Raw genomic sequence first — 54,893 nt, forward strand, 5'->3', positions numbered from 1 at the left:
TATCTGCTGGGCCTGCTCGGCATTGGTCACCGGCTCTGAGGTCAGCAGGTGCCAGCTCAAACCATCCGGTGAGCCCTGTTCAACACAACTGACATAGAAGAGCGAAATGGATTCCCCCTGCTTGTTGGCGGGGACTTTGATGGTGACCGGTGCATAACGAATATCACATTGGACCTGTCGAGCTTTGCGTCCACCTTTCTGCGGCACGTTAACGGAGCGCTCACCCGCCACAGCCAGCTCACATCCAAAGGCATACAGTTTGCTGTCCGCCTCTTCGATACGACGGGACTTGGCTGAGCGAACGATGAAGCGCTGACCCTGTTGGTGCTTGTAGGCGAGATACTCTATCAAGTCTGCTTCCCGATCACAGACGCTGATGACTCGCTGCATCAACGGGCCCAGCCGCTCCGCCATCTGACGGGATGTTTGTTCCCATTTGTAGCTCTCTTTGGCCTGGTATGGCGTTTGGGTGGCCCGGCGGTTCTTCCCCATCGTGGTGATGTCGCGAGTCCAGCGCTGCTGGGCGATGAGGCCCACCAGTTGGACGGCTTCGGGGGCATAGAGCAATACAGAATGGGCCTGGAGGCCTCGAGCCTGCTGACTTGTGCTGATATGACCCAAATCATCACGAATGGAGGGGTAGGAGAAATTGAGCGAGGTGGTATCTTCCAGAGCCAGCAGGATGTTGAATTGAGCAGCCATGTCGGCTGTACTGGCAAACCCTGCGTCATCTATGTGTTCCGCACGGATAGCGGAGTTTCGCATGAAGCGATAGGCAGCCTCCATGTCAGCGGGAGAGCGGGCCGATTGCATAATGGATTGTCCTACATTTTGAGCCAAGGAGGCGGAGATCCGAACCAGACGGCGAGTCCGACGAGGATCATTCAGCTCGGCATGTGCAAAGAGTGTGTTAGCCCAAAGGTTGGGATCGGTGATGAGCATAGAGCCTTGGCAAAGCTGAGAGTGTCGGAATTCAGATCGTTAAAATCGAAAAAAATTCCCTTGTTCTGAAAAAAACATCCCCACCGAGGAGGGTGGGGAGTTGTGTATAAGAGTTAGCCNCAGCTTGGCAACGAAAGGTACAATTAAAATCGTGTTTGGAGCTGCTCAACTGATCGAGACTTGATCAACTTGTGCAAAGAATGATCATGCGTCGGCCCTGCAATTGAACCAAGCCATGCTCGAAATAACTGAAAAGTTAGGAATTCAAGAAATTATAAGTAAAGAAGGTGATGCAATAGAGTTTCGCAGCTTTTACTCTCTTAGAAAATCCGTTAGGACATATGCAACACATACAGGTGTAAATAGCGACATCATTGAAATATGCATCGGCCACAAAGTTTCAGGCAGTGCCATGCAAAGTGTGTATCAAGATGCCAAGGTTTTAGCCAAAGAGGTTGAGCCAATGAGACCAATTTTTGATAATCTTCCGTGGTGATATATTGAATAGGTCAATGATCAGCATTTAACATCAACGAGAACAACCCTAAATCGCCATCTGCGAGCTTTATTGCAATGCCAGCATAGCCATCTATGTACCACGCATAGCGATTGCCCTAATCGCTTCATATTGCGCCATACGGCGTCGTGCGGTTTTTCTTTGCATTCTATCCACGTCTCACACAATTTTCATTGCCTACACCTGACTTGACTTTCCTTTAAAAAGTTGGTAGTTTAATTATGGGTTTCTGTTTGCCTTTAAAGTGACTCATTTCGACCATCCCAAATTAGCCTATTTGTAGCCCTACACGCCTTGCATGACGCGGCTCTTGTCTTTTCCATAATAAAGCAAACAAGTAGGTTATTATTGTAATACTACGTTAGTAGAACCTAATAAATATAGGATCATATAATACAAATACAAATACAAATTCAAAGGAGAAATATTGAATAGAAAACAAACTAAAAACTATCCAAGAACTAAGTCATACCAAGATAATCCTAACAAGATTCAATTCAAGAAAATGATAAATTTGGTGGAGTCCCTTGTTGATAGACATGAGAAAGTTTTAGTCTGTCGGGGAGACTTGTTAGCACATAATTTACCAGATCACACAGACATTCAGGCGTAAGCGCCCTTCATGTACAGAACCTTAAGCGGCAAGCGAATTAATAACACCGTCTAACGTGTTGTTTTGCTTGGATTTTCTCTGCCTACTCTTNCATGGATGGGTTTACGGCGAGTCAGCGTGTGCTTCCATGTCGATGGAGCATCATCAGGATCGGCTATTTAGAGTTTCTGGCGGCTGGGTGCGGCCACACGGAATGTTGGAAGATATCAGGGGCTGCGGCCCCTGATTTTTTTCTAGCGTGTTTGGCCCTCATGCTCGGCTGTGGGAGCGACAGCACTGTGCTCCTAGCGCGACTGGCTTTGTGTGCTTTGTCGGACAATGGGGGGATCGCAACCTATTATCTTGTTGATTTATTTGATCTTATCTTAGGCATCACTCTTGTATATCTCATCTGAAATCACCAAGTTTCAGGATGAGACAATGAAGCATGAACTGCAGTGGTCTGCCTATCAGGATCAGGGGATGGGGGATGCCTACGCCGATATTCCCCGTCACGGCGGAGATTTTGCCAAGGCGATCGCGGTCTGTATTCGCAGCGGCCTGTGCCAGCAGCCGGGTCACGGAGTCATGTGCCCAAGTTTCCGCCTGCGCAGTGATCCTGCCATGTCTCCCGGTGGCCGGGTGTCGCAACTCAAGCAGGCGCTGAATCATCCCGATCCCGACTATTGGCTGGATGATCCGGAGGTAGCGCGACTGCTGGATAGCTGTGTCTCCTGCAAGGGATGTCAGCGGGAATGCGAGAACAACCTGGATATGGCCGCTATCAAGTTGGAGTATCTGGCCCAGCAGCGTCGGCGGCGCCATTTTTCACCCCGGGCCTGGCTGTTCGGCCACTTCCCGCAATTGCTGCATCATGCTCCTTGGCTCTCAACCATTCTGCGTTGGCGAAATCGCTCACCCTGGCTGGCTCGGCAGATGGAGCTATGGCTGGGGATCACTGCCGCTTTTCCGCTGCCGGTGCCTAGCGATACGCCGTTTGCACCACTCGAGCGCTGGTTTGATCCGCTAAACGGACAGCCGGCGCTACGGGAGCTGGTGCTCTGGGTTGACACTCTTAGCAGTCAATTCGCTCCGGAGCAGGCGCACGATGCTCTGTTGCTGTTGCGGGCGTTGGGTTATCGGGTTCGGGTGATCCATCCCGGATCCGGTTCTGGCGCCATGCTGGATAGTGGCCGTATGTTGTTATCTCAAGGCTATGTCGATGCGGCTCGAGCCCAGGCGCAGGCGCTACTGGCGATGCTGGAGCCGAGTCTGCGTCGCGGCTTGCCGATCATTGGCTTGGAGCCCTCGGCACTATTGATGTTACGAGATGAATATCGCCAGTTATCGTTAGGGCCAGTGGCGGATCTGGCACAGCAGCAGGCGGTATTGCTGGAGGAGTTTCTGGCCCATGAACTGCAGGCCGGGCGGGTGTGCTATCAGCCCCGGAATATGCCGATACGAGTTTTGGTGCATGGTCACTGTCATCAGAAAGCCAGCGGGGCCATGAAGTCACTGCGGCGGGTACTACGCCTGATCCCGGAGCTGGATTTTACCTTTATTGATGCCTCCTGCTGTGGCATGGCGGGCACCTTTGGCCTGGAGCGTGAGCATCTGGCTGATTCATTGGCGATGGCCGAGCTGGCGTTACTGCCGGCACTAGCCGCCGAGCCTGAGGCGCAGATCCTGTGCACCGGTATGGCTTGCCGACAACAGATCAGCCGGTTAACTGGACGCCAGCCCTATCATCTGGCGTCCTTGCTGCTGGCCACGTTGGGGCTAGGATCGCGGGGTTAGCGGAACCTGATGTTTAGCAACACTCGACCTCCAGCAGGTCGAGTGCAGCCAGAGCTTCTGTGTCTTCCCAGGTCTCGAATAACTCACGGATCTGGTTTAGATTGCTGTGGATCAGAAACAATTCATCAGGGCGGGGGCCGGAGCCTCCCGCAGCTTTGGTTTTGAAATATTCCCAAAAGGCATTGCTGCGGGCCGGATCATCGATGTGTTTGCGGATCATCGCCATGACGGCCCGGGCATTGCCATCACAATCAATTTCCTTGAAGCTGACATAACGGTCGGGTGAAGCAGATTTACAGCTACAGTTTCCCATGCAGGTTTCCTCCATTGGTGCGAGTGGGTCCTGGTGCATGACCCTCCGGCGTGATAGATGATGTGACGAGGGAAGGGGCAGCAAGATGTGCGCCAGACGTAATCGCCGCTCATCTGCAGTTCATTGCGGTTCAAGGCCGGAATGAAGCGCACAATCTCGCACTGATTGTGTTGAAGCTGACAGGGGTTGTCATATGCGGCTGCGCGCACATTTTTTGCATTTGTTCGTCAAGCGGTGTGGATTGATGCCGTTATCTGAGCTAGGTATCGCACATTCGGTGTCGGTCATTTGAATGACGACAAGGTGCAGGGAGGCAAGATGGTCAAGAGTCATGGTGCCTGGCAATGCTGGGCTTGTCCCCCGGTGCTGTTGATCGACATCACCGGAGCGATTAACAAGGAAGGGGCCATTCAGCAGGTCGACGACATCATGGCATTGCTGAGCGCCGCTCCTCAGCAGTACCTTGTGCTGCTGGCCTTGATGGAGCGCTGGGAGTATTCGACCCATGATGCGCCACCGGAGTTTCAACTGTTTCATCGCTGGCTGGCGAGTGAAACAGCGGTTCGGGATTGTCTCTACGTCACTGCGGGTATGCGTCTGAAAAAAGCCTTTATTGAGCTGGGATGGGAGGAATCAAGCCCGGTGAGGCGCCACTACTTCAGTGATGTGGCGGGGGCTATGGCGTTTCTGGAACGCCAGCAGATCCCGTGTCCCGAGCCGTTGCATCTGCGGGCGGTGCTCATACCCTCCTGAGCAGCTTATTTCTCGGCGGCGGATGGCGGCAGGCCGGCGTTATGGGCGCGACAGTGCTGCAGTAAAAACTCCTCATCTAATGGCGAGAGATCAAATCGCAGACTCGCCTCTTCGATGGCCTGTCGGTCATGGCGCTGTTGTTCGCTGAGCCAGCGCACGGCTGCGATCAGATCGCTGCCTTTGGGCATGAGCCAGTTATCACTCATGATGCCCTCCCGTTCATCCTCGCCGATACCTTGAGTATAGGTTCTTACTGCCATGGGTTCTTGAGCCACAACGGCTACACCATGGCGCCCTGCATCTGCGCCATGTACTATGCTCGGCAACGGCCGCTTGCACCGCACCATAGGGCTGCGGCGCCTGGCGGTGGTGATTCAGGGATGGGTAGCAGCATGATGGTTCGGATTTTGTTGTTGCTGGGTAGTTTGCTCGTCACTGTCTGTGCCGAGCCGATTGCCACGCTGGATCGTACTCTCTGGCCCGATTCACTGGCTAGTCATCCTGGATTCAATGCCGCCTCGCGGCTGGAGATCCTCAACTTCGCCAGCGAACTGATGGGCAGTGAGTTGGTGGCTCCCGATGAGTGGCCACAGCACCTCGGGTTGCCGCAGGTCGATATGCTGGCGATCGACCGTTATCGTGCCCAGAGCTGGTTGCGATTGCTGGCCGCATTTCAGGCCGCCAGCCGTGAGTGTCGTAGCTGCCCACAGCTGAAAACCGTGGCCGAGCTGCGGCAATTGGTGCTCTCGCCTCCCGCAGTACCCGCACGGTTGCAACATTGGTTAGCCGAGTCCCGGCTATTTCATGCCCGCTATTTGCAGGAGCAACTAACCTTGGCGGCGCAGTTTCCCCATCCCAGTAGTGAAATCGCCACCCTGACTAGCGATGAGTTCACGGGTTATGAACTGATGGATGGTGAATTCTTGCTCAGCTTCGACGCCGGGCCGACGATGGCGGGGGGCAGTACCTGGCGAACCACTCGAGTGTTGAGCAAAGCCGGGCAGAATGCGGTGTTTTTCTTGCAGGGGGAGCCACTGGCACAGCGGTTGTCATCCTCCCCGGAAGCGTTAGCCCAAGAGCTCGGCGAGAACTGTGTCGCCTCGAACGGGATGAGTGAGGCGCTCTATCCGGAGCTCGAAAACTGGCGTGATGCATTGCGTCAGTCGCGGCGTTTGCTGCATGCCATTCCCGAAGTGACCCAACTCTCCTGGTTTCGCCCTCCCCAGGGGCAGCGCACCGCCGAGATGAGCGGTCAGATTTTCGAACGGATCGTGCTATGGAATATCGACAGTCAGGATATGAGCCCGGGGTTGAGTACCCAGCAAGTCGCGGATCGGGTGACCACTCTGATGCTGCTGTGGCGCAAGGGGATCATTCGCTGGCACGATAATGGCCCCAAGGCGGCCGCCGCCTTACCGGATCTATTTCTGGCGCTGCAGACCAGCCCGGTGCGCTGGGTGGATTGCCGGACATTTGCCGACCATTGAGACTGCTCTGCCGCTTGTCCCGTCCTTCAGCGAACTCGGGTAACGCGATAATAACCACCGAGAACCATGAACTCATTTTCCCCATCCAGTGCGCCGGGTAGCAAAGACTCAAAACAGATGATCTTGCTCAGTGGCACCTGAACAGCATGGACTCGCGGCCCGAAGCGATAAGCCTCATCAACCTCGCGCGTGAAAGAGCTCAGGTTGTTGTACAGCACCACCGGCTCACCTTCCGGCCCAGGCGCGGGCCATTCATCGCCGCCTCGGAATAGCTCCAGATGCAGTGTGTCAGGATAGCGATGGCGCAGCTCAAACTGGCAGAAGCTGTAGAGCAGATCGAACTGTCCGGCTAGATCGTTGGTGTTATAGGTGGCTCGGACACAGGCTTGCATGAAGCGGTAGTAGGGGCCAGCCTCCTGATCGAGGATCGGCTCTTTGTGATAGCGAGTGCAGAGGCCGAAGCGTGACTCGACCCAGAGCCGCCAGGCGGCGCCAGCATCAGAATCAGAGTCAAATAACCAACCCAGTAGCAAACGGCGGTAGTTGGCTTGGGGGCGTGGTATGGGTTCGGCTTCCGGCCAGGGCTCTAATGGATGTCCTGGCAGGCGAAAGTGTACCGCCATATAGTCCGCAAAGTGTTGGCAGCGACGACGGCTATCGGTCAGTGCGGACAGTTGCTCGAACAAATCCTGGTAATGGGGCTGAATGCCATCCAGCTCTAGCGGCACGGGATGACGCTGAAACGTCAGGCTGGCCAGCACGGCCGCAGGCAGGTTGCAGCGGTTGATGGGCAGACAAATCCGGCTAAACGGCGGACTCTGGCTGCTCCATTCGGTTGTCTGAGCCGGATCCCGGGTCATGGCGTGAACTCGGGATGCGGGGCGTTCAGACTCAGACTCCGTTGCTGATCCAGAGCAAATAATTGGTCGGCCAGTTGGCGGATCTCGGCTTCCCGATGCAGCGCTTCGCGCCACGCGGGCCGGATCGCCGCATACCCATAGCAGGCGCCGGCAAGCTGGCCCGCGACGGCGGCTGTGGTGTCGGCATCATTGCCCAGATTGGCGGCGGCCAGTACGCAGTCGGCATAGTTGTCGGTGTGATAGAAACACCAGAGCGCCGCCTCCAGGCTGTCGATGACGTAGCCGGTTCCCTTAAGCTGCTGATAGCTCTTCTGTTGCCAGTGACCGCGTTGCAACTGCTCGACTTCGTGACTGCTGGCGGCATAGTCGGTGGCTTGTAAGCCAGATTTTCCGTGGCCGCGCAGGAGCTGGATCAGTACCGTGGCTAACAGTCCGCAGCTATCCAGGCACAAGGGGGCGGCGTGGGTGGTGCGAGAGCTGGCGGCGGCCAGTCGTTGTGCTGCCGCCACATCATGTGCGCACGCAATGGCGATTGGCGCCAGTCGCATGATGGATCCATTGCCGGAACTCCAGCGCGATTTGGCGCCTGCATAGGGGTTGCCGTTTTTCTGAAAGCGACGCAGGGCGGAAGAGACTGTGACTCCGACGTCGAAACAGGTCCCTATGCTGCTCATATAGCCATTATCCAGCCAGTCGCAGTAGCGTTGCATTTGATCGGTGGCATCGAAACGCTGGCAATCCACCAGGCTGTGCCCAAGGCAGAGTGCCATCGAAGTATCGTCCGTCCAGTAACCTTTCTTCAGACAGAAATGGCCGCCGCCCACCATGTCGGTGAGGGGGCGAAATGAGCCCGGGGGTCTGAACTCCAGTGTGGTGCCAATAGCGTCACCAATGGCGAGTCCGAGCAAGGCTCCCCGACTGCGGTCTTGTGACTGTTGCATCAATTATCCTCCTCGCTTGTCGGCTTCCCTGCAGCGACTTCGTCATCTTGTTTCGTGTGCCTCGTTCAGACACCCGCGTGCGAACCTTTCTAATTTTTAGAATAAACAAAGCGTTTTATTGCGCTTTATGTTCGATTGCCTACTGGTTACAGTGACTCCACCAAGCGACATTCCGGATAACAATCCACTCGAGGTGAACATGGCACAGGTATTGGCAATCAAATCCAGCATTCTGGGTGATTATTCCAGCTCAGGACTGCTGATCGATGAGCTGTTGGCTCAAGGTAGCAAGCAAGATCCGGCCCAACAGGTGGTTGTCCGGGATCTGGGGGCCGCTCCACTGGCTCAGCTCGATGGCGAGATCCTTGGCGGTTTTGCCAATGCTGAAGGTCGTAACGAGCGTCAGCAGCAAGCGGTGGCCCTTTCCGAGCAACTGATTGCGGAGATTGAACAGGCCGATCGCCTGATCATCGGGGTGCCCATGTATAACTTCGGCGTGCCGACCCAGCTCAAAACTTGGTTCGACTACATCTGTCGTGCCGGTGTGACCTTCAAATATACCGAACAGGGTCCTGTGGGTCTGTTGACCAACAAACCGGTACTGCTGGTCTTGACCACGGGTGGCGTGCATCGTGACGCAGCGACCGATCTGGCGCTGGCGCATATCCGTACCGTGCTGAATTTCCTCGGCCTGACCGACATTCATATTGCCTATGCCCAAGGTCTGGGGATGGGGGATGCGGCTCGGGAACAGGGTCTGGCCCAGGCTCGCGTCGAAGCTGAATCCTTTCTGGTCGAAGCCTGATCCACTGCGGATAGGATGAAGAAAAAAGCCCCGCTGACGAGAGTCAGCGGGGCTTAGTCCGTCTGGGGACTAAAGCAAAGAGCTTGCAGCGTGAGTCGGCAGGTTCTGAAATGTCGCCTGAAGAGCGAGCCAACACAGGTCAAGATCTAGGCGATCTTCGGTATTCCCTCTGCTGTCGAACTTGACAGTTTTATGACTTGGGGTAGGACGCTGCTCCTGTCTCTTCCCCTCTCTTCAGCTCTATCTGAGCCAGTTCATGGCAATTCCACCCCAAGTCAATACCAGCAATGTCCATGGCAGCCAGGTGATGAGTGATCGTGATGGTTTGGGGATGGCAACGAGTGGTTCTGTGGGCTCGTCTTCGGTCTCATCGGTAACGAGAGTGTTCGTTTGGCGACGTAGTTGCTTTTTCGCTTTTTCGGCAAGCCGCTGCCGGGCTTTCTGGGCGCGCTTGTATTCGGCAATGCCTTTTTGAATACCTTGTGCAATCAACTGGGTCTGTTCTTTGCTCTGACCCGGGACTTGATTCGCTCGGGCCAGGCGCAATGATTCGGCGACGACTTCGGCTGAAACCTCGATTTTCCTGTTTTGCATCCCACTCGCTTCCTGAGCCAACATCGGACGACGATTGTGGCATAACGGAGAAACAATGGGCAGTGTCGAACGCAGGATCCGGGATTGCATCGCCGCCTCAATGGGTGTGTGTCGAGGCCCACAGCTTGTCGATGGCTCGCGCCAGATCCACATCCAGCTCGGTAATGGCGGCTTGTTGATGTGTTGTCAGGCGAATGGTCAGTTGACGCTCATGGTGCTGCCAGTCGGGATAATGCTGCATGTGTTCGGCGACCAGAGCAACCCGGGTCATGAAGCCAAATGCCTCGATAAAATTGGCAAACAGGAACTGGCGGCTCAAGACGCCATCCAGCGACTCCCAATCGGGTAGATGCAGTAAACAGGTTTGCAGGGTTGAATCGTCCAACGGGTGCATGATCGTCCTCCCATAAATACAGTCGATCGGGTGACTCAGGGTAATTCCCAGTTCAACTCCAGAGTCAACAGATTCAGGCCATCATTCGGCGTCTGCAGCCCACCATTGGAATAGTGGTAGCCCCTTAGCGCCAGGATCCAGCGCTCATGGCGGACGCCCAATCCAACGCGGTCCTCGAACAGCAGATGGCTACCGAGTTGATGATCGGCAACTTGCGTCTTCTCGTGGTAGCTGGCGCCGATCCCGAAATCGACAAACCAGTGCCAACTTCGTTGTGGATGCCAGCTCCAGCGTACGACCGGCAATATGCCAAAGGCATCATGATGCTCGCCCAGCGAGCGCAGCCGACTAGCGCTGTACTCCAGCTGTAGACCGAGATTGGAAAAGAACTGATTGAAGCCTAGCGGATCCAGGTCTTGCACCAGAGCCAGCCGTGCGGATGTCGCACTGGCATTCCCCCGGCCGCCGCTGACGGTGATGCTGTCGAACGCTAGCAGTTGGGGGACATGACTGAACAGCAGGATCCACACCAGCAGCAACCATCGAGTCATGACCCGCACCCCCTTACGACGTGAACTGGCAACAGCAAGGTCTGCTATTGAGCATAGTCGGCAAATGGGTGGTTTTATGGGCGCGGTGGCAGGCTTTTCTGGTTTTTTATCGGCTGACCTGACAATGGATGCGTAACTGCTGCGCCAATTCCAGAGTCAGTTGATCGCCTGGATGCAGGGGGCCGACTCCCGCAGGTGTTCCGGTGAGGATCAGATCACCTGGCAGCAGGGTGAAGTGCTGGCTGATCGCGGTTGTCAGCTCTAGCATCGACCAGATCATCAAGCTGCTATGCCCAGATTGACGCGGTTCGCCATTGACCTGGAGGGAAAAGGCGATGTCATCCCAAGAGGGGAACGCGGTGATCGGCACCCAGCGCGAGACTGGACAGCTATCGTCGAAGGCCTTGGCTTTTTCCCAGGGTTGGCGCAGCGCCTTGAGCTGATTCTGCAGGTCACGCAGGGTCAGATCCAGGGCGATGCCAATCCCGAGAATAGCTGCCGCCGCCTGTTCGGTGTTAGCCCGAGTCAGCGGTTGTCCCACCAATAGCGCCAATTCGGTTTCATGGTGAACCTCGCCGCGATCCACGGGAATGATGAAACCAGGCTCCAGTGCCGTCAGCGCAGTCGCGGGTTTGATGAAGAGTAGCGGCTCTTCTGGCACCTCATTGCCCAGTTCGGCGGCATGCGCCACGTAATTTCGCCCCACGCACACCACCTTGCCCGGGCGGTGGGGAATGATGTCTCCGGAGTGCCAGTGAAAATGCTGCAGCATCTAGATTCCTTGTGATGGATGTCTCTTGTGGAATCTTGCATCAATTCCCGCTGCACGCAACCGATTGCTGCCAGCCGATCCCCTGCCGCTGACTATACTCAACGCTGTGGGCCTTGCGGCAGGAACCATGGGTCGTGGTGCCCTTCTGCTTGCTGCACGATAAAGGGAAGGAGTAGTGATGGGCAGCTATAACCTGTGTCTGCGGGAGGTGATCCTGGCGTTGAGTTCGGCGCTGGATTATGTCGGCATTGAAGACATCAGCCATGGCAAGCGGGTGGCTTTTATGGCCGCTGAGTGTGGGCGTTGTGCCGGTTGGCCGCAACACGAGATAGAACATCTGCTGGTGTTGGGGCTGTTACACGACTGTGGAGTTTCTAGCAGCCACGTGCATCAGCATCTGGTCGAAGAGTGGGATTGGGAGGGCAGCCTTGAGCATGCTAATCGAGGGGCTGAGCTGCTGGCGGCCACTCGCTTGCTGCAGCCCTATGTCGAAGAGGTCCGTTATCACCACATGCATTGGCAGCAACTCCGTGACATGGAGTTGCCGGAACCGACGCGTCGGCACGCCAATCTGATTTATTTGGTGGATCGGGTGGATGCCCTGCGTGCGCAACATCAGCGCGCCGGGGGGAGCTTGGTCGGCGCCGGTCACTGGGGTGCCCTGATCAGCCGACATAGCGAGATCGAATTTGATCCTGCGCTTTGCCAGCTGTTTATCCGCACCTCGGGTAACGAAGCCTTCTGGATGCAGCAGGATGAGGAGGCTCTAGATGACTATTTCAGCTCGTGGGCGCATTACGGCGAATCGATGGCCGTGGAGTATGAGTCCTTGCTGGAGCTGGCCTTCATGTTTGCCAATATTGTCGATAGCAAGAGTGAATTTACCTATCGCCACTCCCTCGGCGTCAAGGCGGTCGCGGCTCTTCTGGCCGATGCCCTGCACCTGCCACCATCCGAGCGCGAAGCGGTCGTCTTGGCGGCTTTGCTCCACGATCTGGGCAAACTCAGGGTCGAAGATGCGGTGCTGGAGAAACCGGGCCCTTTTGATGCCCAGGAGCGGCTGTTGATGCACCGCCACTGTTTCGACACCTGGCAGCTACTGAAGCGGATCAGTGGATTTGAAGAGATAGCCCGCATTGCCGCCATGCATCATGAAACCCTGGATGGTCAAGGCTATCCCCGGGGGTTGAGCGGCGCCGAAGTGCCGCGAACGGCGCGCCTGATTGCGGTCGCCGATGTGTTTCAAGCTCTGGTGCAAAACCGACCCTATCGTCAGCCGATGCCACTTCCGCAGGCCATCGAGGTCATGGCGCAACTGGTGGCGCGTGGCAAGCTGGATCCTGAGCTGGTGGGCCTGCTGTTTTTGCATGCCGAGGAGGCTTATCAATTGGCGCGTCAGCATGAAGTGGTTCATCGTGAGTCGGCTGACAAAAAATAGCCGTCGATCACGAATGCTCCTGTTGTATGCCGCAGAGAAATCCATAAGATGGCAGCCGAAACGGTCGACAATAATAAGTACTGATGGTGAGCTCGTTGGCGTCACGGTCAGGAACTGGTGAGTATCCGAGGGAACGAATGAAAGTGTTGTGTTATATGCCGGTGATTCTGGGGCTTTTGCTCTCATCCGGTGATGCGTCGGCCTCCTTGTCCAAGGCGGATATGAAGGCTGATTTGGTGGTGGTCAAGAAGTCCCAATACAGCCTGACACTGATGAAAGGTGGCAAGCCGATCAAGCGCTACTGGATCGCGTTAGGCTCCAATCCCAAGGGACCCAAGATCCGTCGTGGTGATAAGCGGACGCCGGAAGGGCGCTATTTGCTGGATTACAAGAAGGACGAATCGGGCTTTTACAAGGCGATTCATATCTCCTATCCCAATCTGGCTGATTTGCAGCGCGCTAAGGCGCTGGGGGTCGAGCCCGGCAACATGGTGATGATCCATGGTCAGCCGAACTATGCCACCGAAGATCAGACCGCGGTGCAGAACTCCAACTGGACCAACGGCTGTATTGCTCTGTTGAATCAGGATATGGCCGAACTGTGGGAGCTGGTGGATCCGGGAACGCCAATCGAGATCCATCCTTAAGGATTTGAAAAACGGGACCGGAAGGTCCCGTTTTTCAAATGGTTACTTTCGCCATTGGAATCGAATAGCGATAGTCGATATCGCGACTGTTGCCGTGTTGCTTCGACGGTCACGATTTGTCACAAATCACCCGGTTATCGACAAAGTTATGCGACACCTGACGTATATGCTTTCAAGCGTACCCACTAAGGAGTTGCCTATTATGAACACACTGATGACCAAAACACTGATCCTCTCTTCTTTGCTGACGTTGACGACCTGGGCTTATGCTGCCGAAGATACCGCGACCGCTCAGAGCTCCATGCACCCCAAGGCCCTGTTTGCCCAAGCCGACAAGGATGGCGATGGCAAACTCAATAGTACTGAATTTGCCGAGTTACAGAGCTTACGCGATGCCGAGATGGCCAAGCGCCAGGCTGCGCGCCCAGATTTTGCCACTCTCGACAAGGATGGTGACGGCCTGGTGAGCCAGGACGAGATGCGAGCGGGCATGAAAGCCCATCGCGGAGGACGCCATGGTGGCCGAGGTGGTCAATGTGGCGGAGAGCCGCGGCAGGGAATGTTAAGTCAGGCGGATGCCGATAAGAATGGCACCCTGAGCGAGAGCGAATACCAGCAGTTGCTGAAACTGCGTCAGGAGCGTCAAGCTCAGATGAATGCGGCTACGCCGGACTTCAAAACGCTGGACACCGATAAGAATGGCCAGTTAAGCCAGGAAGAGTTGCGTGCCGGTATGCACAAGAGTGTCAAGATGATGGCAACGCCAGCCACTGACGCTGAATAGCTCCATCTCTGACTATGAAGGCCCGCATTGTGCGGGCCTTCTCTATGGGTGCTTAATCTGGTGGCGTCCGTTGCTGCAATAAAAACAACCCCAGTTCACGATCCTCTCCTTGAATATGATCCATAAACCACTCGCGCAGTGATTCGCTCACTGTGCTGTCCAGCGGCAGGTCTCCACCGAGAAAGCGCTGATTCAGGGCATAGGCCTGTTGGGTCAGCAGCGCATGTTGGGCTTGGTGGCGTGCCAGATGCGGATAGTTTTGTTGCTGCATCAACTGCTCTTCGGTGGCGAAGTGCTCCATGGCGTAATTGCACAACAGTTCCAGCCGGGCTGAAAACTCCGGCCGCTGCATGGGCTCCGTAATACAGATGTGCAAGTGATTGATCATTGCGATCATGGCTTGATGCTGCTCATCAATGAGCGGGTGTTCGGTCGCTAACTGGTTACTCCATTCAAGGATAACAGGCATGTGCACACTCCCTTGGCGTATTGGACTGTCCCTAGTATGGCAACAGTTGCTCCTCAATCACCAAGAATAGCCTTCCATTTTTTATGTCATTGATGGCCAGGTCATCGACACCGGGTAGCTGGACGTTGCGTGATATACGCAGATTTCACTATCCGCAGCTCAAGCTACCGGATAGGCGCTGAGCTCGGCGAGCTTACTGGGGCGTGGGCGCCGAAACTGCCAGGCCAGTGCTAACAGGGTGAGGACGCCGACCAGCCCCAGGATTAACCAGGGTAAGGCGGGCCAGTCGCCATGACGACCGAGGTCAAACAACCAACCACCACCTAGGTAACCGGCCATGCCGCCCAGTGCCAAACCAATACGGCTGAGCCCCATATAGCTGCCGCGGGCATTCGGATTGGCCAGCGAGGTAATCAAGGTTTCACGAGCCGGTTCGGCGATGCTGCAGCCCAGATAGAACACCCCTATCAAGGTAAATAACGCCAACAGATGGTGTGCCAGCGGCACCAGCACCAAGGCGAGGGTCATCAGACTCAAGCCTGCGATGAGGCGCGTGGGCAGCGAGAAGCGCTTTTCGCTCCAGCGGGCTAGCGGGTAGAGCAGACTCAGGGCAATGGCACTATCCAGCATATACATCCAGCCAACGGCCTGAGCGCTACCCGCCATCTCCTTGACCAGGATGGGCAGCATCAGCATCACCTGCACGCCGAGCACGAAATAGCCACTCAAGGTCAGAACAAACCATACGAAGCGGCGATCCTGCAACACTTCATGCATACCGACCCGCATGGGCAAGCGACGCAGCGACAGGCGATAGGCGGGCAACAGCAGAGCGTTACACAGCGCGGCCAGACAGAAGAGTGCTGCGGCCGTCCAGCACACCCACTGGAAGTTGTAACTGAGCAGCCAGCTCCCGAGTAGAGCACCGAGCACGGCGCCGGCGCTGTCTTGCACCATCATCAGGGAGATGAAGCGGCCTCGCTCCTGTGGCGTGGTGAATTTGATGATCAGCGCCGAGCGTGGCGGATCAAACAACATACCCCCCAAGCCGGAGAGCACGCAGGAGGCGATCAGGATCCAGGGGCTGTCGGCCAAGGCCAAGCTGGCAAAGCCCAGGGCGCGCAACAGCATACCGATGACGATAAGCGGTTTGGCGCCAAAGCGATCGGCCAGGGAGCCGCCGAATAGACCCAGCCCCTGTTGGGTCAGTTGCCGCAAGCCGAGTGCCAGTCCGACGATGCTGGCGGCCCAGCCCAGCTCATCGACGAAGCGGATGCTGATCAGCGGCATGACCACGAAAAAACCGAGGATGACCAGCAGGTTATCCAGCAACAGAAAATATTTGCCCATGCGCCGGGCATGAGAGACGGACGCCATGCAACACCTCGATAAACAATGCCGAGACTAGGTTTGCGAAGATAACCTGGTTCTGATGAGTCAGAAATGGGGGCCGAAAGGTCAAAAGGAGCGGATCCTTGCCAGAATGCCGGTTATGACCGCGTGCCTCTCCCGTTGAAATCTTCTTCGGCAGGGGATTATTTTCCGTTGGCTTTAGATATATTGATAGCCATGATCTAGTGATAGTTATTATTGGAAATGCTTATGTCTGTGACCCTGGATGATCTGCGTCTGCTACTGGAGGTGAGTACCACGGGTAGCTTCAGCCAAGCCGCGGCCCGGCTCGGCTGGTCACAACCTCAAGTCAGTCAGCGTATCGCTGCCCTGGAAGCGGCGCTGGGCGTGACACTGTTTGCTCGTCACCGGCGCGGAGCCAAAGCGACTGCGGCCTGCGAACATTATCTACCGGCGGCTCGGCAGGCGTTGCATTTGCTGGATGAGGGGCGTCTAGCGTTGCAGGGGGCGCCGGCCTTGCCGCGAGTGACGCTGGCGAGCTTGCCATCCCTGTCAGCCGTGGTGATGGGCTCATTGCTGGTGGTGTTGGCCGAGGCGCCGATGGAGATCCGCTGCGAGACCGACCACTCCAGCATAGTCATGGAGTGGTTGCTGACGGGGGCCGTGGATGTGGGCTTTGTGCTGAAGTGTCCGGCGATTGCCGGCATCCAGATGGAGTTGATGTGCCATTCACCGATCATCGCGGTCGCGGCGGCGACGCACCCTCTGGCTCAGGCTCGTTCATTGCAACTGGCGGATATCGCCGATCAACGCATAGCGCCTCAATATTGGGGCGAAGAGTGTGATGGCTTGATGCAGCAGATCCGGCGCTTGCGCACTCAGGTGCAGCCATTGCACGCCATTCAACCGGGAAGTGCGGCGCGTGAGCTGGCACTGGAGCACGGCTTTATCACCATCATGCCGGAGTTGGTGGTTCGACGGGATCTGCTGGCGGGCCGACTGGTGCGTTTACCGTTGGTCGACTTACCCGCCGCCAGTTGGCAGGTGATGATGGCCTACCGCAGCGGGAAACGGTGGCATGATGCCAAGGAGCGGGTGTTATTGGCAGCCAGGGCTCTGGCGGAAGAGTGGCAACAGCCATTGCCCTGACCGGAAGTATGACGCTAAGAGGTTAGCGTTGTTGCCACTGCACCTGACAGTGACGCTCGTCGGGATGACGGGACAGCAGCATGCGGGCGAACAAGCGGTCAAACTCTTCGTCTTCGTTCAGTAGGCCGATGCAGATCTCGACGTGGCGTTCCGGATCGATATCAAAATCGACATACTCCTGCCAGTCGTCCTCCGGGGTGCTGTCACCCAGTGCACCACGCTCCTCGAACTCGGCGTTGAAACATTCGATCTGTTCGGCGCTCAGGTTGTCGGCCGCCAGCTCCAGAAAAATCTCATAAGCGTGATCCAGTAGTTCGTCGACGCTCAGCAGTTGTGGTGATTCCATAGTGTTCTCGTGGTCGGTGAATCCAGCCATTATTAGAGCATGGATTTTAGCAGGGGTCATGCCGAAGCATCGGCGACAGAACAGTGACCGCATCGAAACTGTCAGCAGAATAATTATGTAACAGTTGAGTCCAGAAACTACCCTTGATGACAGAGTAGAGCAAAGGAGTCGGCTATGAGCATTATCGAATGGAGCGAAGTCTTCGCGACCGGGCATCCACTGATCGATCATCAACATCAATCCCTATTTACCCTGATGAATGAGCTGGATCAGTCATTGGCCCAAGGCGCCAGTGAAGAAGCGCTCTGGGTGCGGTTGCTGCGGTTGCATGAGTTGACCCGGGAGCACTTCCGTTGTGAAGAGCGTTTGATGCAGGAGCAGGGATTTCCGCAACTATCGGCTCATCGTGCGGAACACACTAAAATTCTGCTGAATGGCGAACGCTTGATGGAGCAATATCGGCATGGTCAGCTGCGATTGGGCGAGGCATTGCCGGAGAAGCTCCATGGTTGGGCAGTCCGGCATATTCTGGAAGAAGACCTGCAGCTGGCAACCTTCATGCGGCAACGAGCCCGGCAATAGTGAAAGCGCGCGGGGTGAGTGAATCGTATCCTGTTGAATTGAGGCGCTAACTGGAACAGGATATTTCCAGATGCCGTCCCCAATCCGGGGGCAGCCCTGCCAGATCTTCATATTCGGGTTGTTCTGCAAACGGCTGTTGCAAGCAGTGATGCAGTCGCGCCAAGGGCTCTGGGTCATCCCGTTTTGCGGCCGCAATCGCCATCTGGGCCAGATAGTTGCGGAGTATGTATTTGGGATTGACCTGATCCATCGCGGCCTTGCGCTGAGCGTCACTGACCGTTTCCCGCTGCAAGCGTTGCCGATAACTCTGTAGCCACTGATCCAGCGCTGGGTGATCGAGGATCTCATCCTGAAGCCGACATGGCGCGACTTCGCGCCGCACCTCACTGAGCAGACGAAACGTTCGGGTGAAATCCAGTCCCTGATGCTGCATCAGTTCCATGAGTCCCAGCAGCAGATCGTTATCCCCGGCATCCTGCTGCCGTAAACCCAGCTTGGCTCGCATGAGGCGGGAGTATTCCCCCATGAGCACGCTTTCATACTCGGCTAGCTGCTGCTGCAATATTTCTGCGCTCAGCAGGGGGGTTAGCGATTGCGCCAGACGGTTGAGATTCCACAGACCGATACTGGGCTGATTGTCGAAACTGTAGCGCCCCTGATGATCCGAATGGTTGCAGATATAGCCCGGATCGAACGCCTCCATGAAACCATAGGGTCCATAGTCCAGAGTGAGACTTAACAGACTCATGTTGTCGGTATTCATGACACCGTGGGCAAAGCCGACGCTCTGCCATTGGGCGATGAGCTGGGCCGTCCGCCCGACGATGTCGCCAAACCAGGCCTGGTAGCGGGGCTGTTCTTCGGCAATGGTCAGCAACTCCGGCCAATGATGGCGAATGGCAAAATCCGCCAAGTTTTTGAGTTGCTGGAAATCGCCGCGCTGATAGAAGTGTTCGAAATGCCCGAAACGCAAATGACTGTCACTGATCCGCAGCAGCATGGCGCCTCGCTCTGGTTGCTCCCGGTACACGGGCTCTTGGCTGGTGACCAATGTCAGAGCCCGCGAGGTGGGGATCCCCAGGTGATGTAGCGCTTCGCTGGCCAGGAATTCGCGCACCGAGGAGCGCAAGACGGCGCGCCCATCGCCCATTCTGGAATAGGGGGTTAGCCCGGCGCCCTTGAGGTGCCATTCCACGCGCCTCCCGCTGCTCAGTTGCTGCTCGCCGAGCAGTATTCCGCGTCCGTCACCTAACTGTCCGGCCCAGATGCCGAACTGATGACCACTATAGACCTGGGCGAGTGGGCGCATGCCGGGCAACAGATGTTGTCCGCTCCAGACTCGGTTGGCAAATGGCGGCAAAAATAAGCGGTGGGGTAACTCGAGTTCATCGGCCAGAGCTTGATTCCAGTACAGCAAACGGGCGCCTTGTAAGGGAGAAGGCGCCAATTCGGTGTAGGTGTTGGGCAACTCGGTGGCCCAGTGCGAGGTGAACATCAAAGACACAATCAAACTCCTGCTCGGCATCAGCACCTAGATACGGAGTTTGCGGCCATCCGGATCAGTCGTCCATATGGTGCGCTGCTTGATCCTGCCACGCCAGGTGATCGCTACGATTTCCTGCAATGATAGCGCCGGATCTTTGCGCTATTCATCCATCTTGGCTCGACTATGATCGAGACATCCCCCGATTTGTAGGAGTTTTTATGCGCCACTTCCGTCCCGCCGCCGAGCGCGGTCATGCCAACCATGGATGGCTCGACAGTTATCACAGCTTCTCATTCGCTGATTATTACGATCCGCAGTACATGGGTTTCTCGGCGTTGCGGGTGATCAATGAGGATCGCATTGCGGCGGGGGCTGGTTTCCCAACTCATCCCCACCAGGAAATGGAGATCCTGACCTATGTGCTAGACGGAGCCGTGGCACATAAAGACAGTATGGGCAATGTGGCGACCGTGACCGCTGGTGAATTCCAGATCATGAGCGCGGGCACAGGTATCACCCATTCGGAGTTTAATCCGTTGCCGGATCAGGCGTTACACCTGTATCAGATCTGGATCTTGCCGGGTACGGCCAAGGTGTCTCCACGCTATGCCCAGCAGCGCTTTGCTGAGCCTCGAGGTCGACAGTTGATCCTTTCTCCGGATGCCGAAGCCGGCTCGTTATTGGTATATCAGGATATGCGGTTATGGCGCTGGGCGTTTGAACCCCGGGAGCATGGTCAGTCGTTTCCCCTGACACATGGGCGTCATCTCTGGCTACAAGGGGTTCGAGGGCAGGTTATGGTCGATGGTCAGTTGCTGGCGGCGGGTGATGGTTTGGCGATTTGGGATGAACCCGAAATCCTGATCGAGTCACTGGACCTGGATGCGGAAATTCTGTTGTTTGATTTGCCCTGAGAATGGATGCGACGTGTGGCCGCATCTTATGATGCCTTATCTGCATCTAATGGCGTGGGCTCGCTGGATGGGTCATGAGCCGAGTGCAGAAAGGGGTAATATCTACGGTCATATTTGAACATGTGGGTCAGAATCACTTCCTGCACCACAAAATCCAGCAAGTTGGTAAAGGGCAACTCCTCGGATGCGGCCGCTTCATTCAGGGCCGCAGCTTGTTCGAGTAAACGTTGATGCTCGAGGCGGTGGGATTCTAGCTCCGGGTAGTCGATGGCGGCCAGCAGTTCCTCCTCGTGGTGGAAATGTTCGACGGTATGGGCTAACAACTCGGCAAGACTGTCCTGAATGCTGTCGGTTGCATGCTGTTGTTCCAGCTCTGCATTGAGCAGCGCGTTGGCCAGTTCGAATAGCTGGCGATGTTCCTCGTCAATGGCGGTCGTGCCACACTCGTAGCTATTTTTCCAGTGCAGGCGTACCAGCTGATGGTGTTGGCTATCGGGTTGATCCAGCTCGGAACGGGCAAGGACCGGAGTGAAGAACCGGATCTGATTCCGGCCGCTCTCTTTGGCCTGATACATGGCCTGATCCCCGTGTTTGAGCAGCTGCTTCTGGGTTTTGCCATGTTCGGGGTAAAGCGCAATGCCGATACAGCAGGCGATAGACAACAGAGTACCGTCGCTCGTTTCGAAACTTTGATTCAGCCGGGCATGAATTTTCTCGGCGATGGGTAACACCTGCTCTTTTTCGATGGGTCCGGGTAATAACACCACAAATTCATCGCCGCCCATCCGGGCGACTGTATCGGATTCTCGGACGCTGTTGAGCATGCGGCGCGCCACCATCTTCAGCAGCCAATCGCCAGTCTGATGACCGTATTGATCATTCACCGGTTTGAAATGGTCGAGATCAATAAACAGCAGGGCCATTTTTTGCTGCTCTCGATGGGCCGTGATCATGGCCTGTTGCAAGCGGTCTTGTAACAGACGGCGATTCGGCAACTTGGTCAGGGCATCATAGAACGCCAGATTGTGCATCATCGCCTCACTGGCCTTGCGTTCGCTGATATCACGGGTGACGCCGAGTACCGAAACTAACTCACCTTCATCGTTGGCATGCAGGGTGGTGACCACTTCGGTATGGATCAGATGGCCATCTTTGTGGGGTTGTTCAATGGCCAGGGTGCGTTTGGTGTCTCGCCGGTCGCCCGCATTCCAGCGAATCATTGAATCCTCCAGCGAGGCCAGAACTCGTTCTGCGGATTCCACCGTCATCCAGTCGACCAGGTTTTGCTGCATCACCTCTGCCGCCGTAAAGCCGCGCAGGGCCAGTACGGATGGGCTGATATAGGTCAGGCGTCGAGTGGCCAAGTCCATAGTCCAGATGACATCGGCGCTATTCTCGGCAATAAAGCGAAAGTGCCGCTCATTTTCCGCAACTTCGTTGCGCAGGGTCAGGCGTGCGCTGCGCTCCTGACGTAGTTTGCGGATCAGATATAGCAGCAGTAGACCCGCGACCGTGAGCAGCACTGAGTAGAGAAGAAGAATACCGGAGGGCAGCGAGAAGCAATTGGCGAGGGTCGTTGTGGTTTGCGAGTTCGTCTGCGCGCTGCTTTCTCTCGCCCAGGCCCATGGCACGCCAATCAGGAGCGAGACCAGGGGTAGCCAGCCACCTCGGCGGCGCCGCAGGAGGTTATGACGCTGTCGTCTGTTGGATAACCGATCCTGGTTCACGTCGAAGGCTCCTTGCCGAGCAGTCCGAAGGCCGTATTGCTCCTAGAATTTAGGAAATCGGAGATGGGTGCAAGCCAAGAGTGACAATGACGTATATTTAATATGGCTTTATGTGGCTGACATCTGCTGAACAGTAGGGCGGTCAGCGGAGCATCATGGGCACTAGCGCTACGGCACGAACCGGTTCGGCCGGTTTGCGGATCTTTGGTACGGCCTAGTCTGCAGCAAGGCTATATGTTGACCTACGTTGGTTCTCTAACTCCTGAGCGCTGGGGCGGCAATCCGGCGTTAGCACTCAAGTTTTTGCGCATCCGATGGTAGTCTAGGCGGCTTGCATGTCATCATTATGGCCACTTGCCCGAGCGTGGGTGGTCAACGGGATTGAAGAATACACATGAGTGATGCCGAACTGAGCCTCGAAGGGGTGGAGCGCCTGCCGCTACGCACTTTTACCGAACAGGCCTACCTCAACTATTCCATGTACGTGATCATGGATCGCGCCCTGCCTCATATCAGCGACGGTTTGAAGCCGGTGCAGCGGCGTATTATCTATGCCATGAGTGAGCTGGGGCTCTCGGCGCTGGCCAAACACAAGAAGTCGGCTCGTACCGTCGGGGATGTATTGGGTAAATACCATCCTCACGGTGATTCTGCCTGTTATGAGGCCATGGTGTTGATGGCTCAACCCTTCTCCTATCGCTATCCGCTGGTGGATGGGCAGGGGAACTGGGGGGCTCCGGATGATCCCAAATCCTTTGCCGCCATGCGGTATACCGAGGCGCGGCTGTCGAAGTTCTCCGAGGTACTACTGGCCGAGCTGGAGCAGGGAACCGTGGAGTGGACGCCCAACTTTGACGGTACCTTGAAAGAGCCTGCGTTTCTTCCGGCCCGTTTGCCGCATATTTTGCTCAATGGTGTGACGGGCATTGCGGTCGGTATGGCCACCGACATACCGCCGCACAATGCGCGGGAAGTGGCCAATGCTTGTATCGAGTTACTGGATAATCCAGCTGCCAGCCTCGGCGAGCTGATGAACCATATCCAGGGCCCGGATTATCCGACCAGCGCCGAGATCATCACGCCTCGCAGCGACATTCGCAAGATCTACGAGACTGGTAAGGGTTCCATCCGCATGCGGGCCGTCTATCGGGTCGAGGATGGCGAGATCGTCATCATGGCGTTGCCGCATCAGGCCTCGGGGGCCAAGATCCTCGAGCAGATCGCCGCCCAGATGCAGGCTAAAAAATTGCCTATGGTGACGGACCTGCGGGATGAGGCGGACCACGAGAATCCAACCCGGATCGTGATAGTGCCACGCTCCAACCGGGTCGATGTGGATCAGCTGATGCAGCATCTGTTTGCCAGCACGGATCTGGAGAAGAGTTACCGCGTCAACCTCAACATTCTCGGTCTGAACAACCTGCCCCAGGTCAAGGATCTGAAGACCCTGCTCGCCGAGTGGATTGTATTCCGCCGGGAAACGGTACGGCGTCGGTTGCAGCATCGGCTGGACAAGGTAGAACGGCGTTTGCACCTGTTGGAAGGTTTGCTGATTGCCTATCTGAATTTGGACGAAGTGATTCACATCATTCGCACTGAGGAAGATCCCAAAGCGGTACTGATGGCCCGGTTCGAGCTGAGTGAAGAGCAGGCGGACTACATTCTCGATACCAAGTTGCGGCAGTTGGCGCGCCTGGAGGAGATGAAGATCCGCGGCGAGCAGGATGAGTTGGCCAAAGAGCGGGACCAACTGCAACAGCTGCTGGGCTCTGAGCGTCGCATGAACAGCTTGTTGAAAAAAGAGCTGCAAGCCGATGCTGAAAAGTATGGCGATGAACGCCGCTCACCCCTAGTGGAGCGGGAAGAGGCCAAGGCACTGACCGAAAAAGAGCTGACACCCAGCGAACCTGTGACCGTAATCCTCTCCGAAATGGGCTGGGTGCGGGCAGGTAAGGGTCATGAGGTAGATGTGACCGGACTGGCCTACAAGGCCGGGGACCAATTCCTGGCGGCAGCCACTGGCCGCAGTAATCAGCTGGCGGTGTTCCTCACCAATCAGGGCCGCACCTATGCGCTGGAGGCGCATACCCTGCCGTCGGCCCGCTCTCAGGGTGAGCCGCTCACCGGACGTTGCAGTCTGAATCCGGGCGAACAGGCCAGATTTGCCCTGCTGGGGAATGATGAGGAGCGATACCTGATCTGCTCCGATGCCGGTTATGGTTTTATCTGCAGCTACAGCGATCTGGTGTCGAAGAATAAGAACGGCAAGGCCTTGCTCACAGTGCCGGAAGGGGGCGAGGTGATGGCTCCCCAGCGCATCCAGGATCTGGCCCAGAGTCTGTGTCTGGTGATCAGCAATGAGGGGCGCATGTTGCTGTTCCCGTTGGCCGAGCTGCCTGAGCTGGCCAAGGGCAAGGGCAACAAGCTGATCGGCATACCCGGGAGCCGGGTGGCCAGCCGTGAAGAGTTTGTGACCCAGGTGGCGGTGATCCCGGCCGGGCAGCCGGTGACCCTGCACGCCGGTAAACGCAAGCTGACCTTGAAGCCGTCGGATCTGGATCTGTATCGTGGAGAGAGGGGACGGCGCGGTGCCAAATTGCCGCGAGGCCTGCAACGGGTCGATAAGGTTGAACTGGATAGCGTCGAACCGGTGTAATCCTTGCTCGCTTCATAGCCCGACACTGCTACTTCCGGGTGTCGGGCTTTTTATGTATTCATGGTCATAGAGGATGACGAGATGACAGAACAAGACGAGATGACAGCACCAGATGAGTTCTTTGATGAGTCGGCACTGTTTGCCGCAGTAGAGAATCAGCTGGCCGATGGTAATCCGCTGGCGGTGAAGGAGACCATGCTGCGTCTGCGCATGACGGGTTACAGCCATCAGGAGGCGCTGGAGTTTATTGCCTGCGCACTGGCGGCGGAGATCATGGCGATGGAGGAGCAGCAGGTGCCATTCAATGAGCAACGCTATGCCGGATTCTTGGCCTGCTTACCAGAGATGCCGTGGGATGACGCACCCTAGCAACTTGTTTCCGCCGCCATAGCGGTATTGCGTTGTAAATAAAGCACAGTGCTGGCGAGTTGCTGCTCAATTAACCACTGTGCTCGCCATACGGGGTCGGCCGTAACCGACTTCGGGGACCAGTTTGTTGACGTTGGGCATCTGATGGGCTTGGTGGAACTTCTTGAACTCTATGCTATTGATCGGTTTGGAGAAATGCCAGCCTTGTAGACTGTGGATATGGCGTCGAGCAACAAAGGCCACATCGGCGGCGAGCTCTACCCCTTCCACTAATACCGGGGCACCATAGCCGTTTGCGACGGTCAGCACGGCATCAAAAATTCGATCTCCCCCTTCTTTATCCACGGCCATTCGCACCAGACTACGGTCGATCTTGATGAGTTCAAAACCGAATTCATAGAGTCGGGCCAGGTTGTTATAACCGGTACCAAAATCATCAATTGCCAGTTTAAAACCGTACTGGTTGGCCAGTTGCAGCACTTTGCGTGTCGTACTGCAGGAGTTATCGATCAGTTCGCGCTCCGTAATTTCCAGGGTCAGTTGACTGGGATGAATACCATGGCGATGCAGGGTCTGATAGGCCCGTTTGAGGAAAAACGGGGACTCAAAATGCGAGGCGCTGATATTGATCGACAGATAACAGGTTGGGTTGGCTTTTAACCACTCGCCCATCTCGATGGAGAGCTGTTCGATCAGCCACTGGGTCATGGGCACTATCATGCCGGTACGTTCGGCCATCGGAATAAAGATATCCGGCATCACCAACCCTTGCCGGGGATGATTCCAGCGGATCAGCGCTTCGGCACCGATACAAAGGCCGCTCTGGTTGTCCATGGTGGGCAGATAATGAATGACAAATTCCTGATTGCGGATGGCTCGCCCCAGTTCACTGCTGATTTCACGACTGAATCCGCGCCCGGATTTCATGTAGTGCCACAATCCCCACATTAACGCGGTAAAGAACAGGGCACTGCCAACGAAAATGGGTGCCAATAGCCCCCAGGTGGCGAGAAAGTAGTGGGGCGATACCTCGGTGGTAATGCGCAGCAGGCCGTCACGCGACTCTGTGGATATCGTATAGCGTGAGCCGGGCAGACCATCCTTGATGGCGGTTCCGTCATACATCAGCAGGTTTTTATTCGGTAGCAGCATGCCCAGGGGTTGGTGATTGGCGCGGATGGTGATCAGCGCCGCAACCGGAACATCCCCGGTCGACAGCAGTGGGCGGAAGAACTCTTGTTGGTTCAGAAGTAGGTTGACACCCTTATCCGCTTCGATCCCCAAAGCCAGAATGTTCGAATAGTTATTCAGGTCGCCGAATTCGGAACCATGAATGTTGGTCAGCCGCCAGCGGCCAGGGATAAATACTGAATCCATCGCGCTCATTTTGATGGGCGGGGTATGCATACCCCAGGATGAGCAGCGCACCAGGCCCTTATTGATGACCGCCGCCTCACGAATATAGGCATAGTCATAAGCCAGCGAGCGCATCAGTTTCAGGCTCTCTTTGGTGCAGATCCCCTGGGATCGATCAGCCAGCAGTAACAGCAGGCTCTCCGCTTCATCCAGAGTATTGTTGACGTGATTGGTCAGATCGCTGGATAACTCGTGGGTGCGGTTGCGGACTTGCCAGTCTGCCACATAGCCACTGACCAGGGTCAGGATGACCACCGGGATCAGGATGAAGAGGGCATAAGCCATCCAGTAGTGACGGTAGGAGCGCATGGCAGATCCAGAGGAACAGGGAAAGACTGCGTCATCATAACAACCGCTCTTTTTTTGCCCACCACTCAGGGTCGAATTTGCGTCATGGGTCTATCTATCAGATTTTGAATACGTTTTCAGATTCTTGCCACTGTGATGTTGCGGGTCCAAAGCCGTCTCAGAGAGCTCCACCAAACGGCAATACAACTTTTTGCACCGGAAACTGCGGCTGCCAGCGCTCGACGCTACGCGCCGAATAGTCGATCTCGGTACGGACCTCGCGAATGGCAAAACGGCGCAGATCTTCCGGTGGTAACACGAAATAGCCGTTCGCCTTGTAGGGAGGCAGTTTACCAATCCAGCACACTCGCTCGTCGACGCCTATCTGTTTGAAAAACAACTGCTCCAGCGATACTTGTTGGCGCAGTAATCGGATCTCATTGCCGGAGGCGGTTACGGCCGTCTGCTCGAACAACTCAGGTTGCTCGTGTTGCAGCAACTGATAATGCAGGTTGCCTTGCCAGGCGACTATGGCTCCGGGCTGGATCAGTTTTTTGCGTGCTGCCGGGAACCAGTAGTTGGCGCAACTGCCCAGGCAGAGCCGACTGACCTCCAGCGTCAGGCCTTGCTGATGGATCCAGTAGCCTAGCGCAATGGCGGCTTCGGTACTTCCGCCTCGGGAATCCACCTCGAGCACGCGCACCGATTGGCCTTTGACCAGGGCTTGAAAGCGATGCACCGAGTCCCAGTCGATGGGGCCTATGAAACGGGCATGACCGCTGCTGGCATCCAGACTCAGGGTTGGCGCTGGATCTTGCCGCACGGTCGCGCAACCACTGGTGAGCAGCGCACCGAGGAGGAGGGTAAGGCTCGCGAGCCGTGAATGCTGCGGTATCCAGGTTGACATGAAGGACTCCAATTCCATGACGATAGACCGAGTCTAACTGGGGTGCCGTCCAAGCTCCAGCGGTGGATGCATGGGACGTGATAAGTGCCTGCTGCGATGAAAAGCAACGGCTAAGGTGCTTCTGTGAGGTGCGGATGCTGTGAGGTTTCAGAGGCGGTGATATACTATCGGCCTTCAAAAAGAGGGATCGTTATGCTGAAAATGTTACGACTGGGCCTGCTGGGAATTTTGCTGGTGGTCTGGTTTGTGTTCGGGTTGCTGATTTGTCTGTTGCGCCCGCGTCATCGCACCAATGTTTACTGGCTATCCAACCGTATGATGCATCGCGCTTGTCCGCTGCTGGGCGTCAAAGTGCGGATCTCGATTCCGCAAGAGTGTCGGGATCTGGGACCTGCGGTCTACGTCGCCAACCATCAGACCAATTGGGACATCATGGTCCTGACCGGTGCGGTACAGCCCGGTGTGGTCGCTGTGGGTAAAAAGAGTCTGGTGTGGCTGCCGTTGTTTGGCCTGCTGTTTTATCTCTCCGGCAACATACTGATTGATCGTTCCAATCGTTCCCGAGCCATCGATACCATTCGTCAGGTGGTGGACAAGATCCGCAGCAGTCGTCTGTCGATCTGGATGTTTCCAGAAGGTACCCGCTCCCGTGGCCGGGGCATGTTGCCATTCAAGACCGGCGCCTTCCATACCGCCATGCAGGCCGGGGTGCCTATTGTGCCGATTGTGGCAACCAGCTACGCCACCCAGATCGATTTGAATCGCTGGGACAATGGTGAAATTCTGATCGAGATGTTGCCACCGATTGACTCTGCCCAGTGGCAGCGGGAGCAGGTGCGTGAATGTTCCGAGTTTGTGCGCACTGCCATGCAGAACAAGCTGGTGGAGCTGGATGCCAAGGTTCGCCGTCCAGCGTGAGCGGGTGAATGCCGCCCATAAATAGTAGTAGGGCGCCCATCAGTGGCGCCCTTTTTCATGTTCTCACCTGCATCTTCGGCATCCGTTGTGGCCGACATCAGCCCGGGGTTGACGCCAGCAACTGAGCTATCTCATCCGGTAGTTGCTTGGGCGCGTGGACTGTTACTGTTTTGTGCCGCCCGAGTTCGCCGCGCACGATCTGGATTTGCCCCTTGGCCACCTTGAATTGCTTGGCCAGATACTTGATGAGGTGGCTATTGGCCTGGCCATCGACCGGCGGTGCCGTGATGGCTACCTTCAGCTCTTCACCATGTAATCCCTGGATCTGATCCCGGCTGGCCTTGGGCTGGATCAGCAGATCCAGCCACAAGTCCTCCCCGTCCCGGCGCACTGCCACCACTACAGCTGATTCCAGATGGGTGCAATCCAACCTGTGGTCGACAGGAAAATATTGATGGCCTGCAGGATGAGAAACAGCACCAGCACCGACAGATCGAGTCCACCCATGGGCGGAATGATGCGACGGATGGGGGAGAGCAAGGGCTCGGTCAATTGCAGCAGCACATGATCAACCGGGCTACGGCCCTGGCTTACCCAGCTGAGAATAGCGCGTAGCACCAGCATCCAGAACAGCAAAGAGCCTGCTTGTTTGAGGACCAGCAGTAGGCTGAACATCAGCAGGGGTAAGGGTTGGAAGGCCGCCGAGGCGAGCAAGGTAAAGGCGACAAATTTCAGCAGTGCAACCAGCAGAGCCAGCACCACGGCCGCCATATCCAGGCTGCCAAGGCTCGGAATGACCCGTCGCATGGGTGCCAGGATCGGATGGGTCGCCTTGACAATAAATTGGCTCAACGGGTTATAAAAATCGGCCCGCGTCCACTGCAACCAGATGCGTAACAACACGATCATCAGATAGATGTCGAACAGGGTATTGATGAGAAAATAAAGAGTTGCCATGGGATCCCTTAAAACAATTGTTCCATCTCTTCGGCGCGTTGCACCGCCGCCTGCATAGCCTGACTCACCAGCTGTGCCAATCCTTGCTCTTCAAACGAGCGGATCGCTTCGGCTGTGGTGCCGCCTTTGGAGGTGACCTGAGCGCGTAGCGTTTCCAGATCAAGGTGTGGGTTATCGACCACCATCTGCGCAGAGCCGAGCGCCGTTTGCTGCACCAGCAGCCGTGCCTGTTCGGCCGAGAAGCCCATACGTTCGGCTTCTTCAGCGATCAATTGCATGAACAGGAAAAAATAGGCCGGCGCTGAGCCTGAAGCGGCGATCACGCTATTGATGCCTGCTTCGTCGCCAACCCAGACCGTTTTGCCGACCGCTTGCAGCATCTGTTCGGCGAAGTCGCAATCGGCCAGGCTGACATTCGGGGCGGCAAATAGCCCTGTCATCCCTAAGCCAATCAAGGCCGGAGTATTGGGCATGGTGCGCACTATATTGCCATGACCACCCAGCAACTCGCTCAGGCGAGTGACTGATATCCCGGCGGCAATGGAGATCACCAGTTTATGCTGGTAATCGCCCAGCGTTGCAGTCAGGGCGGTCAGCATCTCGGCCATGTACTGTGGTTTGACTGCCAGCACCAGTACATCGGCTTGTTGTGCGGCGAGGGCATTATCCATCCCTGCCTGGATTCCGAACTGTTCGGCCAGTTCGGTGAGCTTGTCCTGATCCAGGTCGGTGACGTGGATCAGGTGAGCCGGGTGACCGGCATTGATCAGCCCACTGATCAGGCTGCGGGCCATGTTGCCGCCGCCAATAAAAGCAATCTTGCGCTGTTCCATTAGTCCTGCCTGTCGTCTCGTGCCCCGAAGATGGCGGTGCCAATCCGCACCTGGCTACTGCCACAGGCAACAGCCACCTCAAGGTCGTGGGTCATGCCCATGGACAGCGTGTCCATGGACGGAAATTGTTGCTGTAATGTGCCAAAAAGCCGCTGCAGACGCAAAAAGCTCTGCTTGAGCACTGCATCGTCCTCGGTATTTTCTGCAATCGCCATCAAACCGCGCAATTTCAGACGTGGAAATTGATGGATCCGGGTAGCCAGATCCAAAACTTGGGCTTCGGTCGTACCCGATTTCTGGCTTTCTCCGCTAATATTGAGTTGGATACAGATGTTCAGCGGTGGTAAGTCATCGGGGCGTTGTGCATTGAGGCGTTCGGCAATTTTTAGCCGGTCTACGCTATCGACCCAGTCAAAATGTTCGGCGATGGGACGAGTTTTGTTCGACTGCAAGGGCCCGATGAAGTGCCATTCAATATCGCTCACACCAGCGTCACGCAAGGCTTGCACCTTCTGGACGGCTTCTTGTGCATAGGATTCACCAAAGCGGCGTTGGCCAGCCTGATAAGCGGCCAGCACTGCAGCCAGAGGCTTGGTCTTGCTGACCGCCAAGAGCTGGATTTCTGAAGCCGAACGGCCCACCAGGGCGGCGGCTTCGGCAATTCGTGTCTGAACCTGTAGTAAGTGTTGGGCAATATCGCTCATAGTAGTTTTACAAGTGCCTAGATTGACGAAGAGTGGGTAACACATGGATATCACAGAATTATTGGCGTTTAGTGTAAAACATAAAGCATCGGATCTACACCTTTCTGCCGGGGTCCCGCCGATGATCCGGGTGGATGGCGACGTACGCAAGATCAACTTGCCTGCGCTGGAGCATCGTCAGGTGCACAGCCTGGTGTATGACATCATGAACGACCATCAGCGCAAAGAGCTGGAAGAGAATCTGGAAGTCGACTTTTCGTTCGAGGTGCCCAATCTGGCGCGTTTCCGGGTCAACGCTTTTCACCAGAATCGCGGGGTCGCGGCTGTGTTCCGGACCATTCCCAGCCTGGTGCTGAGTCTGGACGAACTCGGTGCGCCGGATATTTTCCGGCAGATATCCGAATACCCGCGTGGCCTGGTGCTGGTGACCGGGCCAACCGGCTCCGGTAAATCCACGACGCTGGCGGCCATGGTTGACTACATCAATGAGTCATTTCATCACCATATCCTGACCATTGAAGACCCCATCGAATTCGTCCATGAAAACAAACGCTGCCTGATTAACCAGCGGGAAGTGCACCGCGATACCTTGGGCTTCAGCAATGCATTGCGTTCTGCATTGCGGGAAGATCCGGATATCGTGCTGGTCGGGGAAATGCGGGATCTGGAAACCATACGTCTGGCGCTGACCGCCGCGGAAACTGGGCATCTGGTGTTTGGTACCTTGCACACCAGCTCGGCAGCCAAGACCATAGACCGGATCATCGACGTCTTCCCCGGCGCCGAGAAGGACATGGTGCGTTCCATGTTGTCCGAATCGTTGCGGGCAGTTATCTCCCAGACGCTGCTCAAACGGGTGGGGGGCGGTCGCGTCGCTGCTCACGAAATCATGATTGGTATCCCGGCTATCCGGAACCTGATCCGGGAAGACAAGATTGCCCAGATGTATTCGGTGATCCAGACCGGGATGATTCACGGCATGCAAACCATGGATCAGTGCCTCAAGCAGATGGTAGCCCGAGGGTTAGTGACTCAGGCCGATGCCAAGACCAAGGCCATGGATCCAAATAGCATCTAAGGAATAGACGATGAAAATCGATAGCCTGTTACGGCTGCTGGTGGATCAGAAGGGTTCGGATCTCTTTCTCTCGGTGGGGATCGAACCCTGTTTAAAGGTCAACGGCAAGCTGGTGGCGCTGGGCACAGTGCGCCTGGATGACGAGATGGTCTCGGAATTTATTCGTGAGGTGATGACCCCAGCCGCCTACGACCGCTACTGCCAATGTCATGAAGCCAATTTTGCCATTCAACGTCCGGAGCTGGGTCGTTTCCGGATCAGCTGCTTCTGGCAGATGGGGTGTCCCGGCATGGTGCTACGGCGCATTGTGACCGAGATCCCGACCATAGAAGAGCTGTTCCTGCCAGGGATATTGCGTGAAATCGGGGTTGCCAAGCGCGGCTTGTTGCTGTTTGTCGGCGCGACCGGGGCAGGTAAGTCGACAACCCAGGCGGCCATGATCGGCTACCGTAACCGGACTACGGATGGTCATATTCTGACCATCGAAGATCCGGTGGAATTTGTGCATCGCCATGGCCGCTCGCTGATCACCCAGCGCGAGGTGGGAACCGATACTGATTCCTTTGATGCCGCGCTCAAGTCGGCACTGCGTCAGGCTCCGGATGTGATCCTGCTGGGGGAAATTCGCTCTCAGGAAACCATGGAGTTTGCCCTGTCCTTTGCCGAGACTGGCCACCTGTGTATGGCAACCTTGCACGCCAATAATGCCAACCAAGCCATAGAGCGGATCCTGCATTTGGTCCCGGTCGAGAAGCACCGGCAGCTGCTGTACGATCTCTCTTTCAACTTGAAAGCGATTGTGGCCCAGCAATTGATTCCGACTCGGGATGGTCAGGGACGACGTGCCGCTTTCGAGTTATTGGTTAGCACACCCTTGGTGAAGGATATTTTGCTGAAGGGCGAGATGCACCGTCTCAAGGAGGTGATGGCCAAGTCGCGGGAGCAGGGGATGATGACCTTCGATCAGTCACTGTTTGATCTCTATCGCCAGGGGGTTATTGGTTATAGCGAGGCTCTGGCCTATGCCGATTCGCCCAACGATGTGCGCCTGATGATCAAACTGGATGGTGGTGTGTCACCGGATGCCGGTATGCTGAACAACGTGACGATTGATTAGGAGTGTGTTGCGTATGTTAGTGCTGTTATCCCCGGCCAAGACCCTGGACTATGAGTCGCCTCGGGTGACCGAGCGTTTCAGTCAGCCAGAGTTATTATCGGAATCGACTCGTTTGATCGCCCATTGCCGCACCTTGACGCCAGCCCAGCTGGCGTCGTTGATGAGTATCAGCGACAAGCTGGCCGGTTTGAATGCAGCTCGCTTTGCCGAGTGGCAGCCGGAGTTTGATCTGGATAATGCCCGGCAGGCGATTTTAGCCTTCAAGGGTGATGTCTATACGGGCCTCGCGGTTGCCGATTTCAGTGCCGAGGATTTTGAATTTGCCCAGCAGCACCTTCGGATCCTATCTGGACTGTATGGGGTGTTGCGCCCGCTGGATCTGATGCAGGCCTATCGGTTGGAGATGGGTACTCGTCTTGCCAATGAACGGGGTAAGGATCTCTATACCTTCTGGGGATCTCGTATCACCGAACATCTCAATCTGGCGCTTGCTGAACAGTCGACGCCTCTGGTGCTGAACCTTGCCTCGGAAGAGTACTTCAAGGCGGTTAAACCCAAGGCATTGGCCGGGCGGCTGATCTCGCCGGTGTTTGAGGATGAGAAAAACGGCAAGTACAAGATCATCAGTTTCCATGCTAAGAAGGCGCGGGGCATGATGGCGCGGTTTATCGTCAAGCAGCGGATTGATCGCCCGGAAGGGGTGCTGGATTTTGCCGAGCAAGGATACCGCTATTGCCCGGAGGGTTCGACACCCGAGCGCCCGCTGTTTCGCCGTGCCGAAGCTGATAGCTGATATCTACCAGGACCTGAAATAACAAAAAGGGCCAAATGGCCCTTTTGTTTTCCATTTTCTGGCATCAGCTTTGTTGCAGCGCCATCAGGTCGTCCGACGACATGGGGCGATAGTAGTAAAACCCCTGAATTTCCCGGATCCCCAAGGCACACAGTCGCTGCTGCTGGGCTTGTGTCTCCACGCCCTCGGCAATCACATCCAGCCCCAGATCCCGCGCCATGTTGATGATGGCCCGCACCAGCAACTCCCCCTGTTTTCCTTCCATTAATCGCAACACGAAACTGCGATCGAGCTTCACCACATCAATAGGATACTGGCAGAGGGTGTTGAGAGCTGAATAACCCGTGCCGAAATCATCGAGTGCTAAATGAATGCCCAGTTGTTTGATGCGCTGCATACGCCGGATGGACTCGCGCGGTGATTCGAGCAGCATGGTCTCGGTGATTTCGATGGCCAATTGTTCGGGAGGCATCTGCGTGATCCTCAATGTTTCTTCCAGCGTCGGCAGCAGTGTGTGACTGGCGAAGTGACGAGCCGACAGATTGACATGGATCAGCAGCGGCGATAGTCCCGCAGCCTGACGGTTTTGATTGAGTTGATGGCCGATATGGCAGGCCTGAAACAGGATCTTTTCCCCGAGCTCCAGTATCAGAGGTCCTTCTTCCGCGATAGGTATAAATTTGGCCGGTGAGATAAATCCCTGCTCCGGATGGTTCCAGCGCGCCAGCGCTTCAATGCCCACCATGCGGCCATGTTGCGCATCGACAATCGGCTGAAAATAGGCGATCAAATGGTCATTGCGGATGGCATGAGGCAAATCGCGCTTGATCAGGGTTGATTCAAGGGCTTCCCGGTACAGATGACGGGTGAAGAGCTTCAGTTGCTGCGGATGCTGCTTGGCGCGACTGAGGGCGTAGTCGGCACAGCGTAAAACATCTTCGGCCGAGGTAAATTCGCTGCCACCAATGACGACACCGACACAGGCGGTGACACTGAGTTCGTTATCATCGACAGCTATGGGTTCAGCGATCCAGTCGCGGATATGATTGGCCAGTCGCATCGGTTGGAAGAAGGTGCCGATGCGGGGCAGATACAGCACGAATTCATCACCCGCGATGCGGGCGAGTATCTGTTCACCCATCTGGCGGGTCAGCCGCGCCGCAATTTCGCGCAGCACCACATCGCCGGTGCTGTGGCCGAAGGTATCGTTGATGTTTTTGAAATGGGCAAGATCGATATACAGCAGCGCGAAGTAGCTGGCATGGCTGGTTCGCCGCTCCAGATCCCCTTGCAGCAAAGCCTGCAATTGATGGCGGTTGAGCAGGCCGGTCAGGTTGTCATACAGGCTCAGCCGCTTGATTTTACTCTCGCTGTTGCGGCGCTCTGTGATATCCCGGATGGTGATAAGCCATCCCGGATCCCCGGTGTGGGTCAGCGGTGTTAGGTTGAGTTCGCAGGGTAAGCGCCATCCCGAGTGGCCAATCAGCTCCCACTCGACCATGCGGTGTCCCAGAGCCAGCATCTGGTTAAAGCGGGTCTGGCTATAGCGCTCTGTTGGCGCAGACGTAGGAAAAAGTTGGGAGAAGGGTTTATCCAACAGGTTGTCTTGCTGCTCGTAACCGAGCATGTGGTGCGCCGTTTCATTCAAGCTCAGGATCTGGTTGTCATGAACCATCAGGATGCCGACGCTGGCGTTTTCATACAGTGCCGCGAATTTTTGTTCGACCTCGTCCAATGCTAAGCGCGATAGCTGCTTGGACTCGACCAACTGATTGATGATCTTGCTGGCTTGGGATATTTCATCTTGCCCTTCGATATGCAACTGGGTTGTCCAGTTGGCGTGGACTAGTTGTTTGAGGCCATCCTCCAGCAAATTGAAGCGCTCGGTCACATGCTTGCGGAACAAGCGCAGGAACAGGAGCAGCAATGCTGTGCCACCGACCAGATTCAGGGCAAACAGGATCACTAAGGAGAGTTGGCCGCCTTGGTGCAAGGTCCGGGCGGTGGAAACCTGGATGACGCCGACCACATGATGATTCAAATCCCGCAGTTGGCTATAGGCCTGGATGCGATCATCCTGCTCGCGGATCTCCAGATTGTCGTCCGACTCGACGATGCTATCCAACGACATGGGATACTGCTGCAGCGAGAGTAACTGGGCATCGGTTGCCAGAATGCGCTGGTACTGTGCCGGGAAGAACGACTTGATGCGCTTGCCCCAGATCATCCAGCCGGCCACGGGCCCCTGATTCAAACTGGTTAACACGGGCGATACCGCGATCAGATAGGGCTCACCTTGCAGCGCTATGATGCCGGAGACTGTTTTTCGCTCCTGATCCGGTCGTTGCAACAGGAATGACAGTCGACCGCCGATGCCCTCACTGGAACTCAGCGCTTGCCAGCGCGAAGGAGTTAACGGTTGCAAGACTCCAGGGGCAGCAGAGGATAACTCGACGGCTTCGCGTACCTGGCCCTGTCGACTCAGAAATGCCATCAGGTCTACATCATTGGTTTTCAGTGACTCGGTGCTCAGATTGCGAGCGGCAAACTCACTGTCTCCTCGGCTGAGTAATTGGTAGGTTTCATCCCAGTAAGCCCAGTCCATGGATCGAGTCGCCATCTCGTTGAGTTTGAGGGAAATAGTTTCCCGGGCTTGCTGGTTACTGCGGGCGATAAATTCATGTTCAATCTGGCCGATCGACTGCAAGAAAAACAGACTCAAGACGCAGAGACTGCCGCCCATGATGAGAAGTAAACCACTGGCAAACAGCCAACTGGCTCGGGTGGATAACTTACTGTCTTTGAGACGAATCACATTGAACATCTGCGGATCCTGAAGGCATAAAACAACGAATGCAGAGCGACTGTAAAGCAGAGCTAGCGCGCTGGGAATTCACTTTGCCGGAAAGGGCGTCAGTTATCACAGAGTCTGCGCATTACTATCAGCAGCCGCATCAAAGAAGTTGCCTTGCGCGTGAACGAGGCTGACTCGTGATGATGATTTCCGGCTGTGGTTCTGAGTGGGCAGCCAGGAGGCGCTCAGGATTTGGATGAGGAAGGGGGAGCTAGGGTACGGGTGGCGATAACTATTCTTCGGCTGAGCGCCATCTTGTTGGCTGATGGCGCTCATGTCTCGGTGCAGCTTGATTCAGCGTCTGGTTATTCGCCGCTCTGCTTCTTCTCTTTGGCGGCGGCAGCGGCTTCTTTCGCGGCCTTTTTCTTGGCCCAATCCGGCTTGCCCTTGTTCTTCTTGTCGCGCAGGCGCTCCTTCTTACGCGGCTCTTCTGCCTCGGCAGCCTTACGCTTGTCCTGCTCTTTGCGCTTCTCTTTCTTGGCATCCGGCTTTTTCTTGCCGGTGACCTTGGCGGTTTTGTGTTGCGGACGCAGTTCATCGATCACGCGGCGACGCAGCTCTTCTTCGGTATAGCGCTCGATACGACCCAGCATCGGCATGTCGTGGGCTTCGACCAGGCTGATGGCGACACCGCGTTTTCCGGCACGACCGGTACGGCCAATGCGGTGGACATAGACATCGGCGGTGCGAGGCAAGTCGACGTTGATGACATGGCTGACATCCGGCAAGTCGATACCCCGTGCAGCAACGTCAGTGGCGACCAGGACGTTCACTTCTTCGTTGCGGAAGCGGCGGATCGCTTCGACTCGCTTCTCCTGCTCCATCTCGCCACGGATCCAGGCACAGTTGATGCCACTGGCCTGCAGTTGTGCCGAGAGCTCGGCTAGCCGTTCCCGGGTTTTGACGAACAGTATGCTGCGCTTGACCTCTTCACTGCGCAGCAGATGGCAGAGCAGGGCAAATTTATGCTCCGGAGAGTCCGCCAGATACATCAGCTGCTGGATCTTGCGGCGTTCGCTGCGCGGGGATTCAGCATTCAGCTCGGCCGGTTCGGTAAGCACTTCGTTGGCAAACTTGACCAGCCCTGTGCCTTCCAGCGTGGCGGAGAACAACATGGTTTGTTTGCGCCAGCGCGCTTCACCGACGATGCGATCGACTTCGCCGATGAAACCCATATCCAGCATGCGGTCGGCTTCATCGATGATCAGGATCTCGATGGCACGACTGTCGAAGCTCTCGGCTTCGATGTATTCCATCAGGCGCCCAGGGGTGGCGACTATGATGTCGGTGGTCTCGGTCAGTGCAGGCAGTTGTTTGTCGTGACCTACGCCACCTATGATGGCGGCGATCACCAGATGGGTATGGGCGGCCAGGGCTTTGGCGTGTTCGGTGATCTGCAGCGCCAGCTCACGAGTCGGGGTCAGGATCAGTACACGGGCTGAACCGGCGCGCCGCCGTGGGTAGTCGAGCAGATGCTGCATGGTTGGCAGCAGGAAGGCCGCCGTTTTACCGGTTCCTGTGGGCGCGGACGCCAGAATATCTCGCCCGTCCATGGCGACCGGAATGACCTGTTGCTGGATGGTGGTAGGGCGGACGAAGCCTTGCTCGGCGACGGCGCGCAGCAGTGAAGAGTCAAGATCGAGGTTGTCGAAGGACATGGACGGTGATACTCGCTTACATATTCGGGCCGTCATTATAGGGCAGTGGCATGATAAAATCCGCTTCTCGCACCGAAATCAGGGGGAAAAGCCATCGCGATGGGCAAAGGTCAGTTTTCATTCAAGCAATTCTCGATTGCTCAGGATCGCTGTGCCATGAAGGTGGGCACTGATGGCGTAGCATTGGGCGCCTGGGCTCCGGTGGCGGGGGTGACGCGGATCCTGGATATTGGTACCGGTACCGGGCTTATTGCTCTGATGCTAGCGCAACGTTCCGCCGCCGATTGTCAGATCGTGGCGGTAGAGCTGGATCCGGGCGCCGCCGCGCAAGCAGCTGAAAATGTTGCCTCCTCGCCCTGGTCCGAGCGAATCATGGTAGTGACTGCCGCGGTGCAGCAGCTCGATACCCAGCCATTTGATTTGATCGTCTCCAACCCACCCTTCTTTCAACATGGTCAGACACTCCTGTCAGCGATGCGCCAACAGGCGCGTCATACCTCAAGTCTGAGTCATGAGGAATTGCTCGAACATGGATTGCGGCTATTGGCGCCGAACGGGCGCATCGCTCTGGTGTTACCGATTGCGGCAGCAGAACGGATTATGCTGCTGGCAGAGCAATTGGGGTTAGGAGTCGAGTTTGCCCAGCGCTTAATTCCGACGCCACAAAAAGAGCCTAATCGTTTTTTATTGCTATTAAGTAGAGGTAATGGCCGTTTATTTGGTAATGATATTGTCATATGTTCTGGCGATGGCTCATATTCCGATATATACAGCGAAATGGTTCGAGGCTTTTATCTGAAGCTTTAATCGCCATCTTGTGTTCAATAACGATTGCTTTATCCTTCTGCCTTCTTTTCGCGAGCCATATCATCAGACAATTATTCCGCTCTGATGACCATGGATGGTGGCTTGCTCTGTGGCCTCGGGCCCGAATTAATATCTTATAAACCTATAAAAAATCGAAAGATGTAGAGTTGGAGTTCATTGTGAGTCAAACCATGAAAACCGCCGATATTATCGGTCTGGGCTTTATGACCTTCGCCTTCTTCCTGGGCGCAGGCAATATTATCTTCCCCCCGATGGCCGGATTCCTGGCTGGTGAACAGATGAGCTGGGCTATGCTCGGCTTTCTGGTGACGGGTGTCGGTCTGCCACTGGCCACCATCATTGCCGTGGCGCGTGCCGGTGGTGGTCTGCTGACCATGACCGAACTGTTGCCCAAGGGAGTCGGCATTGTCATTGCCGTAGCCGCTTATCTCATTATCGGACCGGCGTTTGCCACCCCGAGGACTGGCCTGGTGGCCTATGAGATGGGGCTGAAACCCTTTCTGGGGGCCGAGGCCGGACAAATGAGCCTGACGCTGTTTATCGTTGGCTATTTTGGCTTGTCGTTGGTGCTCTCGCTGAATCAAGGGCGTCTGCTGGATGCCATTGGCAAGGTGCTGACTCCGGTGCTGGTGCTGTTGCTGGTGGTGCTGGCCATCGCCGTGCTCGTCGCGCCACAGGGCTCGGTTCCTGCCGCCACCGGCGATTATCTGGCCAACCCCGGCGTCAAAGGATTGCTGGAGGGCTATAACACCATGGATACCTTTGGCGCCTTGATGTTCGGTATGTTGATCATCGACGTGCTCAAGCAAAAGGGGATCAGCGATAGCCGTTTGCAGACCCGATATCTGGTGCGTGCTGGCTTGATCGCCGCCGCAGGTCTGGACTTTGTCTATGTCTCTTTGTTCCAGTTGGGGGCCACTGCTGGTGGCTTGCTGAGCGCGCCCAGTAACGGCGGCGAGATCGTGGCTTTGTATGTCGCCAAGCTGTTTGGTCCGGCCGGACAATTTATTCTGGCGGGGATCGTTTCACTGGCCTGTCTGACCACGGCGGTGGGGTTGACCTCGGCCTGTGCCGATTTTTTCCACACCCTATGGCCGCGCTTGAGTTACAAGGGGTTGGTGATTGGCATGAGTCTGCTCTGTGCTCTGATTGCCAACGTTGGTCTCTCGGCGCTGATCAGCCTGTCGATCCCGGTGCTGGTGGCCATCTACCCGGTCGCCGTGGCCCTGGTGGTGGTGACTTTCCTCAAGGAGCATTTCACTCATCCGCGCCTAGCATTCCGCCTGGTTTTGCTGGTGTCCATGCTATTCGGGGCGCTGGATGGTCTGAAGACCGCAGGTGTAGATCTGCAGTTGTTTAATTTCCTGCCGTTGTTTGATCTGGGGCTGGCCTGGCTGCTGCCAACGCTGCTGGCGATGGGGCTGTGTCTGTGTTGGCGCATGGCACCCAAGCTGAACCCGCTGTCAGCTGAATAACATTGCTTTCATGCTTCCTGGTGCAAAGGGCGACTTCGGTCGCCCTTTTCTTTTCCGTTGCGGATTGGTTTTGTCGGTCGGATCTGGTAACTAATGGTCAGCTTTTCATAAGGAGTGTTTCATGCAAGCAACAATTCGCCGCGAGATGGCCGCGCATAAGCGCGTCGCTCTGGTTGCCCACGATAACAAGAAGATGGATCTGGTGCGTTGGGTCAAGGTACGGGGCGAGCAGCTCAAGCTGCATCATCTCTATGCTACCGGGACCACCGGCACCGTGTTAAGCCGTGAGGCGGGTCTCCCGATCACCTGTCTGTTTTCCGGTCCTATGGGCGGGGATCAACAGCTGGGCGCCATGATTGCCGAAGGCAAAATCGATGTGCTGATCTTCTTCTGGGATCCGCTCAATGCGGTGCCTCATGACCCGGACGTCAAGGCGTTGCTGCGCTTGGCGGCCGTCTGGAACATTCCGATGGCCACCAACGAGGCGACGGCGGACTTCTTGATGGATTGCCCGCATATGAATCAGAAAATCTCGGTAGAGATCCCGGACTATGCCGGCTATCTGAAAAACCGCACCGAATAAAAACAACAGGCCGGGAATTCCCGGCCTGTTGTTGTGACTCAGGAGTAAATGGCTTAGCGCCCGAATCCCTTGCCCGCGAATTTCGGACGGGCACTCATGATCTGCTCAATCTGTTCTTCGCTCATCTTCCCCTTGCTCAGGCCCAGCGCCTTGTAGGTAATCAGCGGCCGAGCGGGCAGGGCGATCATCAACGCCTTGATCATGATGTCATCCTCGGAAAAGGGCTGGCCATAGGCATAGGTCAGGACCCCGGCATCCAACAGATTTTTGACGGCAGGCTCGGTGACCGGCAATTTGATGACGCTCTTGCGCTGTAAAATGAACTCTCGCAGCACGGCGCGCTCACTAAAGTCCAGGCAGCGAACCATCTGCTCCAGCTTTTCCCGCTGCTGATAGTTGCTGTAGTGGTGGCGGGCTAAATCGAGCAGGATCAGGATCAGCTGACTGAGGAAATAGGAGCCTGCAACCAGGATCCCGAGCCAGAGATAGAGGCTGCAGGCGTGTAGCCACTCAGCGGCAGCAGGCCCTAACTTCTCTGCTGGAAACAGCAGAATGGCACTACTGCACATGAGGAGCCAGACCATCAACCAGTTGAATGCCTGAAACTGGCTGAAGTGAGTATTCCAATATTTCATGTGGATGGCCTTTGATGTTGCGAGTACAGGACTCAACTAAAGCAAAGGTCGTGCCACTATCTGCTATGCTTGTTCAACGCTGGAATTGCTGGATCAGTCGGCTCAAGGCCTGCAGTCGCTCAACCAGTTGGCCAATACGATCCACCGCATGATGGCTCTTCTCAGTATTGTTTTCGGCAAAGCTCTTGATGTTATGAATGTTGCGATTCACTTCATCGGTCACACAGGCCTGCTCTTCCACGGCGACCGCAATCTGGTGACTGGCATCGGTGACGCGTTCCAGCATCTGTTGCATGGTCTGCAACTGTTCTCCCGTGACCGCAACCCGTTCACGGCATGTGGCTGAACCGGCTCGTCCAGCTTCCATGGTGCGCGATGCGTCTTCGGCAGTGCCTTGCAATTCGTGGATCATGGTTTGGATCTCGGCTGTCGAGCTGCGGGTTTTCAGCGCCAGAGAGCGGATTTCATCGGCCACTACGGCAAAGCCTCGACCCTGTTCGCCGGCGCGAGCCGCCTCGATGGCGGCATTCAGCGCCAGCAAGTTGGTCTGATCGGCGATGGAGGTGATGACATCCAGGATCTGTTCAATCTGCAGGCTGCTCTTGGTCAACTCGCCTATGATGCGCGTGGTTTCGGTCAGCTCGTCATGCAGACCATTGACCGCGGATATGGTCTGCTCCACGCTGCGACGTCCGCTATTGGCGTTATCCATCACGGTAGCTACCAGATCGGATGTCGCAGCCGCATTGCTGGCGACTTCATGAATGGAGCGGCTCATTTCATCGATAGCCGTGGCGAGTTGTTCAGTTTCAGCCTGCTGCTGCTCCAGATTTTGCGTAATGGACTGGATATTGGCGACATCCGCTTCGGCGGCTTGCAAGATAGTGTCGCTGGTGTCCCCGGAGCGACCCACGATGGCTCTGAGTTCCGCCTTGCGCATGCGCAACATCAGTTCGATGGCCGCCAGTTCATCATTTTTTTCGGTATACAGAACGCGAGTGACATCGGTGATCATCTGTTCCCGAGCCATGCCTGCCAGCCGCTGTAGACGGCGGCTCCACCAACTGGTGTGGGCCAATTGCAGCAGCAAACCACCCAACGCGGAGTAAGCCAGTACCGGTGAGGGCACAAACAGCCCTGCCAGCAGCAGTGTCAGGGTCAACAACTGTAGTAGCTTGGTCTGGGTGCTGATGCCCGGCAGGTTGCGGCGCAAGGCGCGTGGCAACTTGCCGCTGTTGAGGGTTTGATAAAACCGTTCGGCGCGCTGGATATCGTCACGCTCCGGCGCCGTTCGCACCGACTGATATTCGATCAGGTTACCCTGAGCATCCAGGATCGGCGTCACATAGGCATTGACCCAGTAGTGGTCGCCGTTGCGAGCCCGGTTCTTGACCAGTCCCATCCAACTCTTTTTGGCCTTGAGGTGTAGCCACATGTCGGCAAATGCCGCTTTGGGCATGTCCGGATGGCGGACTATGTTGTGGTTCTCGCCCTCCAGCTCTTCTGCCGGATAACCGGCGATGCTGCAAAAATGTTCGTTAGCGTAAAGGATCCGGCTTTGGGCATCGGTGGTGGAGATCAGATTATGCTGCCGGGAAAACTCGCGTTCACGGCCTGTGGAATGTACGGTCGAATTCATATCCTTATATCCCTGGAAAGCGTCATGCCGAGTTTTTGAAGACTGTCAATAGTATCAGAAATGGTTCTTATCTCGACATTATAGGGAATCTTCACCAGGTGAAATGGGTCTTTTTAATGAAAGATTTTTGTTGTACAGGCAATAACCATTCGATTTTTTTCCTATGTTTATCAGTATGATAAATTAATGTTAACAAGGGGTGTTTACCAACAGGCTTCCGGTCCTGATTGCCGATCCTGATCCAGGCTTAGTAATCGACACTCTGTGTCCTGAAATTGACGGCCATCCGCCTGGGCGCTCGCGGTCAACACATAACCAAGGTCATTCAGGCGTAACTGGAAGTCGTAATCGCTCCCCGGCTCCGGTCGCAATAGCTGCATATCGGCGGTGTAGTGACCATGAACCAATCGGTACTCCTCTTGCCGCAGTTGTAGGGCCATTAAGTGGTTCTGGGCTTCGCCTCGCCGCGCCTGGAGCAGGTAAGACTGAAAACTGGGATAGCCGACAGTTGCCAGGATGGCGACGATCGCCAGGGTTATCATCACCTCGAACAAACTGCTGCCGCTGCTAGATATAGCCATTGCTGCTACTCCTGTTGAACTCTATTCCTATGACTCTTTTCACCCGCAAGTTCGGGATCGGGAGGCATAGTGCGAGATAAAAAGTGCGGATTCACCCTGTTGGAGTTGCTGACAGCCATGGCGGTGGCCACCATCTTGTTGATGGTGGCTGTGCCCAGCTATCACCAGCAACAGCAGCGAGCCCAGCTGAGCGCCGCCGCTAGCCGCCTCTATAGCGATATTTACCAGACCCGAGCCGAGGCCATTCGGCGTGGTACGGATGAGCTGAATATCTATTTCTTCGTACAACCGGACTGGTGCTATCGGATTACTGATCGCCCGGATTCGGAATGCTCGGGTTGCAATGCCCTGTGTGATGTGGCGGGCGATGGGCGAAGCCGAGGGATGAGTCGTCAGGATCTGCCTCTGGTGAAACTGACCGAGGTGACCTACCAGGGGAGTGAACTGGGGATCCAGCGACAGCGTTCGGGTATGGCGGCAGGCCATGTTTTGTTTCAGGTCGATTCGCAGCAACTGATGGTGAAGAGCAGCGGCTATGGTCGAGTCCGGATCTGTGAGCCTGGAACCGGGAGTGAACCATGTTGAGACGCCAGTCATCGGGGTTTTCGCTGATTGAATTGATGCTGGCATTAGTCGTTGGCATGAGTGTGGCCTTGTGTTTATCCAGTCTCCATCAGTCGCTATTACAGATCGATGTTCGAGCGCTCAGTCGGATCCGGTTACAGCAAGGGGTACAAGTGTTGCTGGATGTCATGGAGCGGGATTTGCGCCGCGCGGGCTACCGTGCTTTTCGCCCTGGCATGAAGCCCGTGGCGGCAGCGCCCAGTCTTTATCTGGCGCCTCACTGCTTGGTGGTGTTGATGGATATCGATGCCGATGGTGTCCACAGAGGCGAGCAGGAGATCCGCGGCTATCGCTTCAACGAATCAGGCGAAAGGCTGGAAGTGAACAGCTGGCTGCGGACGAAAACACAACCGACCAGCTACTGTCGTGATTCTGGCTGGCAAGATATGGCTGACGGGGCGATCCGGGTTTCCAATTTTCAGTTATTGCCAGTCGTCGAGGGAGAGGCCCACCCCCGACTCTATGTGATGCGTCTAAGCGCCCACGATGCGCAGCATCCCGAGTTGGAGGTCCATGATGAGCGCAGATTCTGGTTACGGAATCAGTAACGCATCCGGCTTTGCCACCATCAGCCTGGTGGTTGTGACCCTGTTGTTACTGGGCGTGCTGACGCTGATGACGGTGGATGTCATGCAGTCAGAGCTACAGATTGGTTACAGCGAACAGGCATTCCGGCAGGCCGAGATCGATGCTGAATCCCGGATGGCGCTGGCCATGGCGCAATTGGCCCGCCAGGGACAGACAGTTCCCGAATCCCAGACCCTGGCGGATGGTGTTTTGTGGTGGAAAGGCTATCCAGCGTCGGATGGCAGTCCGTTAGTGACGCTGGTTGCTCAGGGCCGCAGCCCGACGGGGGATGCGCGAGCCAGGATCCGGCAGCAATTTTCCTGGTTAGCGCTTTATCCTGAACTCCCCCCCACGGCTGTGCTGGCGCCTGAATTGGCGCCGGCCCCACTGGCACCACCTGACGCGTCAATCAGCGAGCCTGTGGAGGCTGAGCCGCAAGCTCCGATCATTCCTTCGGCCGCCATGCAGCACTATCTGGACGGACTTTTTGTCGCGCAGGGGGAGCAAGGTGCGCGCATTCAGTGGCTGGAAGATCAGGCCAGCGAAATACGACAGGGGTGTGAGGATGTAACGCCGGAATCCAGCGGGCTCATTTTGATAGTCGGCAGCTGCGTGCCAGCCAGGAGTGTTGGTTCTGCCGCTGCTCCGGTGATCCTGTTGATCCGGGATGGTAGCTTTTATCTGCAAGACTCCAGCGTACTCTTTGGCGTGGTCATCCTCTACTCATCGACCACTTCGGGTGACTCATCCGGTGACGCCGATGCTGCGTTGGGCTCGGTTCATCTGGCGGATGGCTCCCGGATTGAGGGCGCCTTGATCAGTCAACAACCGCTGGCCGGGGATCCCCGGCAATTGAATATCCGTTATGAGCCCCGGATCTTGCAGCGGATGCAGGAGGGGGCAAGTTTCTTCCGGCTGGTACGGGTCACCGGGAGTTGGCGAGATTGGTAAGGGCTGCGACGGGATGGCCGCAAGCTGGCCTATTCAGGAGGCTCTATGATAGGGAATAGATCGCGCGGGATGAGTCTGATTGAGGTAATGGTCTGCTTGGCGATCCTGATGATAGGTGCGGCAGGCTTGACCCGATTGCATGTCGATATGCTGCGCGTCCAGCGAACCAGTACCCAGCAGTCCAAGGCGTTGATGCTGGCACAGGGGAAGTTGGAAGAACTGCGGAACTTTCGATCGCTCCATCATCAGGCTGCGGGTTCATCTGCTTATGAGGATATTCGTCAGGATCAGGGAGGGACTTTGATGGCGGGTGTCCATGACGATGGCGCCTTGCAATTGAACTGGCAGGTGGCGGATGGGCCAGCAGCTAGCGAATGGCCGCAACTGCCAGCATATAAACAGGTCGAGGTGGTCGTCATCTGGCGTGATGGCAAACAGATCCCCCAGCATTTATCACTGCAAGGCATCATCACACCCTATGCCCAGGCGACGGTTCATGAGTTGTGGTTTGATTGAGCCTGACAGCAAAGAGTGTTGGCAGACTCGCTGTTCGAGGATTTGCTCGTGACCATTACTGGTGCCGCTGGGCACTTTTCTTTATGATTCCCGTCGTTCATTCGTTATTTATTCAGTGCTGTTCCTGCTCGCGCGTCGAAAATTATTGGACCATTGCAGGGGGAACGGGCGCGCCGACCGAGTCGTTCAAGGAGTTCTCATGAAGAAGATTGAAGCCATTATCAAACCGTTCAAACTCGATGATGTCCGTGAGGCACTGGGGGATCTCGGTATCAGTGGGATGACCGTCTCCGAGGTGAAGGGGTTCGGTCGTCAGAAGGGGCATACCGAGTTGTATCGTGGTGCCGAATATGTGGTCGATTTCCTGCCCAAGGTGAAGCTGGATCTGGTGGTGCAGGACGATGATGTCGAGCGCTGCATCGAGGCGATTACCAAGAGTGCCCACACCGGCAAGATTGGCGATGGTAAAATCTTCGTGACGCCAGTGGAGCGAGTGATCCGGATCCGGACTGGTGAAGAGAACGAAGAAGCCGTATAAAGCGCGCTGACTCCGGGCCGGTTATGCCGGCCTTGTTCGAGGTATCAAGAAAGGATCTCCAGTTTGCGTTGTCTGTTTACCCTGATGATTTGCCTGTTGGCCACCGCGTGTAGCACCAGTACTTCGCGTCCGGATAATCCGGAGGACTTATGCGCCATTTTTCGTGACAAGAGTGACTGGCACGAAGCAGCGCAAGAGATGAACGAGAAGTGGGGAACTCCGATCCAGGTGCCGATGGCGATGATGTATCAGGAGTCGAGTTTCAAATATGATGCGCAACCGCCGATGCGTTATTTTCTGTTTATCCCCTTGGGTCGTGCCAGTTCCGCGTACGGCTTTGCACAGGTCAAGGATGAGACCTGGAGTGACTACCAGCGGGAGACCGGAAATAGTTGGGCGGATCGGGATGATTTTGCCGATGCCATCGATTTTATGGGCTGGTACACCTGGAAGGCACAGAAGATCAATGGCGTCTCCAAGTGGGATGCGTACCGGCAATATCTTAATTACCATGAGGGCTGGGGCGGATATCGCCGTGGTACCTACAAGAGCAAAGCCTGGCTGATGACGACGGCTCGTAAGGTTGAGGCTCGTTCCAACCGTTATGCCGCGCAATATCGGCAATGTGATTTTTAATCTTTACCCCGCGAGGAATCTTGTCATGCCTTTGTTAGATAGCTTTAAAGTCGATCACACCCGCATGCTGGCGCCTGCTGTTCGGGTAGCCAAGACCATGCAAACCCCGGGTAAGGATACCATTACGGTGTTTGATCTGCGTTTTTGCCGCCCGAATCAGGAAATCCTGTCGGAGAAGGGCATTCATACGCTGGAGCATCTGTTTGCCGGTTTCATGCGCGATCACCTGAATGGTGATGGGGTCGAGATCATCGACATTTCCCCCATGGGTTGCCGTACTGGTTTTTATATGAGTCTTATTGGGGCGCCTAGTGAAGAGCGAGTGGCGCAAGCCTGGACCGATGCGATGGCGGATGTCACCCGGGTCATGGATCAGCAAGCGATCCCCGAATTGAATGAATACCAGTGTGGCACTTATGTGATGCACTCTCTGGATGAAGCCAAGGCGATTGCCGAGACCGTGCTGAGCCGAGGGATTGGCATCAATCACAATGATGATCTGAACCTGTCCGACGAGAAGCTGGCAGGTCTGTAACTTAGCGGCCGAGGAGGCACAATGACCACGATTAACGAATGGCGCGAAGAGACGGATGCCATCATCAGCGAACTGCTGGAGGATGGCAGTAATCCGGAATCGGAATACACCATTGAGCATCACTTCGCCTGTCAGAACTTTGATCGCTTGGAGAAACTGGCTGTCGACTTGTTCAAGGTTGGTTTCGAAGTGACTGATGCGGAAGAGTTGGAGCTGGAGGATGGCTCGCTGATTTTCTGCTTCGATGCCAGTAAGGATGGTTCTCTGGAAACGGATCGCATCGTGGCGGAAATCGAGAGCCTGCTGCCGCTGTGCGAAAAATACGGTGTTGATTATGACGGCTGGGGCACTTTCTTCGAAGAGTAAACCTTCGCGAACGTCATGACCCTGCGCTAATACAACAAGGGCGGCCGGAAACGGTCGCCCTTGTTTATGGCTTTGGGGGAGGAGTTCAGACCGATGCGCGCTTCAGACGATGACGGATGCCTTCAATGAGCAGCGGCAGCAACGAGATGACGATGATCCCGATGATCAGCATGGTGAAGTTTTTGCGTACCACCGGCAAATTTCCGAAGAAATGACCGGCATAGACAAATGACACCACCCACAAAAAACCGCCGATAAAGTTGAATGCCATAAACCGCTTATAGGTCATGGCGCCCATACCGGCGACGAAGGGGGCAAAGGTGCGCACGATCGGTAAGAACCGGGTCATAATGATGGTTTTACCGCCATGTTTAGCGAAGAAGGCGTGAGTCTTGTCGAGATGATCCCGACGGAATACCCGCGAATTCGGATTTTGGAATAAGCGCTCACCAAAGAAGTGGCCAATGGTGTAGTTGGTGATATTGCCGAGCACGGCGGCAACAATCAAAGCCCCTGCCAACAGATTGACATCCAGGGCCGTGCCCACGGTCAGGGCTCCGGCGGCGAACAACAGCGAGTCTCCTGGCAGGAAGGGTGTTACCACCAGACCGGTTTCGCAGAAGATGATCAGGAATAAAATGGCATAGACCCAGAGCCCATAGTTGTTCATCAGACTCTGCAGATGTACATCGACGTGCAGAATAAAATCGAGAATTAACGCTAACAGATCCATCATGTGATCCCAGTAACAAAACTGCGCAAAGTCTAAGCGATAGCCTGCGTCGGCTCAATCGTTGTCACGGTGTGAGGGCAAGTTTTTTCCGTTGGCTGTTGTCCGGATGATTTGGCCGCATCAAACCGAATTCTGATTATCCAAGGAATAGTGCATAGGACTGCCAATTGGTCGCTCATTGATTGGCGCAAAAAATCAAGCGCCGCTCCTGTCACTCTTCATAGGCTTGGTCCTGCATGTCTGAGCAGCGGGTAGCTTGCTGGTCAGTGAACCGCGGGGAGCCGAATTTTATGTCTATGAAATATAAACCACTGGTTAAATCCTTGATTGCCTACGGAGTGGTTGTTGCTGTGGCAGCCTTATTGCTGGTGTACCACCTCGGCGGCATACTGCCGGTGTTGATGATGATGGGAGTCGTCATGGGGGCTGCACATCTTGCTGGGGTATTCGTTTACTTGAATGATGGCGAAGAGCCTCCGGCCGATTTCCGGGATTGAGATCAGACCGAGGCCATCCATTTACGCGTCGTTGTTTTGATCTGCCGCACCGGCGCAATGGCAGGCGGCCGTCATGGTGGTCGTTGTTTGACGATCGACCGGGCTCAGCTCGGGAGTCAGCTCCAGGCTCATCCGTATTTCACAATCACAGTGTCCCGTGTTCCCCATAGCGGTCTGCAGGTGACGGAAACCGAGACTCTGGTACAGTCGTTCCGCCTGGCGCAAGGCCGCGGTGGTTTCCAGATAGCAACAGGAGTAGCCGGATTGGCGGGCGAATGCCAGCGCTTGCAAGACTAGGCGGCGGCCGAGCCCCTTACCGCGGAGCTCAGGCAAAAAGTACATTTTTTGCAATTCGCACACGGCACCATTTGCACCTTGCAACGGTGCAATACCACCGCCACCCAGGATAGCTCCCTGGGCGTCGGTAATGACCCAGTAAGCTCGGTCGGAACCTTGGTACTGCGGGTAGAGCTGATCCAGCGTTGGATCGGCGACGCCATACCCTTTGTCGGCGGTTAGCCCATGCTCGGCAGAAACGAGGCGGATCACCTGGGCAATGGCGGATTGATCCTCCGGTTGTAAGCGTCGGATCTGGTAGCCCTGCTGCAGACGATGAGACTGCAGGGCGCGCAAGTAGAGCTCCAGCCCTTGTTGTAGTTGTTGCTGCTCCTGCGGGCTCAATTGGGCTAACACCTGATCGCTGTGCTGGTCCAGATCCCGATGCAATTCATGCAACAAACGTTGGCCACTTGCTGTCAGGCCGAGCTCCTGGCTGCGGCCATCAACGGCGTGAGGTTGTCGTATCACCAGTTCGCGTTCCTGTAGGCGACTCAAGGGGCGGCTGGTGTTGGACTTGTCCACCCGCAGTCGCTCCGCCAACTGGTTATTGGTCAGTGGGCCTGATTCGAGTTCGATGAGTAGGTGGGCCTCAACCGGGGTGAGTGGGGTGGCGCAGCACTGGGGGGCAAACATGCCCAATTCGCGAACCAGTTCTCGGGAGCGGGCGCGCAGGGTGCGAGCATCCATCGGGTTTACCTCGCTATCGGAGTCATGGATCCGATAGTAGCGGATTAAGGTTGCGAAGCGCAACTATGTTGTTCTCGCCTTAATGATGGTGACGCAGTTGCTGGAGTTGACTGAGCCAGAGGTTGTCATCGCCATCGGTGCTGAGGATCAGGCTCCACCAATGTTGTCCCTTGATGATGCAGGCTCGCGCCTCGCCTTCGGCCTCTTCATAGGTAAAGATGGCACCGATAGAGCGGCAGGTTTCAGCGAGTTGTTGATGGGCGAAGTGGGTATTCATAGGTTACCTCCGTGATGACTCGTCTGGGCAATGAGGTCGCTCTGCCCTGCTATCCAATACTGTGCATAAAGCTGGCCAAATTTTAAGCAGAGAGCCTTATGTCAATTCACAGCGGCAGAACTAGGCTCAAAGAGGGAACCGCATCATCGGAGGTCATGATGACCACCCTAAGGACCATGAAAGGGTTCTGGTTGCTGTTGGCGTTACTGGCTCTGGTGGGCCTCAGTCGGTGGCTGCCTTGGGCGACCGCGATTAATCACGGCGTGGCCTTGCTGGTGTGTATCGCTCTGCTGTGGTTGAGCGAAGCCGTACATATCACGCTGACTGCCCTGCTGGTACCTGTGCTGGCGGTGATACTACAACTGCTGCCACTGACACAGGCGCTCAGTCATTTTGCCAACCCTGTGCTGTATCTATTTCTTGGCGGCTTCGCCCTGGCCGCGGCTCTGCATCGTCAACAACTCGACACCGAACTGGCGCGCTGGTTGATCCATCTGGCGGGCGGACGTTTGTCGCGTGCCGTCCTGCTGTTGTTCTTGGCAACGCTGCTGCTTTCCATGTGGATCAGCAATACCGCGACTGTGGCCATCATGTTGCCATTAGCCGTGGGGCTGTTGGCCAATATCGACCGTGAACATCAGCTCAATACCCATACTTTTGTGCTGCTCGGTGTGGCCTACAGTGCCAACATCGGCGGCATGGGGACGCTAGTCGGTAGCCCGCCGAATGCCATCGCTGCGGGCTACGCTCATCTCGGATTCATGGATTGGATGCAGTTCGGCATTCCCGTCATGCTGCTGTTCTGGCCACTGGCATTGGCTGTCTTGTACTTGCTGCTGCGGCCCAATCTTGATCATCCTATCCTGGCCGAGGAGACGACGTCGGTTTGGCAATGGACTCCGCCTCGCATCTGTACCCTGCTGATTTTTGCCAGCACTGTATTGGCGTGGATTTTTTCTGGACCACTGTCGTCCTGGCTGGGTGGACTCGAACAATTCGACTCGCTGGTGGCTTTGCTGGCGGTGATCGCGGTCGGCGTGTCGGGCGTCGCGAGCTGGACGGAGATAGAGCAGCAGACCGAGTGGGGCGTGCTGCTGTTATTTGGTGGCGGTCTTTGCCTCTCTGCCGTGTTGCAAAGCAGCGGCACCAGTGCCTTTTTGGCAAGCCAGCTCATGGCGTGGTGCTATGGCGCCCCGTCCTGGGTTCTGATCCTGGCAATCGCCAGCTTTGTGGTGTTTCTGACCGAGCTGGCATCCAATACCGCGGTCGCGGCCTTGCTGATCCCGCTGTTTGCCCCTCTTGCCTCGGGACTAGGGTTCTCATCGACCATGATGGCGGTGATGGTGGCACTCGCGGCTTCTTGTGCCTTCATGTTGCCGGTGGCGACACCACCCAATGCCATGGTGTATGCCACCGGGCGTGTGCCCCAGCGGCAGATGCTGCGGGTGGGGCTGGTGTTGAATATCGGCTGTTCGCTACTGTTGGCCCTGCTAGTGGCTCTGCTGGGTTAAGGCCACTGCCTGTCGGAACACTAGATTTCGTAATCGAGTACCGGATCGCTGCCGAAGACCCGAGCCTGGATATCGCTCGAGGCCAGATCCGGGTTACAGAGCTGAATAAACTGCCAGGCGAAATTGTGCTGATATTGTCCCTTCTTCAGGCCGATCCAGGCGGTGTGGGCGGCGAACAGATGGCTGGCATCCAGTTGCACCAGGCCTGTGTCTCGGCGGGCATCGAACGCCATATCGGCCAGAATGCCCACCCCCATCTCCAGCTCGACATAGGTCTTGATGACATCGGAGTCCTGAGCGGTCAGCAGAATTTCCGGCTGCAAGCCTGCTGCGGCAAATGCTTCATCCACACGAGCCCGCCCCGTCAAACCCGCCTGATAGGTGATGATGGGCCACTGGGCAATGTGTGCCAGCGTCAGCTCCGGCTCCAGAGTCAGAGGGTGGTTTTCCGGAACCACGATATTGTGGTGCCAGCGGTAGTAGGGGAAGGCGACTATGCCTTCGGCATGATCCAGGCGCTCGCTGCTGATGCCGATGTCGGTGTCGCCGCTTTGCAGCAGACGCACTATCTCTTCCGGCCCGCCTTGATTCAGCTCCAACTGTACTTGCGGAAACTGACTGCGGAACTCCTTGACCACCCGGGGCAGGGCATAACGCGCCTGGGTATGGGTGGTCGCCACGTGCAGGCGGCCATGTTCGCGGTTGGCAAAGGTTTCGGCCAATTTGCGGATATTGTTGGCATCACTGAGCATGCGTTCGGCGATCACCAGTAGCTCCTTGCCTGGCTCTGTCATGCCGAGCAGGCGTTTGCCGTGGCGGATAAATAGTTCGATGCCCAATTCATCCTCCAGTTCGCGAATGTGGCGGCTGACGCCGGATTGAGAGGTATAGAGGGCGTTGGCGACTTCGGTCAGGTTGTAATCCCGGCGTGCGGACTCACGGATGATGCGCAGTTGTTGAAAGTTCACGCCTGGCTCCTTGGCTCAGCGGCTCCGGGCCGCCGTAGCGGCCCGGGATACTAGATTTCATAGTCCGGATAGACCTGGGCCTGACGGGCCGAGAGACGCACCGTTTGTCCGGGTTTGAGGAACTGCACCGCTTCCTTGGGCAGTTCGGCTTCAAATAGTGCCCCATTCAGACCGCCATTACCACGCAACTCGACACGGATCCGTGAGCCCATCGGCAACAGACGCTCCACGCTGGCACTAAGGCCGTCCCCGCTGCCTTCTGGCGACAGCTCCAGTTCATGGGGGCGCACATAGGCCACGGCCGCGGAGCCTTGCAGCAAATGGGCGGGAATATGGCCGCTCAGGGTCTGGTCGCCAATGCCCAATCCCTGTTCGCTGACGCGACCGTGGAACAGGTTGACGCTGCCGAGGAAGCGGTGCACGAAGGGCGTAGCCGGATGGTCATAGACCTCGGCGGGTGTGCCGACTTGTTCGACGCGACCGGCGTTCATCAACACCACCCGATCGGCGACTTCCAGAGCCTCTTCCTGATCGTGGGTAACAAACAGACTGGTGACGTGCAACTCATCATGGAGATCCCGTAACCAGCGACGCAGCTCTTTGCGCACTTGGGCATCCAGCGCGCCGAAGGGTTCATCCAGCAGCA

60 protein-coding genes (1 of these 60 running past the window's edge) are annotated in these 54,893 nt (G+C 56.1%); 30 read left to right on the forward strand and 30 right to left on the reverse strand.

Going from position 1 to position 54,893, the window contains the following annotated elements:
- A partial coding sequence (locus tag ACYVG7_RS05305; protein ID WP_460882182.1) for an IS4 family transposase occupies positions 1-942 on the reverse strand: 942 nt, incomplete at its 3' end.
- A gap of 235 nt (positions 943-1,177) precedes the next feature.
- On the opposite strand from ACYVG7_RS05305, the gene ACYVG7_RS05310 reads away from it, so the two are divergent.
- Both ACYVG7_RS05310 and ACYVG7_RS05315 read left to right on the forward strand, forming a co-directional pair.
- Positions 1,178-1,438, forward strand: a complete 261-nt coding sequence (locus ACYVG7_RS05310) for a hypothetical protein (protein ID WP_460882183.1) — start codon at positions 1,178-1,180, stop codon at positions 1,436-1,438.
- Between the two features lie 1,054 nt (positions 1,439-2,492).
- On the forward strand, positions 2,493-3,848 hold the full coding sequence (locus ACYVG7_RS05315; RefSeq protein WP_460882184.1) for a (Fe-S)-binding protein: 1,356 nt from the start codon (positions 2,493-2,495) through the stop codon (positions 3,846-3,848).
- 13 nt (positions 3,849-3,861) lie between these two features.
- Here the strand turns inward: ACYVG7_RS05315 and cowN are convergent, their stop codons facing one another.
- Positions 3,862-4,161, reverse strand: a complete 300-nt coding sequence (cowN, locus tag ACYVG7_RS05320; protein WP_460882185.1) for a N(2)-fixation sustaining protein CowN — start codon at positions 4,159-4,161, stop codon at positions 3,862-3,864.
- Between the two features lie 318 nt (positions 4,162-4,479).
- Here cowN and ACYVG7_RS05325 point away from each other — a divergent pair, with 318 nt between their 5' ends.
- A complete protein-coding gene (locus ACYVG7_RS05325) occupies positions 4,480-4,914 on the forward strand; it encodes a hypothetical protein (protein WP_460882186.1) in 435 nt (144 codons plus the stop codon).
- Positions 4,915-4,919: 5 nt separating this feature from the next.
- Here ACYVG7_RS05325 and ACYVG7_RS05330 read toward each other — a convergent pair whose 3' ends face one another.
- Positions 4,920-5,120 carry a hypothetical protein gene (locus tag ACYVG7_RS05330; RefSeq protein WP_460882246.1) on the reverse strand — a complete coding sequence of 67 codons (201 nt, stop codon included), beginning with the start codon at positions 5,118-5,120 and terminating at the stop codon, positions 4,920-4,922.
- Between the two features lie 186 nt (positions 5,121-5,306).
- Here ACYVG7_RS05330 and ACYVG7_RS05335 point away from each other — a divergent pair, with 186 nt between their 5' ends.
- Positions 5,307-6,401, forward strand: coding sequence for a polysaccharide deacetylase family protein (locus ACYVG7_RS05335; protein WP_460882187.1), 1,095 nt, complete (start codon positions 5,307-5,309; stop codon positions 6,399-6,401).
- Positions 6,402-6,427: 26 nt separating this feature from the next.
- Here the strand turns inward: ACYVG7_RS05335 and ACYVG7_RS05340 are convergent, their stop codons facing one another.
- Together ACYVG7_RS05340 and ACYVG7_RS05345 are read right to left on the reverse strand one after the other, a co-directional pair.
- Positions 6,428-7,261 carry an NAD(+)--dinitrogen-reductase ADP-D-ribosyltransferase gene (locus ACYVG7_RS05340; RefSeq protein WP_460882188.1) on the reverse strand — a complete coding sequence of 278 codons (834 nt, stop codon included), beginning with the start codon at positions 7,259-7,261 and terminating at the stop codon, positions 6,428-6,430.
- Positions 7,258-8,202, reverse strand: coding sequence for an ADP-ribosylglycohydrolase family protein (locus tag ACYVG7_RS05345; RefSeq protein ID WP_460882189.1), 945 nt, complete (start codon positions 8,200-8,202; stop codon positions 7,258-7,260). Before ACYVG7_RS05345 ends, ACYVG7_RS05340 begins: the two co-directional genes overlap by 4 nt.
- Positions 8,203-8,401: 199 nt before the next feature.
- Here ACYVG7_RS05345 and ACYVG7_RS05350 point away from each other — a divergent pair, with 199 nt between their 5' ends.
- Positions 8,402-9,007 carry an FMN-dependent NADH-azoreductase gene (locus ACYVG7_RS05350; RefSeq protein WP_460882190.1) on the forward strand — a complete coding sequence of 202 codons (606 nt, stop codon included), beginning with the start codon at positions 8,402-8,404 and terminating at the stop codon, positions 9,005-9,007.
- 240 nt (positions 9,008-9,247) lie between these two features.
- On the opposite strand, the gene ACYVG7_RS05355 is transcribed toward ACYVG7_RS05350, so the two are convergent.
- The 4 genes from ACYVG7_RS05355 to ACYVG7_RS05370 form a co-directional block, all read right to left on the reverse strand.
- Positions 9,248-9,601 (reverse strand): DUF2956 domain-containing protein, encoded by a 354-nt coding sequence (locus ACYVG7_RS05355; RefSeq protein WP_460882191.1) that lies wholly within the window; start codon positions 9,599-9,601, stop codon positions 9,248-9,250.
- 97 nt (positions 9,602-9,698) lie between these two features.
- On the reverse strand, positions 9,699-9,995 hold the full coding sequence (locus ACYVG7_RS05360) for a 4a-hydroxytetrahydrobiopterin dehydratase (protein ID WP_460882192.1): 297 nt from the start codon (positions 9,993-9,995) through the stop codon (positions 9,699-9,701).
- 35 nt (positions 9,996-10,030) lie between these two features.
- Positions 10,031-10,546, reverse strand: a complete 516-nt coding sequence (locus ACYVG7_RS05365; RefSeq protein ID WP_460882193.1) for an acyloxyacyl hydrolase — start codon at positions 10,544-10,546, stop codon at positions 10,031-10,033.
- 106 nt (positions 10,547-10,652) lie between these two features.
- Entirely contained in the window at positions 10,653-11,318 is a 666-nt protein-coding gene (locus ACYVG7_RS05370) for a fumarylacetoacetate hydrolase family protein (protein ID WP_460882194.1), read from the reverse strand.
- Between the two features lie 178 nt (positions 11,319-11,496).
- Between ACYVG7_RS05370 and ACYVG7_RS05375 the strand changes: the two genes are divergently transcribed.
- The 3 genes from ACYVG7_RS05375 to ACYVG7_RS05385 all read left to right on the forward strand — a co-directional run bounded on the left by ACYVG7_RS05375 (position 11,497) and on the right by ACYVG7_RS05385 (position 14,187).
- Positions 11,497-12,756, forward strand: coding sequence for an HD-GYP domain-containing protein (locus tag ACYVG7_RS05375; RefSeq protein ID WP_460882195.1), 1,260 nt, complete (start codon positions 11,497-11,499; stop codon positions 12,754-12,756).
- A gap of 221 nt (positions 12,757-12,977) precedes the next feature.
- Positions 12,978-13,403: a L,D-transpeptidase family protein gene (locus ACYVG7_RS05380; protein WP_460882247.1), complete on the forward strand. Its 426-nt coding sequence runs from the start codon at positions 12,978-12,980 to the stop codon at positions 13,401-13,403.
- Between the two features lie 202 nt (positions 13,404-13,605).
- Complete coding sequence (locus ACYVG7_RS05385) at positions 13,606-14,187, forward strand: EF-hand domain-containing protein (protein WP_460882196.1); 582 nt, start codon at positions 13,606-13,608, stop codon at positions 14,185-14,187.
- A 52-nt stretch (positions 14,188-14,239) separates the two neighbouring features.
- Here ACYVG7_RS05385 and ACYVG7_RS05390 read toward each other — a convergent pair whose 3' ends face one another.
- Together ACYVG7_RS05390 and mdtH are read right to left on the reverse strand one after the other, a co-directional pair.
- Complete coding sequence (locus ACYVG7_RS05390) at positions 14,240-14,656, reverse strand: bacteriohemerythrin (protein ID WP_460882197.1); 417 nt, start codon at positions 14,654-14,656, stop codon at positions 14,240-14,242.
- A 159-nt stretch (positions 14,657-14,815) separates the two neighbouring features.
- Positions 14,816-16,033: a multidrug efflux MFS transporter MdtH gene (gene mdtH / locus ACYVG7_RS05395; protein WP_460882198.1), complete on the reverse strand. Its 1,218-nt coding sequence runs from the start codon at positions 16,031-16,033 to the stop codon at positions 14,816-14,818.
- A gap of 225 nt (positions 16,034-16,258) precedes the next feature.
- On the opposite strand from mdtH, the gene ACYVG7_RS05400 reads away from it, so the two are divergent.
- Positions 16,259-17,158 (forward strand): LysR family transcriptional regulator, encoded by a 900-nt coding sequence (locus ACYVG7_RS05400; protein WP_460882199.1) that lies wholly within the window; start codon positions 16,259-16,261, stop codon positions 17,156-17,158.
- 22 nt (positions 17,159-17,180) lie between these two features.
- On the opposite strand, the gene ACYVG7_RS05405 is transcribed toward ACYVG7_RS05400, so the two are convergent.
- Positions 17,181-17,504, reverse strand: a complete 324-nt coding sequence (locus ACYVG7_RS05405) for an HI1450 family dsDNA-mimic protein (RefSeq protein ID WP_460882200.1) — start codon at positions 17,502-17,504, stop codon at positions 17,181-17,183.
- 174 nt (positions 17,505-17,678) lie between these two features.
- On the opposite strand from ACYVG7_RS05405, the gene ACYVG7_RS05410 reads away from it, so the two are divergent.
- Positions 17,679-18,086 (forward strand): bacteriohemerythrin, encoded by a 408-nt coding sequence (locus ACYVG7_RS05410; RefSeq protein WP_460882201.1) that lies wholly within the window; start codon positions 17,679-17,681, stop codon positions 18,084-18,086.
- A 46-nt stretch (positions 18,087-18,132) separates the two neighbouring features.
- Here ACYVG7_RS05410 and ACYVG7_RS05415 read toward each other — a convergent pair whose 3' ends face one another.
- Positions 18,133-19,584 carry a protein adenylyltransferase SelO gene (locus ACYVG7_RS05415; RefSeq protein WP_460882248.1) on the reverse strand — a complete coding sequence of 484 codons (1,452 nt, stop codon included), beginning with the start codon at positions 19,582-19,584 and terminating at the stop codon, positions 18,133-18,135.
- Between the two features lie 206 nt (positions 19,585-19,790).
- Here ACYVG7_RS05415 and ACYVG7_RS05420 point away from each other — a divergent pair, with 206 nt between their 5' ends.
- A complete protein-coding gene (locus ACYVG7_RS05420) occupies positions 19,791-20,486 on the forward strand; it encodes a pirin family protein (protein ID WP_460882202.1) in 696 nt (231 codons plus the stop codon).
- Positions 20,487-20,512: 26 nt separating this feature from the next.
- Here ACYVG7_RS05420 and ACYVG7_RS05425 read toward each other — a convergent pair whose 3' ends face one another.
- Positions 20,513-22,213, reverse strand: a complete 1,701-nt coding sequence (locus tag ACYVG7_RS05425; protein ID WP_460882203.1) for a bacteriohemerythrin — start codon at positions 22,211-22,213, stop codon at positions 20,513-20,515.
- Positions 22,214-22,607: 394 nt separating this feature from the next.
- Here ACYVG7_RS05425 and parC point away from each other — a divergent pair, with 394 nt between their 5' ends.
- Positions 22,608-24,869 carry a DNA topoisomerase IV subunit A gene (gene parC / locus ACYVG7_RS05430; protein ID WP_460882204.1) on the forward strand — a complete coding sequence of 754 codons (2,262 nt, stop codon included), beginning with the start codon at positions 22,608-22,610 and terminating at the stop codon, positions 24,867-24,869.
- A gap of 99 nt (positions 24,870-24,968) precedes the next feature.
- A complete protein-coding gene (locus ACYVG7_RS05435; RefSeq protein ID WP_460882249.1) occupies positions 24,969-25,238 on the forward strand; it encodes a hypothetical protein in 270 nt (89 codons plus the stop codon).
- Between the two features lie 66 nt (positions 25,239-25,304).
- Here the strand turns inward: ACYVG7_RS05435 and ACYVG7_RS05440 are convergent, their stop codons facing one another.
- Together ACYVG7_RS05440 and ACYVG7_RS05445 are read right to left on the reverse strand one after the other, a co-directional pair.
- Positions 25,305-26,963, reverse strand: coding sequence for an EAL domain-containing protein (locus tag ACYVG7_RS05440; protein ID WP_460882205.1), 1,659 nt, complete (start codon positions 26,961-26,963; stop codon positions 25,305-25,307).
- Positions 26,964-27,120: 157 nt separating this feature from the next.
- Positions 27,121-27,849: a hypothetical protein gene (locus ACYVG7_RS05445; RefSeq protein ID WP_460882206.1), complete on the reverse strand. Its 729-nt coding sequence runs from the start codon at positions 27,847-27,849 to the stop codon at positions 27,121-27,123.
- 192 nt (positions 27,850-28,041) lie between these two features.
- Between ACYVG7_RS05445 and ACYVG7_RS05450 the strand changes: the two genes are divergently transcribed.
- The gene (locus ACYVG7_RS05450; protein ID WP_460882207.1) at positions 28,042-28,767 is read left to right on the forward strand and encodes a 1-acylglycerol-3-phosphate O-acyltransferase; all 726 of its coding nucleotides are present in this window, start codon (positions 28,042-28,044) and stop codon (positions 28,765-28,767) included.
- Positions 28,768-28,864: 97 nt separating this feature from the next.
- On the opposite strand, the gene yggU is transcribed toward ACYVG7_RS05450, so the two are convergent.
- The 4 genes from yggU to ACYVG7_RS05470 are packed head-to-tail and all read right to left on the reverse strand — an operon-like array spanning position 28,865 to position 31,261.
- On the reverse strand, positions 28,865-29,167 hold the full coding sequence (gene yggU, locus ACYVG7_RS05455) for a DUF167 family protein YggU (protein WP_460882208.1): 303 nt from the start codon (positions 29,165-29,167) through the stop codon (positions 28,865-28,867).
- Complete coding sequence (locus ACYVG7_RS05460; RefSeq protein ID WP_460882209.1) at positions 29,167-29,724, reverse strand: YggT family protein; 558 nt, start codon at positions 29,722-29,724, stop codon at positions 29,167-29,169. Before ACYVG7_RS05460 ends, yggU begins: the two co-directional genes overlap by 1 nt.
- 8 nt (positions 29,725-29,732) lie before the next feature.
- On the reverse strand, positions 29,733-30,557 hold the full coding sequence (gene proC / locus ACYVG7_RS05465; RefSeq protein ID WP_460882210.1) for a pyrroline-5-carboxylate reductase: 825 nt from the start codon (positions 30,555-30,557) through the stop codon (positions 29,733-29,735).
- On the reverse strand, positions 30,557-31,261 hold the full coding sequence (locus ACYVG7_RS05470; protein WP_460882211.1) for a YggS family pyridoxal phosphate-dependent enzyme: 705 nt from the start codon (positions 31,259-31,261) through the stop codon (positions 30,557-30,559). Before ACYVG7_RS05470 ends, proC begins: the two co-directional genes overlap by 1 nt.
- A gap of 43 nt (positions 31,262-31,304) precedes the next feature.
- Here ACYVG7_RS05470 and tapT point away from each other — a divergent pair, with 43 nt between their 5' ends.
- Genes tapT through yaaA form a run of 3 tightly spaced genes read left to right on the forward strand, consistent with a single transcriptional unit; the run spans position 31,305 to position 34,249 of the window.
- On the forward strand, positions 31,305-32,339 hold the full coding sequence (tapT, locus tag ACYVG7_RS05475; protein WP_460882212.1) for a type IVa pilus ATPase TapT: 1,035 nt from the start codon (positions 31,305-31,307) through the stop codon (positions 32,337-32,339).
- Positions 32,340-32,349: 10 nt separating this feature from the next.
- On the forward strand, positions 32,350-33,456 hold the full coding sequence (locus tag ACYVG7_RS05480; RefSeq protein ID WP_460882213.1) for a PilT/PilU family type 4a pilus ATPase: 1,107 nt from the start codon (positions 32,350-32,352) through the stop codon (positions 33,454-33,456).
- Positions 33,457-33,469: 13 nt separating this feature from the next.
- Positions 33,470-34,249 (forward strand): peroxide stress protein YaaA, encoded by a 780-nt coding sequence (gene yaaA / locus ACYVG7_RS05485; RefSeq protein WP_460882214.1) that lies wholly within the window; start codon positions 33,470-33,472, stop codon positions 34,247-34,249.
- Between the two features lie 64 nt (positions 34,250-34,313).
- On the opposite strand, the gene ACYVG7_RS05490 is transcribed toward yaaA, so the two are convergent.
- Both ACYVG7_RS05490 and srmB read right to left on the reverse strand, forming a co-directional pair.
- On the reverse strand, positions 34,314-37,073 hold the full coding sequence (locus tag ACYVG7_RS05490; RefSeq protein WP_460882215.1) for an EAL domain-containing protein: 2,760 nt from the start codon (positions 37,071-37,073) through the stop codon (positions 34,314-34,316).
- 335 nt (positions 37,074-37,408) lie between these two features.
- Positions 37,409-38,761 carry an ATP-dependent RNA helicase SrmB gene (srmB, locus tag ACYVG7_RS05495; protein ID WP_460882216.1) on the reverse strand — a complete coding sequence of 451 codons (1,353 nt, stop codon included), beginning with the start codon at positions 38,759-38,761 and terminating at the stop codon, positions 37,409-37,411.
- Between the two features lie 99 nt (positions 38,762-38,860).
- Between srmB and ACYVG7_RS05500 the strand changes: the two genes are divergently transcribed.
- The 3 genes from ACYVG7_RS05500 (at position 38,861) to ACYVG7_RS05510 (ending at position 41,647) form a co-directional block, all read left to right on the forward strand.
- Positions 38,861-39,568 carry a tRNA1(Val) (adenine(37)-N6)-methyltransferase gene (locus ACYVG7_RS05500; protein WP_460882217.1) on the forward strand — a complete coding sequence of 236 codons (708 nt, stop codon included), beginning with the start codon at positions 38,861-38,863 and terminating at the stop codon, positions 39,566-39,568.
- Between the two features lie 191 nt (positions 39,569-39,759).
- Positions 39,760-41,064, forward strand: a complete 1,305-nt coding sequence (gene brnQ / locus ACYVG7_RS05505) for a branched-chain amino acid transport system II carrier protein (protein ID WP_460882250.1) — start codon at positions 39,760-39,762, stop codon at positions 41,062-41,064.
- A 121-nt stretch (positions 41,065-41,185) separates the two neighbouring features.
- Complete coding sequence (locus ACYVG7_RS05510) at positions 41,186-41,647, forward strand: methylglyoxal synthase (RefSeq protein WP_460882218.1); 462 nt, start codon at positions 41,186-41,188, stop codon at positions 41,645-41,647.
- Between the two features lie 53 nt (positions 41,648-41,700).
- On the opposite strand, the gene ACYVG7_RS05515 is transcribed toward ACYVG7_RS05510, so the two are convergent.
- The 3 genes from ACYVG7_RS05515 to ACYVG7_RS05525 all read right to left on the reverse strand — a co-directional run bounded on the left by ACYVG7_RS05515 (position 41,701) and on the right by ACYVG7_RS05525 (position 44,502).
- Positions 41,701-42,282, reverse strand: a complete 582-nt coding sequence (locus tag ACYVG7_RS05515; protein WP_460882219.1) for a superinfection exclusion B family protein — start codon at positions 42,280-42,282, stop codon at positions 41,701-41,703.
- Between the two features lie 73 nt (positions 42,283-42,355).
- Positions 42,356-43,921 (reverse strand): methyl-accepting chemotaxis protein, encoded by a 1,566-nt coding sequence (locus ACYVG7_RS05520; RefSeq protein WP_460882220.1) that lies wholly within the window; start codon positions 43,919-43,921, stop codon positions 42,356-42,358.
- Positions 43,922-44,124: 203 nt separating this feature from the next.
- Positions 44,125-44,502, reverse strand: coding sequence for a type IV pilin protein (locus tag ACYVG7_RS05525; RefSeq protein WP_460882221.1), 378 nt, complete (start codon positions 44,500-44,502; stop codon positions 44,125-44,127).
- Between the two features lie 69 nt (positions 44,503-44,571).
- On the opposite strand from ACYVG7_RS05525, the gene ACYVG7_RS05530 reads away from it, so the two are divergent.
- The 8 genes from ACYVG7_RS05530 (at position 44,572) to rraB (ending at position 49,235) form a co-directional block, all read left to right on the forward strand.
- Positions 44,572-45,087, forward strand: a complete 516-nt coding sequence (locus tag ACYVG7_RS05530; RefSeq protein ID WP_460882222.1) for a prepilin-type N-terminal cleavage/methylation domain-containing protein — start codon at positions 44,572-44,574, stop codon at positions 45,085-45,087.
- Complete coding sequence (locus ACYVG7_RS05535) at positions 45,081-45,674, forward strand: prepilin-type N-terminal cleavage/methylation domain-containing protein (protein ID WP_460882223.1); 594 nt, start codon at positions 45,081-45,083, stop codon at positions 45,672-45,674. Before ACYVG7_RS05530 ends, ACYVG7_RS05535 begins: the two co-directional genes overlap by 7 nt.
- Complete coding sequence (locus ACYVG7_RS05540; RefSeq protein WP_460882224.1) at positions 45,643-46,644, forward strand: hypothetical protein; 1,002 nt, start codon at positions 45,643-45,645, stop codon at positions 46,642-46,644. Before ACYVG7_RS05535 ends, ACYVG7_RS05540 begins: the two co-directional genes overlap by 32 nt.
- A gap of 45 nt (positions 46,645-46,689) precedes the next feature.
- Positions 46,690-47,160: a type IV pilus modification PilV family protein gene (locus ACYVG7_RS05545; RefSeq protein WP_460882225.1), complete on the forward strand. Its 471-nt coding sequence runs from the start codon at positions 46,690-46,692 to the stop codon at positions 47,158-47,160.
- 199 nt (positions 47,161-47,359) lie between these two features.
- Positions 47,360-47,698 (forward strand): P-II family nitrogen regulator, encoded by a 339-nt coding sequence (locus ACYVG7_RS05550; RefSeq protein WP_460882226.1) that lies wholly within the window; start codon positions 47,360-47,362, stop codon positions 47,696-47,698.
- Between the two features lie 84 nt (positions 47,699-47,782).
- A complete protein-coding gene (locus tag ACYVG7_RS05555; RefSeq protein WP_460882251.1) occupies positions 47,783-48,334 on the forward strand; it encodes a transglycosylase SLT domain-containing protein in 552 nt (183 codons plus the stop codon).
- 25 nt (positions 48,335-48,359) lie between these two features.
- Positions 48,360-48,869, forward strand: coding sequence for an S-ribosylhomocysteine lyase (gene luxS / locus ACYVG7_RS05560; RefSeq protein WP_460882227.1), 510 nt, complete (start codon positions 48,360-48,362; stop codon positions 48,867-48,869).
- Between the two features lie 30 nt (positions 48,870-48,899).
- Complete coding sequence (gene rraB / locus ACYVG7_RS05565; RefSeq protein WP_460882252.1) at positions 48,900-49,235, forward strand: ribonuclease E inhibitor RraB; 336 nt, start codon at positions 48,900-48,902, stop codon at positions 49,233-49,235.
- A gap of 85 nt (positions 49,236-49,320) precedes the next feature.
- Here rraB and ACYVG7_RS05570 read toward each other — a convergent pair whose 3' ends face one another.
- Positions 49,321-49,968 (reverse strand): DedA family protein, encoded by a 648-nt coding sequence (locus ACYVG7_RS05570; protein WP_460882253.1) that lies wholly within the window; start codon positions 49,966-49,968, stop codon positions 49,321-49,323.
- A gap of 290 nt (positions 49,969-50,258) precedes the next feature.
- Between ACYVG7_RS05570 and ACYVG7_RS05575 the strand changes: the two genes are divergently transcribed.
- Positions 50,259-50,465: a hypothetical protein gene (locus tag ACYVG7_RS05575; protein WP_460882228.1), complete on the forward strand. Its 207-nt coding sequence runs from the start codon at positions 50,259-50,261 to the stop codon at positions 50,463-50,465.
- Between the two features lie 21 nt (positions 50,466-50,486).
- Here the strand turns inward: ACYVG7_RS05575 and ACYVG7_RS05580 are convergent, their stop codons facing one another.
- The gene (locus ACYVG7_RS05580) at positions 50,487-51,491 is read right to left on the reverse strand and encodes a bifunctional helix-turn-helix transcriptional regulator/GNAT family N-acetyltransferase (RefSeq protein WP_460882254.1); all 1,005 of its coding nucleotides are present in this window, start codon (positions 51,489-51,491) and stop codon (positions 50,487-50,489) included.
- Positions 51,492-51,570: 79 nt separating this feature from the next.
- Positions 51,571-51,768 (reverse strand): hypothetical protein, encoded by a 198-nt coding sequence (locus tag ACYVG7_RS05585; protein WP_460882229.1) that lies wholly within the window; start codon positions 51,766-51,768, stop codon positions 51,571-51,573.
- 155 nt (positions 51,769-51,923) lie between these two features.
- On the opposite strand from ACYVG7_RS05585, the gene ACYVG7_RS05590 reads away from it, so the two are divergent.
- Positions 51,924-53,279, forward strand: a complete 1,356-nt coding sequence (locus tag ACYVG7_RS05590) for an SLC13 family permease (RefSeq protein WP_460882230.1) — start codon at positions 51,924-51,926, stop codon at positions 53,277-53,279.
- Between the two features lie 20 nt (positions 53,280-53,299).
- Here ACYVG7_RS05590 and cbl read toward each other — a convergent pair whose 3' ends face one another.
- Together cbl and ACYVG7_RS05600 are read right to left on the reverse strand one after the other, a co-directional pair.
- Entirely contained in the window at positions 53,300-54,247 is a 948-nt protein-coding gene (gene cbl / locus ACYVG7_RS05595) for an HTH-type transcriptional regulator Cbl (RefSeq protein WP_460882231.1), read from the reverse strand.
- Positions 54,248-54,297: 50 nt separating this feature from the next.
- A protein-coding gene (locus ACYVG7_RS05600; protein WP_460882232.1) for a sulfate/molybdate ABC transporter ATP-binding protein crosses the window boundary here: on the reverse strand, positions 54,298-54,893 show its 3' portion. The gene runs 472 nt beyond the window's last position; the window shows 596 of its 1,068 coding nt (coding positions 473-1,068); its start codon lies beyond the right edge, outside the window; it ends in the stop codon at positions 54,298-54,300.

Source organism: Pseudaeromonas pectinilytica (assembly GCF_054780855.1).

Bases quoted from the DNA above. Each gene is read 5' to 3' on its own strand.
- ACYVG7_RS05470 (WP_460882211.1), bottom strand. From the start codon at position 31,261: ATGAGCGATATTGCCCAACACTTACTACAGGTTCAGACACGAATTGCC.
- ACYVG7_RS05580 (WP_460882254.1), bottom strand. From the start codon at position 51,491: ATGGATGCTCGCACCCTGCGCGCCCGCTCCCGAGAACTGGTTCGCGAA.
- tapT (WP_460882212.1), top strand. From the start codon at position 31,305: ATGGATATCACAGAATTATTGGCGTTTAGTGTAAAACATAAAGCATCG.
- ACYVG7_RS05540 (WP_460882224.1), top strand. From the start codon at position 45,643: ATGAGCGCAGATTCTGGTTACGGAATCAGTAACGCATCCGGCTTTGCC.
- ACYVG7_RS05365 (WP_460882193.1), bottom strand. From the start codon at position 10,546: ATGACTCGATGGTTGCTGCTGGTGTGGATCCTGCTGTTCAGTCATGTC.
- ACYVG7_RS05460 (WP_460882209.1), bottom strand. From the start codon at position 29,724: ATGGCAACTCTTTATTTTCTCATCAATACCCTGTTCGACATCTATCTG.
- ACYVG7_RS05515 (WP_460882219.1), bottom strand. From the start codon at position 42,282: ATGAAATATTGGAATACTCACTTCAGCCAGTTTCAGGCATTCAACTGG.
- ACYVG7_RS05375 (WP_460882195.1), top strand. From the start codon at position 11,497: ATGGGCAGCTATAACCTGTGTCTGCGGGAGGTGATCCTGGCGTTGAGT.
- ACYVG7_RS05520 (WP_460882220.1), bottom strand. From the start codon at position 43,921: ATGAATTCGACCGTACATTCCACAGGCCGTGAACGCGAGTTTTCCCGG.
- ACYVG7_RS05440 (WP_460882205.1), bottom strand. From the start codon at position 26,963: ATGCGCTCCTACCGTCACTACTGGATGGCTTATGCCCTCTTCATCCTG.
- ACYVG7_RS05420 (WP_460882202.1), top strand. From the start codon at position 19,791: ATGCGCCACTTCCGTCCCGCCGCCGAGCGCGGTCATGCCAACCATGGA.
- ACYVG7_RS05555 (WP_460882251.1), top strand. From the start codon at position 47,783: ATGATTTGCCTGTTGGCCACCGCGTGTAGCACCAGTACTTCGCGTCCG.
- ACYVG7_RS05315 (WP_460882184.1), top strand. From the start codon at position 2,493: ATGAAGCATGAACTGCAGTGGTCTGCCTATCAGGATCAGGGGATGGGG.
- ACYVG7_RS05570 (WP_460882253.1), bottom strand. From the start codon at position 49,968: ATGGATCTGTTAGCGTTAATTCTCGATTTTATTCTGCACGTCGATGTA.
- ACYVG7_RS05575 (WP_460882228.1), top strand. From the start codon at position 50,259: ATGTCTATGAAATATAAACCACTGGTTAAATCCTTGATTGCCTACGGA.
- ACYVG7_RS05350 (WP_460882190.1), top strand. From the start codon at position 8,402: ATGGCACAGGTATTGGCAATCAAATCCAGCATTCTGGGTGATTATTCC.
- ACYVG7_RS05340 (WP_460882188.1), bottom strand. From the start codon at position 7,261: ATGACCCGGGATCCGGCTCAGACAACCGAATGGAGCAGCCAGAGTCCG.
- proC (WP_460882210.1), bottom strand. From the start codon at position 30,557: ATGGAACAGCGCAAGATTGCTTTTATTGGCGGCGGCAACATGGCCCGC.
- ACYVG7_RS05525 (WP_460882221.1), bottom strand. From the start codon at position 44,502: ATGGCTATATCTAGCAGCGGCAGCAGTTTGTTCGAGGTGATGATAACC.
- ACYVG7_RS05330 (WP_460882246.1), bottom strand. From the start codon at position 5,120: ATGAGTGATAACTGGCTCATGCCCAAAGGCAGCGATCTGATCGCAGCC.
- cowN (WP_460882185.1), bottom strand. From the start codon at position 4,161: ATGGGAAACTGTAGCTGTAAATCTGCTTCACCCGACCGTTATGTCAGC.
- ACYVG7_RS05325 (WP_460882186.1), top strand. From the start codon at position 4,480: ATGGTCAAGAGTCATGGTGCCTGGCAATGCTGGGCTTGTCCCCCGGTG.
- ACYVG7_RS05410 (WP_460882201.1), top strand. From the start codon at position 17,679: ATGAGCATTATCGAATGGAGCGAAGTCTTCGCGACCGGGCATCCACTG.
- ACYVG7_RS05535 (WP_460882223.1), top strand. From the start codon at position 45,081: ATGTTGAGACGCCAGTCATCGGGGTTTTCGCTGATTGAATTGATGCTG.
- ACYVG7_RS05345 (WP_460882189.1), bottom strand. From the start codon at position 8,202: ATGCAACAGTCACAAGACCGCAGTCGGGGAGCCTTGCTCGGACTCGCC.
- ACYVG7_RS05545 (WP_460882225.1), top strand. From the start codon at position 46,690: ATGATAGGGAATAGATCGCGCGGGATGAGTCTGATTGAGGTAATGGTC.
- ACYVG7_RS05510 (WP_460882218.1), top strand. From the start codon at position 41,186: ATGCAAGCAACAATTCGCCGCGAGATGGCCGCGCATAAGCGCGTCGCT.
- ACYVG7_RS05480 (WP_460882213.1), top strand. From the start codon at position 32,350: ATGAAAATCGATAGCCTGTTACGGCTGCTGGTGGATCAGAAGGGTTCG.
- ACYVG7_RS05500 (WP_460882217.1), top strand. From the start codon at position 38,861: ATGGGCAAAGGTCAGTTTTCATTCAAGCAATTCTCGATTGCTCAGGAT.
- yaaA (WP_460882214.1), top strand. From the start codon at position 33,470: ATGTTAGTGCTGTTATCCCCGGCCAAGACCCTGGACTATGAGTCGCCT.
- srmB (WP_460882216.1), bottom strand. From the start codon at position 38,761: ATGTCCTTCGACAACCTCGATCTTGACTCTTCACTGCTGCGCGCCGTC.
- ACYVG7_RS05335 (WP_460882187.1), top strand. From the start codon at position 5,307: ATGATGGTTCGGATTTTGTTGTTGCTGGGTAGTTTGCTCGTCACTGTC.
- ACYVG7_RS05550 (WP_460882226.1), top strand. From the start codon at position 47,360: ATGAAGAAGATTGAAGCCATTATCAAACCGTTCAAACTCGATGATGTC.
- ACYVG7_RS05585 (WP_460882229.1), bottom strand. From the start codon at position 51,768: ATGAATACCCACTTCGCCCATCAACAACTCGCTGAAACCTGCCGCTCT.
- ACYVG7_RS05400 (WP_460882199.1), top strand. From the start codon at position 16,259: ATGTCTGTGACCCTGGATGATCTGCGTCTGCTACTGGAGGTGAGTACC.
- brnQ (WP_460882250.1), top strand. From the start codon at position 39,760: ATGAAAACCGCCGATATTATCGGTCTGGGCTTTATGACCTTCGCCTTC.
- ACYVG7_RS05490 (WP_460882215.1), bottom strand. From the start codon at position 37,073: ATGTTCAATGTGATTCGTCTCAAAGACAGTAAGTTATCCACCCGAGCC.
- ACYVG7_RS05435 (WP_460882249.1), top strand. From the start codon at position 24,969: ATGACAGCACCAGATGAGTTCTTTGATGAGTCGGCACTGTTTGCCGCA.
- ACYVG7_RS05405 (WP_460882200.1), bottom strand. From the start codon at position 17,504: ATGGAATCACCACAACTGCTGAGCGTCGACGAACTACTGGATCACGCT.
- mdtH (WP_460882198.1), bottom strand. From the start codon at position 16,033: ATGGCGTCCGTCTCTCATGCCCGGCGCATGGGCAAATATTTTCTGTTG.
- ACYVG7_RS05445 (WP_460882206.1), bottom strand. From the start codon at position 27,849: ATGTCAACCTGGATACCGCAGCATTCACGGCTCGCGAGCCTTACCCTC.
- ACYVG7_RS05380 (WP_460882247.1), top strand. From the start codon at position 12,978: ATGAAGGCTGATTTGGTGGTGGTCAAGAAGTCCCAATACAGCCTGACA.
- ACYVG7_RS05310 (WP_460882183.1), top strand. From the start codon at position 1,178: ATGCTCGAAATAACTGAAAAGTTAGGAATTCAAGAAATTATAAGTAAA.
- ACYVG7_RS05355 (WP_460882191.1), bottom strand. From the start codon at position 9,601: ATGCAAAACAGGAAAATCGAGGTTTCAGCCGAAGTCGTCGCCGAATCA.
- ACYVG7_RS05450 (WP_460882207.1), top strand. From the start codon at position 28,042: ATGCTGAAAATGTTACGACTGGGCCTGCTGGGAATTTTGCTGGTGGTC.
- ACYVG7_RS05590 (WP_460882230.1), top strand. From the start codon at position 51,924: ATGATGACCACCCTAAGGACCATGAAAGGGTTCTGGTTGCTGTTGGCG.
- ACYVG7_RS05385 (WP_460882196.1), top strand. From the start codon at position 13,606: ATGAACACACTGATGACCAAAACACTGATCCTCTCTTCTTTGCTGACG.
- parC (WP_460882204.1), top strand. From the start codon at position 22,608: ATGAGTGATGCCGAACTGAGCCTCGAAGGGGTGGAGCGCCTGCCGCTA.
- luxS (WP_460882227.1), top strand. From the start codon at position 48,360: ATGCCTTTGTTAGATAGCTTTAAAGTCGATCACACCCGCATGCTGGCG.
- ACYVG7_RS05360 (WP_460882192.1), bottom strand. From the start codon at position 9,995: ATGCACCCGTTGGACGATTCAACCCTGCAAACCTGTTTACTGCATCTA.
- ACYVG7_RS05370 (WP_460882194.1), bottom strand. From the start codon at position 11,318: ATGCTGCAGCATTTTCACTGGCACTCCGGAGACATCATTCCCCACCGC.
- ACYVG7_RS05390 (WP_460882197.1), bottom strand. From the start codon at position 14,656: ATGCCTGTTATCCTTGAATGGAGTAACCAGTTAGCGACCGAACACCCG.